Source organism: Amycolatopsis sp. NPDC004625 (genome assembly GCF_040609695.1).
Taxonomy (GTDB): Bacteria; Actinomycetota; Actinomycetes; order Mycobacteriales; family Pseudonocardiaceae; genus Amycolatopsis.
Map to the genome: position 1 here is coordinate 1 of NZ_JBEXKX010000049.1, position 56,871 is coordinate 56,871.

Below are 56,871 nucleotides of genomic sequence, written 5' to 3' on the forward strand. Positions count from 1 at the left end.
CCTGAACGAGGCCTATCACTTTGAGCCGGGCCCGCAACCTCACGCTGCCACCCCTGACCTGGTCTGCATGTTGCGGGCCCGGCTCAAAGTGATTTGACGGCCTCAGGCGACGGGATGACCACCCCGCTCCTTCATGGCGAGGTCGCCTACCGCCTCCACGGCTTCGCGCGTCTCGCGGACGTTGTGTGCTCGGAACACCGCTGCGCCTGCGTGTGCCGCTATTGCCGTTGCCGCCAGGGTTCCCGCCAAACGGTCGTGGGCCTCCACGTCCAGTGTCTCGCCGATCAGGTCCTTGTTCGACAACGCCACCAGTACCGGCCAGCCCGTCGCCACCAAGCGGTCGAAGTGCCTCAGCAGCTCCAGGCCGTGGCGGGTGCTCTTGCCGAAGTCGAACGTCGGGTCGATCAGTACCCCGCCGCGCGGTACCCCCGCCGCGACCGTGCGCGCCGCTGCCTCCGTCAGCTCGGCGACCACCTCCGCCACGACGTCCTCGTACCGCGGCCAGAACGGGCGTTCCTCGGTGGGAGCCGGGTACGGGTCCGTGCGGACCGGCATGCCTCCGACGTGGGAACACACGTAACCCGTGCCGAACTCCGCGGCGATCTCGACCAGCTTGGGGTCCGCGCCCGCCCACGTGTCGTTGAGCAGGTCCGCGCCCGCTTCGCACACCTGGCGGCCGACCTCGTGGCGCCACGTGTCCACGCTGATCACCAGGTTCGGGTGGCGGTGGCGGACCTCGGTGACGAACGGCACCACGCGCCGGATCTCCTCGTCGACGTCGACCTCCGGGCCCTCGCCCGCCTTCACGCCGCCGATGTCCACGATGTCGGCGCCCGCCGCCACCGCTCGGTCCACCGCGTCCAGCGCCGCGGTGTCGGTGAACGTTGCGCCCTTGTCGTAGAACGAGTCCGGGGTTCGGTTGACGATGGCCATGACCAGGGCGCGGTCGGCGGGCATGCGGCGGCCGCGGAAGACCGTCTCCGGCCGGTGTGACGTCATGTTTTCCACCCTGCCAGGTCACGGCTGGGTCCGGAACGCCGCGTCCGGGCCGGTCCGCCGGTTATCCTCCGGGAACACCGACGAGGGGGACGAAATGAGCGAGGAACCGGCCCGCAGCGAAGCCGAGATGATGATCGCCGAGGCCAAGAAGGCCCTGTTCGTGATGGTGGGCCTGCTCGCCCTGCTGTGGCTGGTGCAGATCGTCAACGCCGTCGACGACTACGACATCGGCCGGGACCTCGGCATCCAGCCGCGGGACCCGGCGTCGCTGCCGGACGTGCTGACCTCACCGTTCATGCACTACGGCTGGGGGCACATCGAAGCCAACTCCGGGCCGCTGTTCATCTTCGGGTTCCTCGCCGCCTACCGCGGGGTGAAGAAGTGGTTCGGGGTGAGCCTGCTGATCATCGTCGCCAGCGGCCTCGGCGTGTGGTTCACCGCGCCGTCGAACACCGTCACCGTCGGGGCCAGCGGGCTGCTGTTCGGCTACTTCGGCTACGTCATCGTGCGCGGGCTGTTCGACCGGCACCCGATCGACATCGTGCTCGGGCTCGTGATGGCGCTGTGCTTCGCCTACCAGTTCACCTCGCTGCTGCCCACCGACGAGCGGGTCAGCTGGCAGGGTCACCTGTTCGGGTTCGTCGGCGGCATCATCGGCGGCTGGATCTTCCGCGACCGGCGGCCCAAGACGGTCGCCGCCCCCGACCCGGCGACCGCCCTGCTCCCCAAAGACCTCAGCTAGGCGGCTCCAGCTCCGCCTCGACGTCGATCCGGACGTACCGGCCGATCACCGCGCGCGGCACCCGCATGCCGAGCGGAGCCCGGTCCAGCGTCCCGGTCGCCCGCACCCGGGTGCCTTCGAGCGGCGCGACGGTCAGCGTCAGCGGGCACGACGTCCCGCGCAGCCGCAGCTCGCCGGTCACTTCCCAGCCGTCGTCCTGCCGCCGGACGCCGGTCGCGGTGAACGTCATGGCCGGCCGTTCGGCGCTGTCGAGCAGGTTCGGTTTGCGCAGGTCGGCGTCGCGGCGCTCGTTCCGCGTGTCGAGCGCGCCGAGGTCCAGCTCCGCGTGGACGGCGGTGACCGCGCCGTCGAGGACCTCGACGCGGCCGGTGCGGACCGGGATCGTGCCGCCGACCCGGTTGACCCCGAAGTTGCGGACCTCGAAGGCCGCCGTCGTCCGTCCACTGCGGACGGTCCAGGTGCCGGCGCGCAGCGCGGGCACGGTGTGCGGGCTCATCGCGCACCCGCCGGGGCCGGCAGGGCCGCGTGCCGCACGCGGTGCAGGTCGACCCGGTCCGCGCCGGGCAGCAGGGCCGGGTCCTCGCCGGGCAGCAGTTCGGTGGCCATGATCGCCTCCTGGACGGCTTCGACCGTCGCCAGCGACGCCGTGAAGCCCACGACGACCAGGGACCGGTCTTCGGCGATGAGGGCGTAGGTCGTGCCGATGCCCTCGATGTCCCGGACGGCGGGCCAGATGCGCTCGCGGCCGGCGCGTTGCTCGGCGGCCGACTGCTCGGCGCCGCGCGGCTCGTCGAACCAGGTGAGCTGGGCGTAGGCGGCCGCGTCCGACGCCGAGTGCACGTCGGCGACCCGGTAGGCGCGGGCGTCGAGCCAGGTGGTGCCGGCCGGCCGCCGGGCCGCGGCCTCGTCCGCGGTCGCGGCGTCGGGCCAGAAGGTGACGACGGCGCCGGCCTGGCCGCCGAGTTCGGTGAGCGTGGCGGCGCCGAGGGCGCCCCCGTCGAGGTCGTGAGTCCCCAGCGGACTCCGGAACCGGTGGATCGTGGCGTGCATCGGACGCTCCTTTTCGCTGGTCCTGGCGTTGGGGACGACTTTCGCCGCGAACGACGTCCCGGACATCAGTGCCAGTACGGAGCAGGCCACGGAAACCGGACACGGAGGGGATACTGCTCGGGTGACGCGCAGCGAACCGTTCGTCGGGCGGGCCGGTGCCGCGGCCGACCTGCGCGCACTGCTCGCCGCGGCGGCCGGCGGGACCGGCGCGGTCGTGCTCGTCGGCGGCCCGGCGGGGATCGGCAAGACCCGCCTGGCCGAGGCGGTGACCGGCCCGGCCGCCGTCTGGGGCCGGTGCGTCGACGACCCGGGTGCGCCGCCGCTGTGGCCGTGGCGCCGGGTGCTCCGGGCGCTGCCCGAGGCCGGCGCGGAGGTCTCCCGCGCCCTGGCCGAGCTGGACGGCCGCGACGGCGCCGACCTGGTCGCGGCCCGGTTCCGGTTCGTCGCGCTGGCCGCCGACGCCCTGGTCGCCGCGGCCGAACCGGCCGGTCTGGTCGTCGTCCTCGAAGACGTGCACTGGGCCGACGAGGCGTCGCTGCGGCTGCTGCGGCACCTCGCCGGCGAGATCCGCCGGTCACGGCTCGCCGTGGTCGCGACCTACCGGGACACCGTCACGGCCGGCGCGCTCTTCGAGGCCCTGCCCGAGCTGCTGGGCCGGCCGGGCACGGAGAGCCTGCGCCTGGAGCCGTTGACCGAACCGGACGTCCGGGCCTACCTCGCCGAGGTCGGCCGCACCGCCGTGGACGCCGTCGACGCGCTGCGGCGCTCGGGCGGCAACCCGCTGTACCTCAAGGCCGTCGCCCGGTCCTCGGTGGCCGGAGACGGCGAGGCGGAGCTGCGGCACCTCGTCCGCACCACCGTCGCCGGGCTGGACGCGGGCACGCGGGAGCTGCTGGCGATCGCCTCGGTCCTCGGCGAGGAGGTCGACGCGCACGTCGTCGCCGAGGTGGCCGGCCGGGCGGTACCCGACGTCGTCGCGGCCCTCGACCGCGCGGTCCGCGCCGGGGTGCTGCTGCCCGCCGACGCCGGGTCGCGGCGGTTCGCCCACGCCGTCGTGCGCGACGGCATCTACGCCGACCTCGACCAGGGCATCCGCGAGGAACTGCACGCCCGGACGGCGGCCGCCCTGGAACACCGGGCCGAGCCGGGCGTGGTGGCCGGGCACTGGCTGCGCTCGGCGGCCACTCCGGACGCCCTCTCGCGCGCGGCCGAGTGGGCCGAAACAGCGGCGCGCGACGCCACCCGCGCGCTCGCCTTCACTGAAGCCGCGCGGTTCCTGGCCCTCGCGCTCGACTGCCGCCGTCGCGCGGGCCCCCGCGACGGGCTCGCCGCCCTGCTCGTCGAGCTCGCGACGGCCGAATACCGGGCGGGCCGGTTCGCCCGCAGCTTCGGCCACGCGCGCGAGGCCGCCGGGCTCACGTCCGACCCGGCGCTGGTGGCCGCCGCGGCGCTGGTCGTCCGCGACACCTCGGCGCCCGACCTGCTGCCGGGGATGGCCGAGCTCACCGAATCCGCGCTGACGGCGCTCGGCCCGGACGCGGACCCGATCCTGCGGGCGAAGCTGCTGGCCCAGTCCGCGGCCGTGACCGCCGACTACGGCCGCGCGACCGAAGCCGTCAAGGCCGCGGACGAGGCCATGGAGCTGGCCGAGCTCTCCGGCGACGAGGAGGCGCGGCTCGACGCCGTCCGCGCGCGGCTGAAGATCCGCCCGTTCGAGCTGCCGCTGGCCGAACGGCTGCGGCTCGGCGCGCTCGCCGTGGCCCTAGGCGGCACGGGACGGCCGCTGGTGGCGCTGTGGGGGCACAAGTGGCGGCTGGACGCGGCCTTCGAGGTCGGCACGGTGTCCGTCGTCGACACCGAGCTGTCGGCGATCGCGGCGCTGGCCGCGACCACCCGGCTGCCGCTGGTCCGCTGGCACGAGCTGCGGCTGCGGGCGTCGGTCGCGGCCTACCGCGGCGCGTTCACCGAGGCCCGTACGCAGAACCGGCGCGCGGGCGAACTCGCGGCCGCGGAACTGGCGGAGGACCGGTCCGCCGCCGGGATGTCGTTCGCCTTCGCGCAGCAGCTGGCCGACGTCGTCGGCGACCCGGCCGAGCTGCCCGCCGGCTACGACGAACTGCTGGCGATCGCGCCGCCGCTGCCGATCACGATCATTTCCCGGCCGCTCTGCGACCTGGTCACCGGCCGCCGCGACGAGGCCCGCGCGGCGTACGACGCCCTGCGCCCGCGCCTGCGCGACCCCGACTTCCTCGGGCAGGCCCCCGGCATCGCGCCGAACCTCCTGCCGCTGCTGGAAGCGTTCGAGGACCTCGAAACGGCGGAGTGGCTCGCCGCCCGGCTGGCCGCGGCCTCACCGGTCGGCTCGGGTGGCGCGGGCACGTTCTGCAGCGACTGCTCCAGCAGCTGGACCGCCCGGCTCGCCGCGCTCCTGGGCCGGCACGCCGAAGCGGTTTCGCGGTTCGAGGAGGCGATCGCGTGGGACACGCGCCTCGGCGCGCGGCCGTACGTCGTGCACAACCGCGTCCGCCTGGCCACCGTGCTGGCCACGCTCGGCGAGCTTCAGCGTGCGGAAACCCTGGCGCGGCAGGCCGCCGAGGAGGCGCGCCGGCTCGGCATGCCGGGCTGGCTCCGCGACGCGACGGCGTTGCTCGACCGGGTCCGGCACGAGGGCGACCCGCTGACGGGCCGCGAGCGGGAGGTCGCGGCGCTGGTGGCCGGCGCGCTGAGCAACCGCCAGATCGCCCACCGGCTGGTGCTTTCCGAGCGCACGGTGGAAAGCCACGTCCGCAGCGTCCTGGCCAAACTGGGCCTGGCCAACCGGACCGAGGTGGCGGCGTGGGCGCAGCGCCGCGGCCTCACGCCGGACCGAACGCGAACACCGCCTCGGTGAACTGGTCCGGGTCCGTCGCCTCGTGCGCCTGGCCAGGCAGCGGTTTCGCGGCGCGCTGTGAGGACGCTGTGCATCCGGCCCGCACCTTGTGAAGTCACTGTGCATCCGGGTCCGCACGCTGCGGAACCGGCGTTGCTGTGGTGATCTGAGGGGGTGGCGATCAAGTTCCTCCGGCCCGCGCTGACGGCCGTGGCGACCGTGCTGGTCCTCGGGACCGGCCTGGTCGTCGGTACCGACACGACCGCCGACGACGCCTACGCCGCGGGCACGCCGACCGCTCCTTCCGCCACCCCGGCCGCTCCTCCCGCCGCCGCGGCTGCTCCGGCAGCTCCGGCTGCTTCGGCTCCGAAACCGGCGGCTTCGGCCGTAGGCGCGTTGTTCGCGAACGGCAGCCATTTCTGCTCGGCGAGCGTCGTGCACTCCGCGGCCGGTGACCTCGTGCTGACCGCGGCGCACTGCGTCAAGGACGGCATGAGCTTCGCCCCGGGCTACCACGACGGCGTCGCGCCGTTCGGGATGTGGACCGTGGCCTCGACGGCCGTCGCCGACGGCTGGACCACCTCCGCCGACCCGGATCTGGATTTCGCTTTCCTGACCGTGCACCAGGCGGGGAACACCAATTCGGTGGAAAGCGTCACCGGCGCGAACGTGCTCGGCACGAACCGCGGATTCACCCACCGGATCACCCTCACGGGCTACCCCGACACGAGTGATTCCCCGGTGGTCTGCGAAGGGGACACCACGCAGTCCGACACGTACCAGCAACGGGTGGCGTGCCCCGGTTTTCCGGACGGAACCAGCGGCGGGCCGTGGGTCACCGGCGGCGCGGTCGTCGGGGTGATCGGCGGTTTCGAGCTCGGCGGGGACACGCCGGACGTTTCCTACAGCGCGTATTTCGACGACGACATCGCGAAGCTCTACGCGGCGGTCGCCGGCTGAAAACGCGAACCGGGCCCGCGTCCCTGGCGGAGGACACGAGCCCGGTTCACCTCTCGCGAACCCTCAGCAGGTCACGATGAGCCCGGTGAGCGCCGAGCACGTCTTCGACGCGCTGTCGTTGGCGGAGTTGGGATCCGCCGGCGAGCTCGCCGTCCGCACCGCCGTCGTGGTGTACGAGCCGAGCGCGAGCAGGCCGCCGTTCACGGAGAACTTCGGCGTCGCGGACGTGCCGCTGGCCAGCGAAGCGACGTCGCAGTTCACGGTCCGGGTGGTGCCGACGCGGACGCAGCCGGTGCCGCCGGCGAACGACAGCCCGGCCGGATACGTGGCCACGACCCGGATTCCGGTCGCCGCGGCCGGGCCGGTGTTCGTCACGGTCAGGGTGTAGTCGATGCGCGCGTTCAGCCCGCCGTGCCCGGTGGCGCCCAGCGCGACCTTCACGTCCGCCTGCGTGGACGGCTCGGCGATGGTGATCGCCGGACCGTCGAGGATGTCGAAGGCGTAGTTGTCCCCGACGAACTGGTGCTGCAGCGTGAAGGATCCGGGGGTGGCGGTGTCCTTGACGCGCAGGGTCCACACCGTGGTCTTCGTGCCGCCCGCCTCGAGATCGCCGAACGCGGCCCGGTAGCTGCTGCCGGCCTGGAAGCAGCCGACCGCCGTCGTGTTGGTGCAGGAGACGACGTCGACGACGTCGGTGATCGCGGTCGGGGTGCCGTAAAGGGCGCCCTTCGCGAAAGTCACCGTGAAATCGGTGGGGTTGTGAATGGTTTGCGTGACCGTGAACGTCTGTCCCGGCAGCACGGTGGTGGGACTGACTTCGACGGAACTGGTGGGTGTGTCCGCCTGCGCGGCGGGTGCGATTGCGATGAACGCCGTGGCCAGGGCGGCCACCGAGGACAGGATCGTGGTTCTTCGCCAGCTTCGTTGCATAGTCGTCATCTCGCTGTTCCAGTCCGGGGAATGCCGCTCTGACAGATCTTTCGGGGTCTTCGGGGACTGCCGACGCTGATCAGTCGTCGCACTCCCGGAATTCGTTACCGCCATCCGGACGCGCCCGGACACCGCCGTCAGGAGGGACGCCAGCGGCCGTTCATCTCACCGGGCCGCGGCGGCGGGCCCGGCAACTCGGGGCCGTGGGCCGCCAATCCCTCGACCAGCAGCGCGAGGTACCGGTGGCGCAGCTGCGCCGTCCGCTCCTCGTCGTCGACGCGGATGGCGGCGCAGCACTCGAGGATCATGCCGATGTCTTCGACGACGGCGTCCGGGCGCAGGCGGCCGGTTTCGCGCGCGCGTTCGACGAGGGTCTTCGTCAGCTCGCCCGCGCGGCGCGCGTCCCGGCCCATCTCGGGAGTCGGGGTGAACGTGCCGGCGAGGTGGACGGTCAGCGAGTGCACGTCGAGTTCCACGACCCGGCCGAGGAAGCCGGTCAGCGCCGCCCAGCCGTCCGGCTCCTCCGTGGCGAGTTCGGCCTCGCCGATGTACATGAGGAGCCCGTCGTGGCAGATGCGGCAGAGCAGGGCCTCCTTGCTCGGGTAGCGGCGGTAGAGCGCGCTGATGCCCACCCCGGCGCGCTCGGCGACCTGCGAGATCGGGGCCTTCGGATCGCCGAGGAAGACGTGCCGGGCGGCGTCGAGGATGACGATGTTGTTGCGGGCCGCCTGGCCGCGGCGGCCGGGCAGGGCTGTCTCGGGCGTGGCTGTCTCTCGCATGGCCCGAGATTAGCACTGGAACGGATCATTCCGGTCTGGTACTGTTCGGAACGAAGCATTCCGTTCCAGCACGAAGGAGCCAGTCATGACGGTCCCCGCCCTCCGCCCGTTCCGCGCCGAGGTCCCCCAGCCCGCCCTCGACGACCTGCAGAACCGCCTGCGCGGGGCGCTGTGGCCGGACGACCTGCCCGCGGAGTACGGCGTCACGAACGAGCGGGTGCGCGCGCTGGCGGAGTACTGGCTGGAGAAGTTCGACTGGCGGGCGTTCGAGGCGCGGCTCAACGCGCACCCGCAGTTCCTGACGGAGATCGACGGCGAAACCATCCACTTCCTGCACGTCCGGTCGTCCCGGGCGGACGCGACCCCGCTGGTGCTGACGCACGGCTGGCCGGGCTCGATCGTGGAGTACCTCGACGTGATCGGGCCGCTGACCGAACCGGCGACGGCGAGCGAGCCGGCGTTCCACCTGGTCATCCCGTCCCTGCCGGGCTTCGGCTTCTCGGGTCCGGCGAAGTCGGCTGGGTGGGGCACGCACCGCACGGCGGCGGCGTGGACCGAGCTGATGAGCCGCCTCGGTTACGAGTCGTACGGCGCGGTGGGCAACGACGCGGGGTCGATGATCTCGCCGGAGATCGGCCGGCTCGCGCCGGAGAAGGTCGTCGGCGTGCACGTCACGCAGCTGTTCTCGTTCCCGTCGGGCGACCCGGCCGAGATGGCGGACCTGAGCGAGGCCGACCAGGGTGCGCTCGCGCACCTGCAGTGGTTCTACGAGAACATGTTCTCGTTCAACACGCTGCACAGCCAGCAGCCGCACACGCTGGCGTTCGCCCTGGCGGATTCCCCGCTGGGCCTGCTGGCGTGGAACGCCCAGCTGTTCGGCGAGCACCTGGACCCGGAGTTCGTGCTGGCGAACGTGGCGCTGTACTGGCTGACCCGCACGGCAGGCTCCTCGATCCGCTTCTACTACGAGGACGCGCACAAGCCGGCGAGCCCGCAGCCCCCGACCACGGTCCCGACGGCCCTGGCGATGTTCAAGGGCGACTTCCAGTCCATCAGGCGTTTCGCGGAGCGTGACCACGCGAACATCGTCAGCTGGAACGCGTACGACACCTCATCGGCACCCGGCGGCCCCCGCGACGCGGCGGGCCACTACGCGGCCCACGAGGCCCCGGAGGTCCTGGTGGCCGACATCCGCCGGTTCTTCGCCGGCTTTCGCTCGTGGCCGATCCTGTCGGCGGCCCACGAGGCCCTGCGATCGGCGGTGGCGGGAGTCCGCGACTGGACGGTGCCGACCCCGTGCGCGGAATGGAACGCAACGCAGGTCCTCCAGCACGCAGCAGGCGACCAACTGGGCTACGCGGCGGCCATCACGGGTTCGGGCGGCCCGGACTTCAACCCGTTCGCGCCGTCGGGTTCCCTGGAGGGGTCACCCGAGGCGTTCCTGGAGCCGACGTTGTCGGCCGCGGCGGCGGCGTTCGCAACGGTGTCTTCCGAGGCAACGGAGGTCCCGACGCCGTTGCCGCAGGGCGCCCTCCCGGCAGCGGTAGCGGCAGGAGCGGCAGCCCTGGACGCGGCGGTCCACGCGTGGGACATCGCGGTGGCGACGGGCCAGGCATCGCCCCTGACGGCGGAACTGGCGGCAGAGCTGATGCCGGTGGCGGAGCAGCTGGTGGAGCCCCTGCGCGGCTTCGCGTACGCACCGGCGTTGGAGGCGGCTGAGGACGGGGATGCCGTGTCGACGTTGCTGCGGTACCTGGGCCGCGACCCCGAGTGGACCGCGTGAGGCCAGTCCGCCGGGGCCCGCGGGCGGCGCGGTTCCCCGGCGGCGGGAGGGCCGGTGTTCTCCGCCGGGCGGCAGCCCGGCGGCAGACCGGCGGCCAATCCTCCTCGAGCCGCCCAATGCCGAATCCCGGGAACTGACCACGGGCGAGTCAGCGCCAACCGGCCCCCTTACCCATTCCGCGCCTCGCCTACCACCCAGGCTCCCGAGCCACCCCCGGTTCCCTCCCGCTGCCTCCACGCCGGTGCGCACCAACCCGCCCCTCCCCGCCAACCGCCTCCCCCTCGGCGCGCACCACCCCTCCCGCCGCCCGAGCCACCCCCGCCTCCCCGGAAACCCTCCCCCACCTGCGCTCCTGACTGTCCGCACAGGCCCAGAACCCCACATTCGGCGCCTCCCATCCCCGCCGACCGGTCGGTACGGTGGCCGGATGATGCGCAAGGCTGTTGCCGTGCGGCGGGAGGAAATCGTCGGGGCCGCGCTCGAACAGATCCGCGTTCGGGGGATCTCCGGGGTTCGGGCCGCCGATGTCGCCGAGGCCCTCGATGTCAGCGCCGCGCTCATCTTCTACCACTTCGGAACCCTTGAAACGCTCGTCATCGAAGCCTTCCGGCAGGCCGCCGAGAAAGAACTCGGCAAACTGGACGCCGAGCTCGGCAAAGGCGGGCCCGCCGACCAGCGGCTGCGTTCGGTCCTCGCCCTCTACGGCCCGTCGAAACACGGCAACTGGCCCCTGTGGATCGAAGCCGGCGCCGCCGCGATGCGGGACTCCGTGCTGCGGGCCGTCCTGCAGCGGCTCGATCTCCAGTGGCGGGATGCCGTTGTCGCCCTCATCGGTGAGGGGGTCGGGGCCGGGCTCTTCCGGTGTCCCGATCCTCGCGGGGCCGCCTGGCGGCTGACCGCGCTGCTCGACGGGCTCGCCGTCCAGGTCGTCGCGCGGGAGGGCACCGTCACCGCCGGGGACTGTGATCGGTGGGTTGCCCAGGCGATGGCGCACGAGCTCGGATGTTGACCGGGGGATCAGGAGGGGCGATGACCGAAACAGCCTTGCTCGAAGTGGCGTGGACCGACCCGGTCACCGGGTGCCGCGGGTACCTGGTGATCGACCGGCTCGTGCGGGGCGTCGCCAGCGGGGGCCTGCGGATGCGCCGCGGCTGCTCGCTCTTCGAGGTCCGCGGCCTCGCCAGGGGCATGACCCTCAAGGAGGGCCTCAACTACGACCCCGAAGGCCGCTACGTCCCGCTCGGCGGCGCCAAGGGCGGCATCGACTTCGACCCCTACGACGACCGCGCCCGGGACGTCGTCGCCCGGTACCTGCACGCCATGCGGCCGCTCATCGAGCAGTACTGGACCATGGGCGAGGACCTCGGGCTGCGGCAGGACGTCATCGACGGCGTCATCGCCGAAATCGGGCTGCTCAGCCCGGTCCAGGCCATCTACCCGCTGCTCGACGACCGCGAAGCCGCGACTGCCCGGCTGGCCGACGCCTGCCGGATCGAGGTCGGCGGGCTCGGGCTCGACGAGCTCGTCGGCGGCCTCGGCGTCGCCCAGGCCACGCTCACCGGGCTCGAAATGCTCGGCCTGGAAAACCAGGACAACCGTGTCGTGCTGCAGGGCTTCGGCGCGATGGGGGGCGCCACCGCGCGGTTCCTCGCCGACGCCGGACTGCGGGTCGTCGGCGTCTCGGACGTCCGCGGGGTCGTCGCCAACCCCGGCGGCCTCGACGTCGAGAACCTGCTTCGGCACCGCGACCGCTTCGGCGGCATCGACCGCGACAACCTCAAACCCGGCGACCGGCTCCTGCCGCCCGAAGCGTGGCTGGACGTGCCGGCCGAGGTCCTCGTGCCGGCCGCGATCTCCTACTGCGTCGACGCCGACAACCAGGCCAAGATCGGCGCGAAACTCATCGTCGAGGCCGCGAACCTGCCCGTCACCCCGGACGCCGAGGAACTCCTCGACGCGCGCGGCATCCGCGTGGTGCCGGACTTCGTCGCCAACTCGGCGACCAACTCCTGGTGGTGGTGGACGCTGTTCGGCGACGTCGGCGCGGACGCCGAGGAAGCCTTCGGCAAGGTCCGCGCCCGGATGCGCGCCCTGGTGACCGGCATGTTCGAGGTCGCCACCCTCGACGGGCTCAGTCTCCGCGCCGCCGCGCTGCAGCTGTCGGAGAAGAACCTCGAAGCCATCCAAGCCCGGTTCGGCTGAGGACCGAGGACCCGGGGCCTGGGGAACGAATCCACCCCCGAGATAGTTGAGCGTTGTATGAAACTCGGCATCTACAGCTTCGGCGACCGCGCGCCGGACCCGCGCACCGGTGACCAGCCCACCGTCGCGCAGACGCTGGCCAACACCCTCGAGCGGATCAAGCTCGCCGACGAGCTGGGCCTCGGCTTCTACGGCCTCGGCGAGCACCACCTCGACCAGTACGCCATCTCCAACCCGGGCACCGTGCTGGCCGCCGCCGCGAGCGTCACGAACCAGATCACCCTCAGCTCCGCCGTCACCGTGCTGAGCACCGAGGACCCGGTCCGCCTCTACCAGCAGTTCACCACGCTCGACCAGCTCAGCCACGGCCGCGCCGAGCTGCTCGCCGGGCGCGGGTCGTTCACCGAGTCGTTCCCGCTGTTCGGCAACGACCTCGGCGACTACGACGAGCTCTTCGAGGAGAAGCTCGCCCTGCTCCTGCACATCGACCGCGAAGACCCGCTGACCTGGTCCGGCAAGTTCCGCCCGCCGCTGGAGAACGCGCGGATCCTGCCCCGGCCGTACGGCAGGCGGCTGCGCATCTCGGTCGGCACCGGCGGCAACCCCGAATCGTCGATCCGCGCCGGGCTGCTCGGCCTGCCCGTGGTGTACGCGGTGATCGGCGGCCAGCCCGAGCGCTTCGCCCCGCTGGTCGACCTCTACCGCCGCGCCGGCGAGGCCGGAGAACAACAGGACCTGCACGTCACCATGGGCGCGATCGGCTTCATCGCCGAGAAGTCCCAGGACGCCAAGGAAACCTTCTACCCGTACTGGCTCGAAACGATGAAGTACGGCGCCCGCGCCCGCGGCTGGGCCGTCCCCACGCGCGCGGAGTACGACGAATACACCCGCGACGCGAACGCGCTGTTCGTCGGCAGCCCGCAGGAGATCGCCGAACGGCTGATCGCGGTCGGCCAGCTCACCGGCGCCGACCGGTACGCGATGCAGATGGACTGGTCCGGCGTGCCGCACGCCGAGGTCATGCGGGCCATCGAGCTGCTCGGCACCGAGGTGCTTCCCCTGGTGCAGAAGGAGTTCTAGACGTCGTTCCCGGCGATGTAGCCGAACGTCATCGCCGGGCCGATCGTCGACCCCGCGCCGGCGTAGCTGTGGCCCATCACCGCCGCGCTCGCGTTGCCCGCCGCGTACAGCCCCGGGATCACCGAGCCGTCCGGGCGCAGCACCCGCGCGCGGGCGTCCGTGCGCATGCCGCCCTTCGTGCCGAGGTCGCCGGGGACAAGGCGCAGCGCGTAGTACGGCGCCGCCCACAGCGGCGCCAGGCAGGAGTTGGGCGTCACCGACGGGTCCGTGTAGTAGTGGTCGTACGCGCTCGCGCCGCGGCGGAATTCGGGGTCGGCGCCGGAGCGGGCGAACCCGTTGAAGCGGTCCACAGTGGACTTCAGCGTGGCGGGCGGGACGCCGATCTGCGTGCCCAGGCTTTGGATCGTCGACGCCTTGAAGACCGCGCCCGCGCTGTACCAGGCGTCCGGGAACGGCAGCAGCGGCGCGATGTCGCGGAACAGGTACCGGTTGCGGTAGTTCTGGTCGACGATCAGCCACGCCGGGATGTCCGGCGCCGCCGGGTTCTTGTCGTACATCGTGTGCACGACGTCGCTGTAGGGCGCGGCTTCGTTGACGAACCGCTGCCCGGCCTGGTTCACGATCAGCCCGCCGGGCAGAGTGCGCTCGGCCAGGCAGAAGTACGGGTCGCCGGGTGTCGGGATGGCCGGGCCCCACCAGGCGTCGTCCATCAGGTCGAGGGCGGCGCCCGCGCGCTGGCCGGCACGGTGGCCGTCGCCGGTGTTCTCCTTGGCGCCGACCGTCCAGTCGGTGCCGATCGGCTGCCGCTGGTACTGCGCGCGCATCGCCGCGTTGTGCTCGAACCCGCCGGAGCCGACGATCACGCCGCGCCGCGCCCGCACCAGCCCGGTCGGCGTCACCACGCCGGTCACCGCGCCGTTTTCGACGTTCAGGTCGACGAGCGGGGTGTTGAGCAGCACCGGGACGTTCGCGCGCAGCAGGCCGACGCGCAGCCCGGCGGCAAGCGACTGCCCCATGGTGAGCGGCTTCTGCCCGGCCACCGCGGCGGCCGTGCCGCGGGCGAGGCACTCGGCGGCGACCGCGGCGCCCTTGGCGTTCACCAGGGCGAGGTTCAGCCACTTGTAGTCGGCGCTGAAGACGACGAGCCCGGGCGGCGTGGCGAGGTAGGGCGGGTTGAGGTTGGCCAGCTCGGCGCCCAGCAGGTTTCCGTCGAACTGGTCCGGCTCGATCGACCGGCCGTTCGGCAAGCCGCCCGGGAGCTCCGGGTAGTAGTCGCTGTAGCCGTCCATGAACCTGAACCGCAGCGGGCTGTTGGCCAACACGAACGAGATCATCGCCGGGCCGTTGCGCAGGAACGCGTCCTGCCGCGCGGCCGGCACGTCCGGGCCGACGACGGCGGCGAGGTACTGCGCGGCCTTCGCGGGCGTGTCCGGCACACCGGCGGCGAGCAGCACCTGGTTGTTGGGGATCCAGATGCCGGCGCCGGAGCGGGCCGCGGAGCCGCCGAACGTCGGCGCCTTCTCGAGCACGACGACGCTCAGCCCGCGCTTGGCCGCGGTCAGCGCCGCGGTCATGCCGGCCGCGCCGGAGCCGACCACGACGACGTCGTACTCCGCCGACGGCGCCGCCGCGGCCGGGGTCACGAGCCCGGACGTCACGGCGAGGCCGAGCCCGGCGGCACTGCCGCGGAGGAGCTGGCGGCGGGTCAGGTCGGCATCCATGGCGACTCCTCGCTCGCGGAAACGGCGAGGCCATGGTCTCCGCAGCGCCGCAGAACTGGAACAGGTTCTACCCGAGTGGAGCAGTCGCGGACCGCCCCGATCGGCCGGTGGCGCCAACCGGGCGCGGCATTCGGCCCTCCCCTGTGGACAGCCGAGCAAGTTGACGACGTCCTCAACTTGTGGCTAAGTTGAGAGCATCCTCAATTTGCCTCGAGAAGGAGCTTCCCGTGCCGAAAGTGCTCGCTGTCCTGGGTGTCGGCCCCGGGCTCGGCCTGTCGATCGCCCGTCACTTCGGCCGCGAAGGCTTCACGACGGCGTTGGTGTCCCGCACCGACGCCCGGCACGCGACGTACCGCGAGGCGCTGACCGGGATCGACGCCCGCACGTACACCGCCGACGTGACCGACGAAGCACAGCTCAGGGACGTCCTCGCCCGCATCACGGCCGACGCCGGCGAGATCGACACGGTGTACTTCGGACCGGCCGACGCCACCTCCGGCCCGGGCATCACACCCCTCACCGAAGCGGGCGCCGACGTGCTCCGCGCGTCGATCGAGTCGTTCATGCTCCCGGCGGCGAGGCTGGCCGGAGCGGTGCTACCGGAAATGCTGGCCCGCGGCTCGGGTGCCCTGCTTTTCGCCGGCGGCCTGAGCGGCAAGTACCCGATGCCGATGCTGGGCAACCTGGCCCCGGCATCGGCGGCGCTGCGCATGTACGTGCTGACGCTGCACGCAACCCTGCGCGAAAAGGGCGTCTACGCAGGAATCCTGACAATCGGCGGCCTCATCGAGCGCGGCGACATCCACCGCGTGTTCACGGCCCAAGACCACGGCTTCACCCCGGGAACGCTCGACCCGGACGACATCGCCGAGCAGGCGTGGTCGCTGTACACCGAGCGGGACCGGGCCGAAGCGGAGTTCAACGCGATGGCCACGATCTGAGGGTCATTTCCCGCCGACCGCGGCATCCACCCGGTGCAGGTACGCGACATCGATCGGACTGTGGTCGGGCTTCGCGGACATCGTCCCCAGGTTGATGACGAACCCGGAGACGACACCCGCCAGCCAGCCGAAGTCGGGCAGAACGCGAGAGCCGGCATAACCGGCGCCGAGGGCGATGGCGGCACTCAGCGATCGGCTGATCCAACGCAGGCGAGAGCCGTCCCTGGCCTTTTGGAACGTGCGCCTGGCGCCTTCGACCTTCCGGGCGAGGAGCTCGACATCCGGTTCCCCGCGACCCGAAATCCCCGCCATGAACTCGTCGACGCTGTCACTGAGACGAACGCGCTCTTCTTCGTACTTTTCCCGGAACTGCCACACTTCTTCGAGCGGGGTACCCGGTGCCGGCACGGGCAGCATGTCCCCGAGTTCCATGATCCACGCACTGTTCAGCGGCTTGTCCCGCACGCCGTGGCCGAGCGCGAGATCATGGGCGGACGCCACATCGGTGTGCGGCCGCCAGTGAGTACTCCCGTTCGAAACCCGCCTGGCCGCCAACGCCCCCAGCAGGAGGTGAACCGTGGGTGAGACCTGAAGCACGCCGGGACGGTGCGCCGTGCCATGACGGCCGACGACCCATTCGTCGAGCAAGCGCCACCGGGCCAGCTTGTTCGCGATCAGGTAATCAGGCATGGAGAAGCCGAACTTTTCGTAGAAAACGGACGTGTCGGCCGTGAGACGGGATTTCTTTCTCGGCGGTACGAGATCATCGAACGGAAGGTTTTTCACCGTCTGGATGAACTCGTCGACAAGCCTGCCGGGGGTGCCGTCGACGAACAGCTCACCCACGAAGTCGAGCTCGTTGTAGAACCCTTCCGGAAGAACACTCAAATCGACGCCTTGGTTGACCACGTTCGGCAGCACCAAAGTCTTCATCGGATCTTGCCTGCGCCACCGTCGACGAGGAAGGGAGGCTTTCCAGCCCCGGGATGTGGTGGGCCCCCACGGTGGAGTTATGGTTCCGAGCTCGGAGCAGTACAGGATCGCGCGGTAGGCCACGGTCTCGGGGACGTTGATGTAGGGGTAGTAGAGCATTCCTCGCACGCCAGACCGCCCCATTCCGTATCGAACGGACCAAGGACACAAGTGTGCCAGGCGTCAGGCCAGGTACGCGAGTTCCGGGTGCGCGGCGGCGTACGCATCCAACAGCCGCCGCGCTACGGAAACCGAGTCCACCAGCGGGTGCAGCGCGAACGCCCGCAGCGCCGCCGCCCGGGATTCCGTCGTTGCCGCCTCGATCGTTGCCCGCTCGACTGCCTTCACCGCCGTCGACAGGCCCAGTGCGTGGTCCGGGAGTGGGGCCCTCGCGATCGGGTGGGCGCCGTTCGTGTCGACCGCGCACGGCAGCTCGACGATCGCGTCCGGCGGTAGGCCCGGGAGCGCGGATCCGTTGCGGACGTTGAGGATCAGCGTCGTTCGCTCGCCGTACGCGATCGCGCGCATCAGGGCCAAAGCGATCTTCTCGTAGCCGCCGCCCTCGAGATCGTCTCGCTCGCGCGTCTCGGCCATGTACGTCGCTTCGCGCTCCAAGCGCGTGCGTTCCCAGGACTCCAGCGAAGGTTCCGCGTAGAAACCGCGTTGCTGCTCCAGCAGGAACGCCCCGCGCGACGCGGAACCCGCGGCCTCGCGGGCGAAGTAGTAATAGTGCAGGTACTCGTTCGGCACCGCGCCGAGGGCACGCAGCCAGTCCACGCCGAACAGCGCGCCTTCCTCGAACGACCCGCACGCCACCGGGTCGGCGAGCAGCCGGGGCAGGACGTCGGTGCCGCCGACCTCGACCGCGCGGAGCCAGCCCAGGTGGTTGAGGCCGGCGTAGTCGAACCGCGCCGTCGCCGGGTCGATGCCGAGGGCGCGGGCGACGCGGCGGCACAGCCCCGCCGGGGAGTCGCAGATGCCGATCACCCGGCCGCCGAGGTGCGCGGCCATCGCTTCGGTGACCATCCCGGCCGGATTGGTGAAGTTGATGACCCACGCTCGGGGCGCCAGCTCGCCGATCGTCCGGGCGAGCCGGACCGCGACGGGGACCGTCCGGAGCCCGTAGGCGATCCCGCCCGCGCCGACGGTTTCCTGGCCCAGCACGCCTTCCGCGTGCGCGATCTGCTCGTCCAGGCGGCGGCCGCGCAGGCCGCCGACCCGGATGGCCGAGAACACGAAGTCCACATCGGACAGTGCGGTGGCCAGGTCGGTGGTCGTGCGCACCCGGGGGCCGGCGCCGGCGGCCTGCTCGGCCAGGACGCGCTCGATCGCGGCGAGGCGCCCTGCGTCGACGTCGTGCAGGACGAGCTCGGTGACGCCGCCGCCGTCCAGGAGCGCGCCGTGCACGAGCGGCACGCGGAACCCGCCGCCGCCGAGGATCGCCAGCCGCATCCGGCGACCTTAGCAGCCGTCGGCACGCAATCCGCGGCCGAAACGGCCCAGCTCTTGCGGATCCCGCGCCGCTGACGCAGGCTCGGGCCGACCGCCCGAGTGATCGACGTGGAGGTGCCCGTGCCGGCCGAGCCCGCACCCGACATCGATGTCTTCCTGTCCGGACTGCTGTTCTTCGACCTGGTGTTCACCGGGCTCGAACACCCGCCGGCGCCGGGCACCGAGGTCTGGACGGGCGGCATGGGCTCGGGGCCGGGCGGGATCGCGAACTTCGCCGTCGCGCTGAGCCGCCTGGGCCTGCGGACGTCGCTGGCGGCGGCGTTCGGCACCGACGTCTACGGGCGCTACTGCTGGGACGTGCTGGCCCGCCAGGAGCACATCGACCTCTCGCGGTCGCGGCGGTTCCCGGCGTGGCATTCGCCGGTGACGGTGTCCCTGGCCTACGCCGGCGACCGCGCGATGGTCACCCACGGCCACCCGCCGCCCGTCCCGGTCGCGGAGCTGGCCGGGTCCCCGCCGCCGAGCCGGGCGACCGTCGCGCACATCGGCCTCGACACGGCCGAGTGGGTCCACACCGCGCACCAGGCGGGCAGCCTCGTCTTCGCCGACGTCGGCTGGGACCCGTCCGAAGCCTGGTCACCGGCGTTGCTGGAGCAGCTGGCGTGCTGCCACGCGTTCCTGCCGAACGAGGTCGAAGCGATGCGCTACACCCGCACCGACACGCCCGAGGCGGCGCTGGCCCGGCTCGCGGAGCTGGTCCCGATCGCGGTGATCACCCGCGGCGGCGACGGCGTGCTGGCCGTCGACGAAACCACCGGCGAGACGGCGGCGGTCCCGGCGCTCCCGGTGGACGTGCTGGACGCCACCGGGGCGGGTGACGTGTTCGGCGCCGGGTTCGTGGCCGCGACGCTGACGGGCTGGCCGCTGGTCGAGCGCCTCCGCTTCGCGTGCCTGACGGCGAGCCTGTCCGTCCAGCACTTCGGCGGCGCGCTGGCCGCCCCGGGCTGGCACGAGATCGCCCAGTGGCACGCGCGGACCCGCAGCCCGGAGTACGCGTTCCTGGACGAGGTCCTGCCGTCGGAAACCGTGGCCGGCATCCGCCGCGGCCCGGTGACGCTCGGCTTCGGCGACGACCCCTGGCTCTGACCGGGGACCCGCGCGGGTCCCCGGTCGGAGCGGTCTCACGCCACCGAGACCCGCAGGATCTTGTTGTGGCTGTTGTGCGGGGTGCTGTCCTTGTCGCCGTCCACGCTGGTCGCCAGCCACATCTGGCCGTCCGGCGCCGGCTCGACCGTGCGCAGGCGCCCGTACGTGCCGTTGAAGAACGTCTGGAAGTTCGTCAGCGAGCTGCCGCTGATCACCGCGCGGTACAGCCGGGTCCCGCGCTGGCACGCCACGTACAGCGCGTCGTGGATGATCGTGATGCCGCTGCACGAGCCCTGCGCCACCGGATACGTCTTCTTCGGCGCGATGAACCCCGCCGTGCCGCACGAACCCGACGTCCCTTCGCACGACGGCCAGCCGTAGTTGCCGCCCTTCACGATCAGGTTCGTCTCGTCCATGATGCTGTTGCCGAACTCCTGCTCCCACAGCCGGCCCTGGGAGTCGAACGCCAGGCCCTGGACGTTGCGGTGCCCGTAGCTCCACACCGCGTTGTGGAACGGGTTGTCCGCCGGGATCGAGCCGTCCGGGTTGATCCGCAGCACCTTTCCGTTGGGGCTGCTGGTGTTCGACGCGTTGTCGCCGTTCTGCGCGTCACCGGTGCCGGCGAACAGGTACCGGCCGTCCGGGCTGAACCGCAGCCGCCCGCCGTTGTGGAACTTGTTGCGCGCGATGCCGGTCAGCAGGATCTGCTCGGTGCTCGTGGTCAGCGAGTCACCGGCCGGGTCGTACTTGATCCGGACGATCCGGTTGTCGTTCGGCGAGGTGTGCATGATGTAGAGCCAGTGGTCGGAGCCGAACGACACCGGGTTGATCTCCAGCCCGGTCAGGCCGCCTTCGCCGTCGGTGCTCTGCACGTTCGGCACGGTCCCGATCGTCTTCTTCGCCCCGGTCTTCGGGTTGAGGTGGACGATGTCGTGCGCGTCGCGCTGGTTGTAGAGGATCGTGCCGTCGGGCAGGGTCACCAGGCCCCACACGACGTCGTCGTCCGTGCCGACCTGGGTGGCGCCGCAGACGCCCTGCGACGGCGTGCAGGTCGACCCGCCTGTGGTCGTGACGTCCAGGACCGGCGTGCTCGGGTCGCTCAGGTTGCCGTTCGCGTCGATCGCCCGCACCTGCAGGTGGTACGCGGTGCTCGCGGTCAGCCCGCCGAGCGTGGTGCTCGTCGTGTCGGACGTCCCGATCTGCGTGCCCGAGTTGGAGATCCGGTAGCCGGCGACGCCCACGTCGTCGGTCGACGCCGTCCACGCGAGGCCGATCGAGGTGCTGTTGACCGCGGTCGTGTGCACGTTCGTGGGTGCGGACGGCGGCGTGTGGTCGTCGGACGGCGGTGTCTTCACGTTCAGGGTGCCGCTGGCCTGCGACACGTTCCCGGCGGCGTCACGCGCGTTGACGTAGAAGCCGTAGCTGCCGTTCGGGCCGAGGTTTCCGCAGGTCGCCGTGAGGGCGCCGGTCGTGCTCGCGCAGAGCTGGCCGTCGCGGTAGACGTCGTAGCCCGCGACGCCCACGTCGTCGGAGGCGGCGGTCCAGGCGATCGTCGCGCTGGTGGGGGTCACCCCGACGAGGGTCGGCGTGCCGGGCGGTGACGGCGGCTGGACGTCGCCGCCCGACCCGTAGACGCCGAACTCCTGCAGCGAGTAGCCCTTCGACGCGTCGGTACGGCAGCGTTTCGTGCCGTACACCCGGACGTACCGGCCGGTTCCGTCCAGCGCGGTCAGGTCTTCGACACCGCCCTTACCCGCGGTGGTGGCGTAGATCTTCGTCCAGGTGACGTGGTCGGCCGAGGTGTCGATTTCGTAGGCGGTGGCACAGGACGCGTCCCACTGCAGCCGGACCCGGCTGACGTGCACGGTCGCGCCGAGGTCGACGTAAATCCACTGTGGATCGACACCGGCCGCGCTCGCCCAGCGGGTCGCGGCGTCGCCGTCGACCGCGTTCGCCGCCGGGCAGCACCCGCCCGACGACGAGGCGGTGACCGGTTTTCCCTGCGACAACAAGGGATCCGCGGCCGCCGCCGGGGTGATCGTCCCGGCGACGAGCAGCAGCGCGATCGCCCCCGCCCGAATCAGTCGGCTCATACCGTCCTCCATGGCTGATGACGACGGCGGAGGTCGAACCGACCCTACGAGCGGGCCGGTCCGATGGTCAACTGGCGTCCCGGTCAACGGGCAGGACCCGCCCCAGGAAGCCCCGGATGTAGCCGGCGATGGCGTCCAGATGCGTTTCCAGCGCGAAATGTCCGGAGTCGAGCAGGTGGATTTCGGCGTCGGGCAGGTCGCGGGCGTAGGCGCGGGCGCCGTCGGCGACGAAGATTTCGTCGTTGCCGCCCCAGACGGCCAGCAGCGGGACCCGGCTGGTCCGGAAGTACTCGTGGAACTTCGGGTACAGGCCGATGTTGTGGTGGTAGTCGGCGAGCAGGGCCTGCTGGACGGCCGCGGCGCCGGGCCGGTCGAGCAGGGCCTGGTCGTGGATCCAGACGTCCGGGCTGACCAGCGTCGGGTCGGGCACGCCGTCGAGGTACTGCGCCTTGGTGGCCTCGAGGGTGACCATGCCGCGCAGGTCGTCGTCGGTCAGCGTGCCGGCGGCGAGCTTCTGCGGCAGGCCGGCGCCCAGGCCCTCGACGTAGGCGTTGCCGTTCTGGGTGACGATCGCCGTCACCCGGTCGGGGTTGCCGGCCGCGATGCGCAGGCCGACGGGCGCGCCGAAGTCCTGGATGTAGAGCGCGAAGCGGCCGACGCCGATCTGGTCGAGCAGGCCGAGGGTGAGTTCGGCGAGCGCGTCGAAGGTGTAGGTGAACTCGCCGACGGGCGGCGCGTCGGAGGCGCCCGCGCCCAGGTAGTCGGGGGCGACGACGTGGTAGCGGTCGGCGAGGAGCGGGATGAGGTGCCGGAACATGTGCGAGCTCGTCGGGAAGCCGTGGAGCAGCACGATCGTGGGCGCGTCGGCGGGGCCGGCTTCCCGGTAGAAGAGCCGGTGCCCGGCGACGGTGGCGTAGCGGTGGTGCATGACTTCTCCTCTCATGGTTACTTGGTCATTTATCCATGAGACGCGGTAGGCTGTCAACGGTCGGGGACACTGGAGACCGGAATCCGGGAGGCAGAGGTGGTCACAGCGGCACCGGGCGAGGCCCGATCGCCGGCCTTGGCGCTGGTCAACACGTGGCGGCTGACGGCGGGCGGGCCGGTGGACGACCTGGCCACCCCCGGCGACGCGGCCGCGTGGCTGGGGGTGGCGGCGGTCGAGCTTGAGCGCTTGACGGACCTGCGCACGGCGGTCCGCGAGCTGCTGGGCGCGCTGACGGAGGGCCGGCCCCCGGAGGCGACGGCGCTGGAGACGGTCAACGCGACGGCGCGCGCGGACGCGGCGGCCCCGCAGCTGACGTGGGGCGAGGGGCCGGTGCGCTCGTGGCGCAGCACCCGGCCGGGCAGTTTCGACGCGGCGGTGGCGGCGCTGGCGCGTGACGCGATCGACGTGGTGAGCGGGGAGCTCGGGCCGTTGGTGCGGCCGTGCGAGGCGCACGGGTGCGTGCGGTACTTCGTCCGCGAGCACGCAAGACGCCGCTGGTGTTCGACAACGTGCGGCGACCGCGTCCGGGCGGCGCGGCACCAGCGGCTGGTGGTGGAGCAGCGCGAGGGTTCGCGGTGACGGCGCCGGGCGGCTAGTCCACCAGCGCGCCGCAGCTGACGTTGACCGTCGCCGCCGTCATCGTGCGGGCCCGGTCCGACGCCACGAACGCCGCCACCTCGCCCACGTCCGCGAGCGTCGCCGCGCGGCCCAGCATCGTCTTGCCCGCGATGTTGTCCTCCAGCTCCGCCCGGCCCGCGAAGTCCGCCGGCAGCGTCTCCGGCACGCCGCCCGTCCGCAGGGTCACCGTGCGGATCCCGTGCGGGCCCAGCTCGGCGGCCAGCTGGCGGCGCATCGCCTCGAGCGCGTGGAACGCCACCTGCAGCCCGCCGACCGCGAACTCGCGCACCGGATCGCCCGCGCCGCCGAAGAACAGGAGCACCCCGGACCGCTGCCGGATCATGTGGCGGGCCGCCGCGCGGGCGGTCAGGAACTGGGTGCGCACGGCGGTCAGCACCGGACGCTCGTAGTCCGCCACGGCCATCTCCACCAGGGGCGTGCCCTGGACATCACCGTGGGCGATCAGGTTGAACGAGACGTCGACACCCCCCTCGGCGGCGACCGAGTCGGCGTGCTCGTCCACGGCTCGCTCGTCGAGCGCGTCGACCTCCGCCGTCTCGGCCCGCCCGCCGGCCGCGCGGATGGGTCCGGCAACCGCCTCCAGCCGCGCCCGCGTGCGGCCGGCGAGGAACACGCGCGCGCCTTCCGCAGCGAAAGTGGAGGCCACGGCCGCGCCGATGCGCCCGCCGCCGCCGTAGATGATCGCGTTCTTGCCTTCGAGCAACGTCATGGCGTCCTCCGGTTTCCGGTTCACCCCTGCGTCGAACGGGCGAGCCGGGAATCGACACGGACCACGGCCAGGGTTATCACTGGCCCCGTTACAGTGAGCGGTGCACTTCAAGCCGTTTCACAACCAGCCCGAGTCCCAGCTGCGGCGAGTGCTGAACCGGGCGGTCAGCACCCGCCCGGACTACGTCATCGACGACTACTGGATCAACAGCAAAACCCACCTGTCCGAGGTGTTCGAGACCGACCTGGACGACGAGCAGAACGATGAGGAAGCCGTCGGCTTCATGAGGTCACCGTTCGCGCACTTCGACTTCACCATCCACAGTCAGCGGCACCGGCATCCGCTCTGCGCGGTCGAGTTCGACGGGCCCGGACACGACGATCCGAAGCAGCGCAGCCGGGACATCAAGAAGAACCGCATCTGCGCGAAGGCGAACCTGGCCATCCTGCGCATCGATCAGATCGAGAACCGGTTCTTCGACGATCTCCACAAGATGCCGTTGATCGAGTGGCTCATCCGGCGCTGGATCCGCTACGAAAAGGAGATGCCACAGCTGCTCCGCGACGAAGCGACCTGGATTTCCTCGGTCCCTTCGGCGGAACGGGGACAGATCGCGACGTTCGAAGAGAGCGCGGAGCACCTGTTCTGGCTCAGTCACCCGTACCCGCTGCTGGTCGAGCTGGCCGAGTCGCTGCTCGAGAACCACGGCATAGCCGACTCCCTGGCGCTGGAACGAGGCGGTGTCCGTCGCGGCGAGATCGACAGTGCCCGGTGGAGGGTCGTGCTGCGGCACGGCGGCCCGATGCCCGATCTGCGACCCTCCACCGACGGATTCTCGCAGCGGACGATCTGCGGCGCCTCCGTTGTCGATTCGCAGGGCGGCCCCCGCTCGCCGGTGCTGTTCAGCGCCGAAGGCGAGTACACCAGTCAGTCCTTCTATCCGATCAAGGAAGGCCAGCAAGGGCCCTGGGATCTCAGGGACCCCGTGACCGGCAGGCTGATCGCAGCTCCCGCCGGCCCGCCGTGGGCGGCCGCACCGAGCCGATTGGGGCCTGACCTCGCGTGGTACCACGCCCTCAAGCAAGTCGAAGCCTGGGCGCGGAAGGACCTGCGCCGCTGACTACGGCCGGGAGACTCCCATCGGGTTCGGCACCGGTACCAGACCCGCGTCGATCACCGTCCGGCTGAGTGGTTCCGCCAGCTCCAGCAGCCGGTCGACAGCACCGCCCAATGCCTCCACCGGGGCCGCCGCCAGACGGTCCGTGTCCTCCTCGATGCGACGTCGGACCGCCGTTCCGGACTCCGTCAGGCGGCCGTCGCCGGACAGGAGACCGCGGGCGCGCAGGCGCTCGGCTGCCTTCTGCCACTCCGCGGCCGACCAGCCACGGTGGGGTTCGATGTCCGCCTGGCTGATCACTCCGTCGCCGATGTGGGTGAGGGTGGTCTCCAGGCCGCCGAGGCCCGCGTGGACCGCGGCGAGGACGTGGCCGTCGCCGCGGTGCTCACGCAGGATCGTCGCCGCTCGCCAGAGGCGGGCGAGGGGGTCCGCCGGTACCGGCACCGCCGCCCAGGCCGCGGCCAGCGGGCGGCCGTCGAACCGGCACGCGCCCGCTGCCCGCTCCAGGAGGGCGGCCAGCTCCTCGTGCCCGTCGCCCAGCACCCGCCGCAACGCCGCCGAGGCTGCCGCCAGCCGGGAGTCGACGACGGCGGACGGCGACGCGAACGTCCACGCGTCCGGCAGGGCCCGCGCCACCATCGCCGGCGCGAACCCGAACAGCACCGCCGTCGCCGGTTCCGGGCCGATCGGGCCGAGCGGCGCCAGGCGTCCCGCGAAGTACCCCATCCAGTACCCGCGCAAGCCGGCGACCTTTGCCGCTTCGGCCGTCTCGGGCGCGAAGTAGACGACGGCGTGCAACGGTTCCACGGCCGCCCAGAGCCGGCGTTCGATCCTCACCGGTTCACCCTAATCCCAGGCCACCGGCAGCTCCCGGACGCCGTACACCAACGTGTTGTGCTTGTACACCACCGTCTCCCGCGGCACCGCCAGCCGCAGGCCGGGCACCCGCCGGAACAACCGCGTCAGCGCCTCCTGCAGCTCCACGCGCGCCAGCTGCTGCCCGATGCACTGGTGCGCGCCGAACCCGAACGCGACGTGCGTCCGCGGCGACTCGCGGGCGAAGTCGAGCTCGTCCGCGCCCGGGAACACCGCCGCGTCGCGATTCGCCGAATTCAGCGCCGCCACGAGCCACTCCCCCGCGCGCACGTCCTGCGTGCCGACCCGGACGTCCGCGGTCGCGTACCGCAGCACCCCGAACTGCACCACCGACAGGTACCGCAGCAGCTCCTCGACCGCCCGCTCCGGCGCCGCGAGCACGGCGGCCCGCTCCCCGGGGTGGTCCAGCAGCACCAGGGTGCCCAACGCGATCATGTTCGCCGTCGTCTCGTGGCCGGCCACCAGCAGGCTGAGGCCGAGCACGACCAGCTCCTCCATCGTCAGCGGGTCGCCGGCCCCGGCCGAAATCAGCCTGCTGAACAGATCGGACTGCGGATTCCGCTGTTTCTCCGTGAACAACTCCGCCAGGTACCCGGACAGCTCGTCGTAGGCCCGCTGCTTCTCCTCGCGCGTGGCATCGGTGCTGACCAGCGTCGTGCTCTGCGTCTGGAAGCGGGAACGCTCGGCGTACGGGACGCCGAGCAGCTCGCAGATCACCAGCGACGGGATCGGCAGCGCGAAGTCCGCCACCAGGTCCGCCCGGCCCGGCTTCGCGAGCATCGCGTCGAGGTGGCTCTCGACCAGCTCCTGGACGTACTCGCGCAGCGCCTCGACGCGCCGCACCGTGAACTCGGCCATCACCTTCTTCCGCAGGCGCGAATGGGCGGCGCCGTCGAGCTGGATGATCGAGCCGGGGCTGACCTCCTCTTCGATGTCGGCGTCCGGGTTCACGTGCACCGACGACGCGCCGCGCGAGCTCATCGTGCGGTCGGCGAGCACCGCGCGGACGTCGGCGTAGCGCGTCACCAGGTGCGCGTCCATGCCCGCCGGGCACCGCACCTTCGACGTCGGCGCGGTTTCCCGGCGGGTGGCGTAGTCCTCGGGCGGGTCGAACGGGCAGCCGGCCGGTCGGGTCGTCGGGAGGGCCGGGGTTGCGGGTGCTGCCGTCACGGCGGATCACACTCTCTCTTCCGGTGGTCTGGACACTTCCACCTTGGAGACGACCGCGGTTCTCCGCCGCCCCTTCGACCCGGATGGCCTAGCGGGCGCCGTACGCGCCGCCGTTCACCGGCACGACCTGGCCGGTGATGTGCCCGGCGCCCGGCTCGGCGAGGAACCGGACCGCGTCCGCGACCTCCTCCGGGCGGCCGGCGCGCCGGTTGAACGCCACGGAGATCCGGGAGTTCAGCCATTCCTCGGTCAGCGTGCCGTGGAAGAACTCGGTGTCGAGGACGACGCCGGGCGCCACGACGTTGGCCGTGCCCCCGGCCGGCCCCAGCTGGCGCGCGAGGTCGGTGTTCCACGCCTCGATGGCCGCCTTGGCCGCGCCGTACGAGCCCGAGCCCTGCTTCGCCGCGATGGAGCCGAGCGTCACGACACGCACGTTCTCCGCGAAGCGCGGCTTCAGCGCCGCGGTGACGAGCACGGCGGAGACGACGTTGGCGTCGAAGTTCGCGCGCCACGCGTCGGCGAGGGCGGCCAGGTCGCCGGGCGCGGGTGCCGGCCGGACCCGGTCGGTGTTGCCGCCGGCGTTGTTGACCAGGACGTCCACCCGCTCGGGCAGCTCGGCCAGCGCTTCCTGCACGGCCGCCGGGTCGCTCGCGTCGAAGGCCACCGCCCGCGCGCCGATCCCCTCCGCCGCCGCTTCGAGGACGTCCTTGCGGCGGCCGGTGACGGTGACCCGCTCGCCCGCCGCCGTGAACCGGGCGGCGATCGCCAGGCCGATGCCCGTGCCGCCGCCGGTCACCACGATTTCCCGCTGTTCGCTCATGCCGCCATCCTGGCGGAGGAAAGCGCTTACCGGCGGCGATTTCCCGCGCAGCGGGACACCGGGCCGGTTTGTTAGGAAACTTTACGAATAACTCTTGACGGCGGCCCGCCGCCCGGCGAACCTGGAGCCACGCCGCAGTCATCGTCCGCCCCACCCCTTCCGGAGGCAGCATGACCCGGCGCGCGTTCGTGCTCGTCGTGACCCTGTTCCTCGCGTTCACCGCGGCGCTGACCGGCGCCGGCCCGGCGAGCGCGGCCACCACGCAACCGACCTTCCTCACCTTCTACGGCTGGTGGGACAACACCCCGCCCGGCGGGGACATCTCCTACCCGCAGATCCACAGCACGGCCGGCGGCAAGGGCAGCTACGCCGACCCGGTCACCTTCGCCACCAGCAGCGACGAGCTCAAGCCGGGCACCAAGGTCTGGGTGCCGCGGGTGAAGAAGTACTTCATCATGGAGGACGGCTGCGACGAGTGTTCCGACGACTGGAACAGCAAGGGCCCGAACGGCGGCCCCGGCCTGCGGCACATCGACCTCTGGCTCGGCGGCAAGGGCGGCAGCGCCTTCGACGCGATCGACTGCGAAGACGCGCTCACGCACTACAACCCCGACAACACGCCGGTCATGGAGCCGGTCGTCGTCGACCCGCCCTCCGACGAGCCCTACGACGCCACCCCGATCTTCAATACCAGCACCGGTGAGTGCTGGGGCGGCGCCAAGCCGAACACCACCGTCGGCCAGTACCGCAACACCTCCACCGGCACCTGCCTGGCCGCCCCGGGCAGCGGCACCACGCTGAAGGTGGCCGCCTGCGCCGACGGCGCCGACCAGCGGTTCACCTTCCACGGCGCGTTCCTGGTGATCAACGACAAGTGCGCCGGCATCTCCGGCAGCTCGATCGTGCTGCAGACCTGCACCGGCGGCCCGGCCCAGCAGTGGTCGATCAACCCCGACGGCACCATTTCCGACATCCAGACGAGCAAGAAGTGCTTCCGCGCGTCGGGCACCACGCTCACCGCGGGCAGCTGCTCCGGGACGCAGGCCCGCTGGACGTTCACCGCGGCGGGCACCCCGAGCGGCCTCAGCGTGACGCCGTCGGCGGTTTCGGTCGCGCCGGGTGCGTCGGCGACGGCCACGGTGACCTCGACGGACGCCGTCACGCTCTCCGCGAGCGGCGCCCCGGCCGGGGTCACGGTGTCCTTCTCCCCCGCGTCGGTCCCGGCCGGCGGCACGTCGACCGCGACCGTCGCCGCCGCGGCCACCGCGTCCCCCGGCTCGGCAGCGATCACCATCACCGGCGGCACGGCGACGGCCTCGCTCGGCGTCACCGTGACGGGCGGCGGTGGCTCGGAAACCCTGCTCTCGCAGGGCAAAACCGCGACGGCGTCGTCGACCGAGTCGTCGACGTACCCGGCGGGCGCGGCCTTCGACGGCAACCTGACGAGCACGCGCTGGGCGTCCAAGGAGGGCAGCAACGCGGAGTGGCTGCGCGTCGACCTCGGCGCCACGAAGGCCGTCTCGCACGTCAAGCTGACCTGGGAAGCCGCGTACGGCAAGGCGTACAGCATCCAGACGTCCGCCGACGGCAGCACCTGGACGACGATCTACAGCACCACCACCGGCAACGGCGGCACGGACGACCTCACCGGCCTGACCGGCTCCGGCCGGTACGTCCGGATGAACGGCGTTACGCGCGGCACGTCGTACGGTTACTCACTGTACGAAATGCAGGTGTACGGCACGGCCTAGTTGCCGTTCCGGCAACGTGGTTTGCCTTCCCGGGGACGTCGTCCGCATGCTCGGAGGACGTCCCCGAGGAGGAACCATGCCCCACGACCACCCGATGACCGTCGACGCCATGCTCAAGCAGGACTTCTGGGAAGCGATGTACCAGCGTGACGAGCACCGGATCTGGAGCGGCAACGTCAACGCCAACCTGCGCACCGAGGTCGAAGGGCTGAAACCCGGGCACGCCCTCGACCTCGGCAGCGGCGAAGGCGGCGACGCGATCTGGCTCGCGAAGCAGGGCTGGACGGTCGACGGCGTCGACATCTCGACCACCGCGCTGGCCCGCGCGGCCGAAGCCGGCGCCGAGGCGGGCGTGACGGTGAACTGGCTGCACCGCAACATCCTCGAGTGGCGGCCGGAAGCGCAGTACGACCTGGTCTCGGCGCAGTACATGCACCTGCCGCCGGACCTGCGCCGCGAGGTGTTCACCGCGGCCGCGGCGGCGATCCGGCCCGGCGGTTCGCTGCTGGTCGTCGGGCACTCGCCGAAGGCCATGCGCGAGTTCGACGGGCAGAAGCCGCCGGAGGAGCTGTACTTCGAGCCGGAGGAGATCACCGGCTACCTCGGTGACGCGTGGCAGTGGCTGGTCGAGACGTGCGAGACGCGCGGCGAGGGCCACCACACCGACGCCGTCTACCGCGCGCGGCGGCTCGAGGCGTGACGCGCGAAGGCCCGCTCACCTCCCCCGACGGCGGTGAACGGGCCTTCGCGTGCGGATCAGGCGAGCTCGAGGCCGTACGCCTGCAGTTCGAGGGTGAGCGGGTAGAAGTAGCTGGTCACGGTGTCGCCGCCGGACAGCGTGCCGAGGCCGGTGGAGCCGTCGTAGGCCGGGCCGCCGGAGTCGCCGTGGTCGGTGTGCGCGGTGGTGCCGAACTCGTGGTTGAGCACGCCGACGTCGAAGTTGACCGACTCGTCGACCGAGGTGACCTCACCGCTTCCGCCGCCGGTGGTCGAACCCTGCTTCTGCATCTGCTCGCCGACGGTCGGCGCGGCCGCGCTGGTGATCGGCTGGCCGGTGTTGATCTCGCCGGGACCACTGCCGTTCGGGCGGGTCAGCAGGCCGGAGTCGGCGCCGGGGCAGTCGCTCTCGACGACCTGGGCGCCGGAGACGTCACCGCCGGACCAGGTGCCGCCGAGGTTGGTGCAGTGGCCCGCGGTGAGCAGGAACGGCGAACCGCCGCGCGTCACGTTGAAGCCGAGCGAGCAGCGGCCCTGGCTGTTCTGGATCGCGTCGCCGTCGGCGATGTACAGCGACAGCTTGCCGGTGCGGTGCTCGACGCGGACGCTGTCGCCGTACTTCGCGGCGGCCGCGGTCACCTTGTCCGTGGTCTCCTTGCTGGCCGCGTCGTAGACCTTCACCACGACCTGGTTGGTCCTGGTGTCGATGCCCCACGCGGTCTGCGGCACGTTCTTCACCGCGTCCAGCTGGTTCTTGACGCCGGTGAGCGCGGCGAAGGTGTGCTTGACCTTCTTCGCGGTGAGGCCGGCGGCCTGCACCTGCTGCAGCGCGGCGTCGTCGACGACGTTCACCACGGCCTTGCCGTTTTCGAGGTAAACGCCGCCGGAACCGGCGCCGAGCGCGTTCGCCACCTGGGTGGCACTGGTGATCGCGTGGGCCTGCAGTTCGGCGAGGGCCAGTGGGGACGCGGTGGCCGCCGAGGCACAAACACCGCTGGTCAGCGCGGCGGCCGACAAGACGGCGAGGGTCTTGAGGGCGGTCTTCCGGGGAGTCATCAACTTCCTCCAGGGTTGCCGTTGAAGCCTGTGCCGACACTTTCGTTGCCAGGCAACCAACGCACCACCGACGAAGGTTGGTTAATAACCAAGGGAACCGGACATACCTCTCAGATCACCCCGAACGGCGTAACCCGGCGCCGCTTTCGGCCTACTCCCGGGGCCGGCGGACGTGGTCCTCGAAGCCCGGGTGCTTCCGGAGGTACCCGGCGATGAACGGGCAGACCGGCACGATCGTGCCGCCCCGGGCGACGACGTCGTCGAGCGCGCCGGCCGCCAGGACCTTGCCCAGGCCCTGCCCGGCGAACGCGTCGTCGATCTCGGTGTGGGTGAACACCGTGAGGTCGCCGCGCCGGCTGTACTGCGCGATCCCGGCCAGCTTCTCGCCGGCCCACAGCTCGTAGCGGTCTTCGTCCGGGTTGTCGACCACCCGGTTTTCGTCGGCCATCGGTTCTCCTCGTTCGGGGACACCCCCATCGTGCGACGGCCCGCCACCGCGTGCCGATCGGGCCCGGCCCGCCGCTGGGCCGGCCGGGGGAAGCGCCCGTCCCGTTCGTGTGCTTCGCGGCTGTTTCCCTTGGCGGACACCGCGGGCGGCTGGTTGCCTCGCGGTGTGCCCGAGCAGCCGTTCGTCCTCCCCGAGTTCTACCTCCCCTACCCGGCGCGCCTGAACCCGCACCTGGATCGGGCCCGCGCGCACAGCAAGGCGTGGGCGCGCGAGCTGGACATGATCGACGTGCCGCAGCACGGCACGGTGATCTGGACCGAGCACGACCTCGACTCCCACGACTACGCGCTGCTCTGCGCGTACACCCACCCGGACGCCGGCGCCGGCGAGCTCGACCTGATCACCGACTGGTACGTCTGGGTGTTCTACTTCGACGACCACTTCCTCGAGCTCTACAAGCGCACCGGCGACATCGAAAGCGCGCGCGGCTACCTCGACCGGCTCGAGCTGTTCATGCCCACCGAAGGCGAAATCACCGCGACGCCGGAGAACCCGGTCGAGCACGGCCTCGCCGACCTGTGGCGCCGGACGGTCCCGCACCGGACGGCCGGCTGGCGCCGCCGGTTCGCCGAAAGCACGAAGGCGCTGCTGGACGAATCGCTGTGGGAACTGGCCAACATCAACGAAGGCCGGCTCGCCAACCCGATCGAGTACGTCGAGATGCGGCGGAAGGTCGGCGGCGCGCCGTGGTCGGCGAACCTCGTGGAGCACTCGGTGCACGCCGAGGTGCCGGACGCGATCGCCGCGTCCCGGCCGATGGAGGTCCTGCGCGACTGCTTCGCCGACAGCGTCCACCTCCGCAACGACCTGTTCTCCTACCAGCGCGAGGTGCAGGACGAGGGCGAGCTGTCCAACGGCGTGCTGGTGTTCGAGAAGTTCCTCGGGCTGAGCACCCAGCAGGCGGCCGACGCGGTCAACGACCTGATCACCTCGCGGCTGCACCAGTTCGAGCACACCGCGCTCACCGAGGTGCCCGCGCTGTTCGACGAGCACTGCGTCGACGCGGCCGAGCGCGCGGCGACCTTCGCCTACGTCAAGGGCCTGCAGGACTGGCAGGCCGGCGGCCACGAATGGCACCTGCGGTCCAGCCGGTACATGAACGACGGCGCCGTGACCGGCCGGCCGGGCTTCGGCACCTCGGCGGCGCGGATCTTCGCGTCGGTGCTCGCGACCGCACCGCAACGGCTGCGGGCCTACCAAGCCACGCCGTTTTCCGCGGCCGGCGTGCCGCGGCCGTCGGTCGAACTGCCGGTGCCGCTGCGGCTCAGCCCGCACCTTCCCGAGGCCCGCGTCCGGAACGTCGACTGGGCGCGGCGCACGGGCCTGCTCGACGGCGTGGTGTGGGACGAGCGGAAGCTGCGCGCCGCCGACCTGCCGCTGTGCGCGGCGGGCACCCACCCGGACGCGACGGCCGACACCCTCGACGTCACGAGCGACTGGCTGACCTGGCGCAGCTACGCCGACGACTACTACCCGCTGGTGTTCGGCGCGACCCGCGACCTCGCGGGCGCGAAGGCGGCCACCTTCCGCCTGCCCGCGTTCATGCCGGCGGCGGGCGCGCCGATGCCGGCGCCGGCGACCCCGCTGGAAGCCGGCCTGGCCGACCTCTGGCCGCGGACCGCGGCCGAGCGCAGGCCCGCCGTGCGCCGGGCGGTCGAGACGATGACGTCGAGCTGGCTCTGGGAACTGGCGAACCAGGCCCAGAACCGCATCCCGGACCCGATCGACTACGTCGGGATGCGGCGCCGCACGTCCGGCGCGGACCTCACGCTGAGCCTCACCCGCGGCCACGCACTGCCGCCGGCGCTGCACCGGACCCGGCCGGTGCAGACGGTCGAGAACGCGGCCACGGACGTGACCAGCCTGATCAACGACCTGTACTCCTACCGCAAGGAGATCCAGTACGAGGGCGAACTGCACAACGCGGTGCTGGTGGTGCGGAACTTCCTGAACTGCACGGAGGAGCGCGCCTTCGAGGTGGTGACGGACCTGGTCCACGCCCGCGCGGCGGAGTTCGAGCACGCGGTGGCCACCGAGCTGCCGGCCCTCTACCGCGACGAGGCCACCGAGGAGGCACTGCTCGGGTTCGTCCAGGAGCTGCGCGACTGGATGGCGGGAACGCTGCACTGGCACGAGAACTCGGGCCGCTACACGGAACCGGAGCTGGCCTACCACCCGGCAGCGATCCCGGCCCCGGCCTTCGGCGGCCCCACCGGCATCGGCACCTCCTCGCTGCGCATCTCGGCCCTGCTTCCGACCCCCTGAGTACGCCAACCGACCCTCCAGGTACGTGAACCGACCCTCCGGACACGCGAGCCGACCCTCCGGGGTCGCTGAACGGCGTTGCCCTGGCCACTCCGCCGGGCGTTCGGCTCCGGCGGAGGTGATACTCGGGGCGTGAGCGGCTTCACCCTGCGTTTCCTCGGCCATTCGACCGTCCGCCTGGAGCTCGGTGGCCGGGTCGTGCTGACCGATCCGGTGCTCACCGCGCGCGTCGGCGGGCTCGTCCGGGTCGTTCCCCCACCGCCGCCCGCGAGTTACGCCGGCGTCGACCTCGTCCTGCTCTCGCACCTGCACGGCGACCACCTGCACCTGCCGTCGCTCGCCCTGCTCGGCAAGGGCACGCGGATCGTCGTCCCGCGCGGGGCGGGTTCCTGGCTCGCCAAGAAGGGCTTCACGCACGTCGAGGAGATCGCGCCCGGTGAAACCCTCACCGACGGCGGCCTCACCGTCACCGCCACCGAAGCCGTCCACTCCGGACACCGGTGGGGGCCGCGCCTGACCCACGGCCCGCAGAGCCCCGCCCTCGGGCACCTCCTCGAAGGCGACGGCAAGAAGGTCTACAGCGCCGGCGACACCGACCTCTTCGACGGCATGGCCGCCTTCGGCCCGGTCGACGTCGCCCTGCTGCCGGTCTGGGGCTGGGGGCCGAACCTCGGCCCCGGGCACCTCGATCCGGCCCGCGCCGCCCAGGCCGCCAAGCTGGTCCGGGCCCGCGCGGCCGTCCCGGTCCACTGGGGCACCCTCGCCCTCCCCGGGCTCAGCCGCACCGCCCGGATGCGACGCCTGCTCGCCGACCCGCCGCGCGTGTTCGCCGCCGAAGCCCGAGGCGAGACCGAGGTGCTCTTCACCGAGGCCGGCGCCGACGTCGTGCTCCCCGCGCAAACGGACCGCGCGTGAACTGGACGGACCCGGCCGCCGTCGGGTACCCAGCGGTTTTCGGCGGCGTGCTGCTCGGCTCGATCATCCCGATCGTGCCCACCGGCGCGGTCGTCGGCGCCGCGGCCGCCGTCGCGACGACGACCGACCACCTGTCCCTGCCGCTCGTGATCGTCCTCGCCACGCTCGGTGCCTACCTGGGTGACGTCGTGACGTTCGGGATCCCGCGCCTGGGCAGCGAAGCCGCGTTCCGCTGGATCAGCCGCCGCCAGCCCGCCGAACGGCTCGAGAAGGCCCGCGACCAGTTCGCCCGGCGCGGCTGGCAGCTCGTCGTGATCGGCAGGCTCGTCCCGGCCGGCCGGATCCCGGTGCTGCTCGCGGCGGCCGCGCTGGGCTACCCGTGGCGGCGCCTGCTGCCGGCCGCGCTCGGTGCGTGTGTGCTCTGGGCCTGCGCGTACGCCGTGCTCGGCATCGTCAGCGGCGGCATCTTCGACTCGCCGGTCGTCGCGACGCTGCTGGCGACGGTGCTGGTGCTGCTGGTCACCGTCCTGGCGAACGTGATCGCCCGGTGGCGGCGCAGTACCAGGGAGCGGGTGTGACGACGACCGCGCCGAAGGGCCGGCTGCTGCGCGGCGGCCGGGCCGTCGCCCGGGCGCTGCTGGTGTGGATCGCGGTGACCGGCGCCCTGCGCCTGCTCGACGTGCTCCTGCCCGGCTTCCGGATGACGCACTGGTGGCAGCCGACGGTGTGCGCGCTGCTGCTCGGCCTGCTCGCCGCCGTCGGCTGGCCGCTGGTCATGCGGATCGCCTACCCGCTGGCGTTCTTCACCTTCGGCCTCTTCGGGTTCCTGCTGATCGGTGCCGGCACCCTGGCCGTGTTCCGCACGGTGCCCGGCGTGGAAATCGCCGGCTTCCGGACGGCGGTGATCGTCACGCTCGGCATGGCCGCGGTCGGCGCGCTCATCTCCAGCCTGCTCGCCGTCGACGAGGACGAGATCTTCTTCCGCCGGGCCGCGCGCCGCCGCCGTCGCCACACCCCGGCCGCCGATGCCGCGGATCACCCACCCGGCGTGCTGTTCCTGCAGATCGACGGCCTCGGCTTCGACACCGTCCGCCGCGCGATCCGCGACGGCGACATGCCGACGTTCGCCGCGTGGCTCGCCGAGGGCAGCCACACGCTGACCCGCTGGCACACCGACTGGAGCTCGCAGACCGGCGCGAGCGTCTGCGGCATCCTGCACGGCTCCAACCACGACATCCTCGGGTTCCGCTGGTACGAGAAGGACCGCGACCACGTGATGGCCTGCGCGCATCCGACCGATGCGGCGGAGATCGAGCGGCGGCACTCCGACGGGCACGGCCTGCTCTCCGGCGGCGGTGCGAGCCGCGGCAACCTCTTCTCCGGCGACGCCGACCACGTCAGCCTCACGATGAGCTCGATCCCGGTGCTGGTGCCGAAGAAGCTGCTGCGCCGGCGCCGCGACCGGCTCGGCGCGGGCTACTACGCCTACTTCGCGAACCCGGTCAACGCGCTGCGCACGTTCGTCGTCGCCCTCGTCGACGTGTTCCGCGAGATCACCGCGTCCGTGCGCCAGCGCCGCGCCGGCGTCGTGCCGCGGGTCCCGCGCGGCGGCTGGTACCCGCTGGCCCGGCCGGGCACCACGGTGATCGCGCGGGACGTCGTCGTGTCCGCGATCCTCGGCGACATGCTGGCCGGGCGCCCGGTCGTGTACGCGGACTTCCTCGGCTACGACGAGGTCGCGCACCACTCCGGCATCGAGCGGTTCGACACGTTGTCGGTGCTGCGCTCGATCGACCAGCAGATCGCGCGGCTGCACCGGGCGAGCCGGCTGGCGCCGCGCCGCTACCACGTCGTCGCGCTGTCGGACCACGGCCAGACCCAGGGCCAGGCGTTCTCGCAGCGGTTCGGCGAGACGATCGAGGCGTACGTCGGACGCCTGTGCGGCGGCAGGCCGTCGCCGTCGGCCGGCAAGCGCCGCCAGGCCGAGAGCTGGCAGATCAACGCGGCCCTGGCGGAGGCGACGACGAGCGGCGGCCTGATCGCGCGCCGGCTGCGGGCCCGGGTGGACGACGCCGAGTGCGCCGAAGACCGGCCGCGCACGGCGTCCGGTTCGCCCGGCGCGGTCACCCGCGTGGCACCCGGCGTGGTGGTGGTCGTGTCGGGGCACGTCGCGATGGTGTCGTTCACCGAGCACGAAGACCGGGTCGAGCTGGAGACGATCGAGCGCGAGCACCCCGACCTGCTGCCGTCGCTGGTGGACCACCCGGGCGTCGGGTTCCTGCTGGTGCGCAGCCGCGAGTTCGGTCCGGTGGTACTGGGCCGCGACGGCCTGCACCGGCTCGCGACCGGCGTCGTCATCGGCGAGGACCCGCTGGTCCCGTACGGCCCGCACGCCGCGGACCTGATCCGGCGGGTCGACACCTTCCCGCACTGCGCGGACGTGATGATCAACAGCCGCTACGACCCGGAAACCGACCAGGCGTCGCCGTTCGAGACGCACGTGGGCTCGCACGGCGGGCTGGGCGGGCCGCAGCAGCGCGGGTTCGTCGTGCACCCGCGCGAGTTCGCGGTCCCGGGCGAGGTCGTCGGGGCGGAGGCCCTGCACCGGGTGTTCCGCGGCTGGCTGGCAGAGTTGGGGCACGCCCCGGTGGGAACCCCGGTTACGGAGGTAGTTTCGTGAAGCTGACGGTGTACGGCGCGAGCTGGTGCCCGGACGTGAAGCGCAGCCGCGCGCTGCTCGACCGCGAAGGCGTCGAATACTCCTATGTGGACGTCGAAGCGGACGCGGCCGCCGAGCAGCGGGTCCGCGAGCTGCAGGACGGCGCCCGCCGGATCCCGACGATCGTGTTCGAGGACGGTTCGTTCCTGGTCGAGCCGTCGGACGACGAGCTGAGCGCACGTCTGTGAAGCTGCTGCGGGAGCTGCCGCTCGGCACGCGGGTCGTGGTGCGCCACCGCGTCGAGGGCGGCCTCACCGACGCGCTCGGCGACCTGGTGGCCCGCGACGACGTCTCCTGCACGATCGAGACCCGGCGCGGGCCGGTGGTCGTCGCCTTCTCCGCGGTGACGCTGGCCAAGCCGGTGCCCCCGCCGCCGGTGCGGAAATCGAAGTTCGACGCGCTGGTGGCGGAGGCCGACGCGGTGTCCGTGGACGGCTGGGACTTCTCGTGGCTGGACGGCCGCGCCACCGAAGCGCGGCCGTCGTGGGGCTACCAGCGGCTGCTGGGCTCACGCCTGAGCGGCGTGCAGGCGGCGCTCGACCTGGAAACCGGCGGCGGCGAGGTCCTCGACGGCTGCCCGTCGCTGCCGCCGCTGACGGTCGCGACCGAGTCGTGGCCGCCGAACCTCGCGAAGGCGGCGGCCCGGCTCCGGCCGCGCGGGGTCGGCATCGTGGCCACCGCGGGCTTTCCCTTCCGCGACAGCGTGTTCGACCTCGTCAGCAGCCGTCACCCGGTGACGACGGACTGGCGTGAGATCGCCCGCGTCCTGCGTCCCGGCGGAACGTACCTTTCCCAGCAGGTCGGCCCGGCGAGCGTGTTCGAGCTGGTCGAGTTCTTCCTCGGGCCGCAGCCGCCCGAGGCACGGGCGAGCCGCCACCCGGACCACGCCGTCGAAGCAGCCACCGGGGCGGGGCTCGAAGTGACGGACCTGCGCTCGGAGTCGCTGCGCACCGAGTTCTCCGACATCGGCGCGGTGGTCTACTTCCTGCGCAAGGTGATCTGGATGGTTCCCGGGTTCACGGTGGCGCAGTACCGGGACGAGCTGCGGGAGCTGCACGAGCTGATCGAGCGCGACGGCCCGTTCGCCGCCCACACGACCCGGTTCCTCATCGAGGCCCGGAAGCCTTGACGATCGCCGCCTCGACGCCGTCCAGCAGCAGCTCCAGCCCCGCTTCGAACGACAGCCGCGCTTCCCGCTCCAGGTAGGGCTCGTCGGACGGCTCGAACGCACCTTCCTCGCCGAGGCGGGCCACCGTCGGGAAGCGGGCGGTCAGGTCCGGCGCCAGCTCGCCGAGCAACGCCGAGCGGGCGTGCCACCAGTCCTCTTCGGACAGTCCCGTCTCGGTCGCGGCCTGCCGGGATTCCGCCGCCGCCTGGACCGAGCCGCGCACGATGTTGAACAGCGCCGCCACCACCCAGCGGACCCGGGACAGCGGCAGGCCGGTCGCGGCCAGCACGGCCAGCAGCGTCTCCTGCACGTGGAACTCGCCCGGCCCGAGCACCGGCCGGGCCGGCGACACCTGCAGCAGCCACGGGTGCCGCAGGTGCAGGTCCCACAGCGCGCCGGCCAACGACAACGCGGCCGCCCGCCAGTCCGGTTCCGGGTACGAGGAAGGCAACTCACCGAGGGTCCGGTCGTACATGAGGTCGACGAGTTCGGTCTTGCCCGGCACGTACGTGTAGAGCGCCATCGCCGTCCGGCCGAGGCGCTCGCCGACCGACCGCATGGACAGCGCCGCCATGCCTTCGGTGTCCGCGATCTCGATCGCCGCCGCGACGATCGCCTCGACGGACAGGCCCGGTTTGGGTCCCGGGCCCGTCCGTGGTGCCGCCACCCGCGGCCCCCAGAGCAGTTCCATGGACCGCCGGGCGTCGCCCTGACCCGCGAAGACGACCACCTTGCCGACTCCTTACACCCTAAAGTAATGTACGATCGATATCACTATACGGCCTAAAGTATCAAAGAAGGACGGTATGACCTCACCCAGGCGGGCCGCCGACACCCACGACGTGATCCAGGTCCGGGGCGCCCGGGAGAACAACCTGACCGGCATCGACCTGGACATCCCGAAGCGCCGGCTGACGGTGTTCACGGGTGTCTCCGGCTCCGGCAAGTCGTCGCTGGTCTTCGGCACCATCGCGGCCGAGTCGCAGCGGATGATCAACGAGACCTACAGCGCCTTCCTCCAGTCGTTCATGCCGAGCCTGGCGCGCCCGGACGTCGACCTGCTGGAGAACCTGAGCGCGGCCATCGTCGTCGACCAGGAGCGGATGGGCGCCAACTCGCGCTCCACGGTCGGCACCGCGACCGACGCCTACGCCATGCTGCGGATCGCCTTCTCGCGGCTCGGCGACCCGTACGTCGGCACGTCCGGCGCGTTCAGCTTCAACCTGCCCGAGGGCATGTGCCCGGCCTGCGAGGGCCTCGGCCGGGTTTCGGACCTCGACGTGAACGCGCTGCTCGACTTCGACCGCTCCCTCAACGAAGGCGCGATCCAGGTGCCGGGGTTCACGCCGGACACCTGGTACGTGCAGACGTACCTCTCCTCCGGCTTCTACGACCCCGACGCGAAGCTCCGCGACTTCACGCCGGAGCAGCTCGACGCCCTGCTGCACAAGGATTCCTGCAAGGTGAAGGTCGGCAAGACCAACGTCACCTACGAGGGTCTCGCGGTGAAGGTCCGGCGGCTCTACCTGCACAAGGACGTCGAGTCGCTGCAGCCGAAGCTGCGCGCGTTCATCGAGAAGGCCGCCACCTTCGCCACCTGCGGCGAGTGCGGCGGCGCCCGGCTGAACCAGGCCGCGCTGTCGGCGAAGATCGACGGCCGGAACATCGCCGACTGCGCCGCCCTGCAGATCAGCGACCTCGCCGAGTTCGTCCGGAACCTCGACGCGCCGTCGATCCGGCCGCTGCTGGGCAACCTGCGCGACACCCTCGACTCGCTCGTCGAGATCGGCCTCGGCTACCTCTCCCTCGACCGCGAATCCGCGACGCTCTCGGGGGGCGAAGCCCAGCGCGTGAAGATGGTGCGGCACCTCGGGTCCAGCCTCACCGACGTCACCTACGTCTTCGACGAGCCGACCGTCGGGCTGCACCCGCACGACATCGAGCGGATGAACAACCTGCTGTTGTGCCTGCGGGACAAAGGGAACACGATCCTGGTCGTCGAGCACAAGCCGGAGACCATCCGGATCGCCGACCACGTCGTCGACCTCGGCCCCGGCGCGGGCGCCGCCGGCGGGCGGCTCTGCTACACCGGTGACCTCGACGGCCTGCGCGCGTCCGGCACGCTCACCGGCCGCCACCTCGACCACCGGGTGACTCTCCGCCCGAAGGTGCGCACGGCGACCGGGCACGTCTCGATCACCGGCGCCCGCCTGCACAACCTGCGGGACGTCAGTGTGGACGTGCCGCTCGGCGTGCTGACCGTGGTCACCGGGGTGGCCGGGTCCGGGAAGTCGTCGCTGATCCACGGCTCGCTGGCCCACCGCGACGACGTCGTGGTGGTCGACCAGTCGGCCATCCGCGGGTCCCGGCGGTCCAACCCGGCGACCTACACCGGCCTGCTCGACCCGATCCGGGCGGCGTTCGCCAAGGCCAACGGCGTCAAGCCGGGCCTGTTCAGCGCCAACTCCGAAGGCGCGTGCCCGAAGTGCAAGGGCCTCGGCGTGATCTACACCGACCTGGCGATGATGGCCGGGGTCGCGTCGGTCTGCGAGGAGTGCGAAGGCCGGCGGTTCACACCGAAGGTGCTGACCTACGAGCTGCGCGGCAAGAACATCAGCGAGGTGCTGGCGATGTCCGTCGCCGAGGCCCGGGAGTTCTTCACCGGCGGCACCGCGCGGACGGTCCTCGACCGCCTCGCCGACGTCGGCCTCGGCTACCTGACCCTTGGCCAGCCGCTGACGACGCTGTCCGGCGGTGAGCGGCAGCGGCTCAAGCTGGCGATCCGGATGGCCGAACGCGGGTCGACGTACATCCTCGACGAGCCGACGACCGGGCTGCACCTGGCCGACGTCGACCAGCTGCTGGCGTTGCTCGACCGGATCGTCGACGCGGGCAACACGGTGATCGTGATCGAGCACCACCAGGCCGTGATGGCCCACGCCGACTGGCTGATCGACCTGGGCCCGGGCGCCGGCCACGACGGTGGCCGGGTCGTCTTCGAGGGCACCCCGGCCGCGCTGGTCGCGGACGCCTCGACGTTGACGGCCCGGCACCTGCGCGAATACCTGGAGAAACCGTGAACCCGACCGGACTGCTCGAAGTGACGGCGGTGCGGCGGGTGACCCCGCGGGTCGTACGCGTCACCTTCACCGGCGACGGCTTGGCCGGACTGGAGCCGTGGCCGGACCAGCAGCTCAAGCTGTTGTTCCCGCCGCCGGGCCACCCGGTCCGGCTGCCCTCGGACGACGACGCCATGCGCTGGTACCAGGCGTACCTCGCGATCCCCTCGGCGGAACGCCCGGTGATGCGCAGCTACACCGTGCGCTCCCGGGACGGCGACAGGATCGACGTGGACTTCGTGCTGCACGCGGGTCCCGCGGGCCCGGCCACGGCGTGGGCCGCCCGGGCGGCGGTGGGTGACGTCCTCGGCCGGTACGGCCCGGACCCGGCCTACCGCCGCCCACTGTCCACAGCGGACACTCTGCTCTGCGCGGGCGACGAGACGGCGATCCCCGCCATCGCTTCCATCCTGTCCGAAGTGGACAAGGCGGTGGTGTTCATCGAGGTCGCGGACGCGGCGGAGGAGCAGCCGCTGCCCGGGGTGCAGTGGCTGCACCGGGACGGCGCCGAGCACGGCAGCCGTCTCCTGGCGGCCGTGCGCGGGACGGCGGTGCCGGAAGCGGCGTGGCTGGCCGGGGAGGCGTCGACGGTCCGCGCGTTGCGGCGGCACCTCGTCGAGCGCGGCCTGCCCAAGAGCGCCATCGAGTTCACCGGCTACTGGCGCCGCAAGCTGACCCAGGACGACGCCCCGACCCCGGAGGACCTGGCCGACGCGGCGGAAAAGCTGGGAGACTCGGCCGGGTGGACGGGGAACTGACGGCCTCGGGCATCGACCCGGCGGCGGTGGTGTCGGCCGAGGACATCGGCGGCGGGACGTACAACCGGGCGGTCCGGCTGCGGCTGGCGGACGGACGGCGGCTGGTGCTCAAGATCGCCCCGGCCGGCCCCGGCTTGACGTACGAACACGACCTGCTGGCGACAGAAGCGGCGTTCTACCGCCTGGCGTCCGGGCCGCTGCCGTCGGTGGTGGGCGAAGGACCGGCGTTCCTGCTGATGACGGAGGTGCCGGGCGAGCCGTGGAACCGCACGCCCGGCGCCGGCCCGCACCTGCGCACGGAGCTGGGCAAGATCGTGGCCGGCCTGCACGAGACGACCGGCGACGGGTTCGGCTACCTCCAGGACCCGTTGCACCCGACGTGGTTTTCGGCGTTCACGGCCATGGTGGACGCCGTCCTGGCCGACGCCGTCCGCTACGGCGTGCGCCTGCCCCGCCCGGCGGCGGAGATCGCGCACCTGGTGCGCCGCCACGAGCCGCTGCTGGCGCCGGTCACCACGCCGGTCCTGGTCCACTTCGACCTGTGGCAGGGCAACATCCTGGTGCAGGACGGCCGGGTGTCGGGCATCATCGACGCGGAGCGCGCGTTCTGGGGCGACCCGGTGGCGGAGTTCGTCTCGCTGACGCTGGTCCACGACCTGGACGAACCCCTGCTGGCGGGCTACGGCCCGGCGCTCTTCGACGCCGCGGCCCGCCGCCGGCTGACGTTGTACCGGGTGTACCTGGGCTTGATCATGCTGGTGGAGATGGTGCCGCGGCAGGACACGAACGCGGACCGGCAGCGGTTCGTCCGGGCGTGGCTGACGGAGAACCTGGACGCGGCCCGGCAGCCGGTGTGATCTTCACCGAGGACGCCGAATGGCCGGCACCGCCGGGGAACGCCACCGCCGTCGCCCTCGGCGGTCCGTCGCGCCTCTCCGGGCGGGAGCCACCGGATGGTCTTCGGCGAGGCGGCCGTCACCACGTGACCGGCAGGCTGTGCACCCCGTACACCAGCATGTCGTCCTTGAACGCCAGTTCCCCGGCCGGCACGGCGAGCCGCAGGCCGGGAAGGCGGCGGTACAGCGTCCCGTACACCACCTGCAGTTCCACGCGGGCCAGCGTCTGGCCGAGACACTGGTGCACGCCGTACCCGAACGCCACGTGGTGGCGGGCCTCCCGCGTAACGTCGAGGCGGTCGGGGTCGTCGAAGGCCGCCGCGTCGCGGTTGGCCGCGTCGCCCGCCGCGATGATGCCCTCACCCGCGCGGATCGTCTCGCCGCCGATCTCGATGTCCGCCGTGGCCACGCGGCGGCGGCCGGTGTGCGTGATGTTCAGGTAGCGCAACAACTCCTCGACCGCGCGGCGCAGCACGTCCGCGCCGCCCGTGCGCATCAGTTCCAGCTGCGCGGGGTGCGCCAGCAACGCCACCGTGCCGAGGGCGATCATGTTCGCCGTCGTCTCGTGGCCGGCCACCAGCAGCAGCTGCCCCATCGAGGCGACCTCTTCGGCCGTCAGCTTCCCGGTCGCGTACTGCGTGACCGCCAGCTTGCTCAGCACGTCGTCGCCCGGGTCGGCGACCTTCCGCTCGACCAGCCCGCCGAGGTAGGCCAGCAGCTCTTCGGTCGCCCGGACCGCCTCGTCCGGTGTCGCCGTCCGGGACACCATCACCTTCGTGATGTCCTGGAACAGCTCGCGGTCCTCGTACGGGACGCCGAGCAGCTCGCAGATCACCAGCGACGGGACCGGCAGGGCGAACGCCGGCACCAGGTCGACCGGCTTCGGGCCGACCAGCAGCCCGTCGACCAGGTCGTCGACGATGCGCTGGATCGCCGGGCGCAGCGCCTCCATCTTCTTGACCAGGAAGTCGCCGGTCAGCAGCTTGCGCTGGGCCGCGTGCTCGGCGCCGTCCATGGTGATGAACGACTTCGCGCGGTGCCGCCGGGCCGCCGACGCCGCGCTCTGGTGCGGGTAGCCGGGGTGGTCGGAGTCGGCGCTGACCCGCGGATCCCGCAGCAGGGCGCGGACGTCGCCGTAGCGCGTCACCAGCCACGGTGTGCTGCCGTTCCACAGGCGCACCCGGGACACCGGGGGCAGCTCGCCGAGTTCGGCGGGCGGGTCGAAGGGACACCGCCGGGTCATCGGAAACGCGGGCACGCCGTCCACCGGATACCTCCCGGAGCTGCCGGAAATTTACATAGCTATGCTAAGCATCTTCCCGCGACCCCGCCACCGTCCGATCAGGCGAACACCAGCGACACGAGTTCGTCGACGAACGGCTCGACCAGCTCCGCGCCGGTCCGGTTCAGCGCGCTGTGGAACAAGGCCACCCGCCCGTGCGCGCCGACGAACACCACCGCCGCCGCGCGCCCCGGCGTCACGCGCAGCTGGTGGCCCGCCTCGACGCAGCGCTCGAACCCCGCGGTGAGCCGGTCGATCACGTCCAGGAGCAGACCTTCCGGGCGAGCGCCGGGCGTCACATCGGACGCGCCGTTCGCGAGCATCAGCCGGTAATGCCCCGGATTCTGCATCGCGAAGGTGCAGTAGGCGTGAATCTGCGCCCTGATCCGCCCCACGACGTCGGTTTCCCCGAGTGACTCCTCCGCCGCGCGCATCGATTCGGCCAGCCGCGCGTATTCGTGGTCGAGCAGTCCGCGGACCAATTCCGCACGATCGGAGAAATGCTGGTAGATGCTCGCCGGGGCGATGCCGACGGCCCGGGCGACGCCGCGGATCGTCAGCCCGTCCTCGCCGCCGAGCTCGGCGAGCAGCCGGCCGGCCGCGGCCAGGATCTCGCCGCGCAACCGTTCACCTTCGCCCCAGCGGTTTCTCGTCCGACCCATTCCCGCTTCGACGCGTTCCGCCACCCGGCTATTCATACGCCCGCGGCGGGCACCCCCGTATTCCGGGGGTCGGAAAACGCCTTCAGGAAACGAGCGCCGGGTAGAGCCCGGCGAGATCACCGGCGAGCCCGGCCCGCACGTTCCGGCTGAGGTCGTCGGCGAGCACCTCGAAGCGGCCCTGTTCGACGCCGTCCAGCGCCAGCCCCGCGACCAGCGCCGGGTCGATCTTCGGCCCCTGGACGTCCTTGGCCATGTCGGTGTCCATGTACCCCACGTGCAGCGCGGTCACCTGCGTCTTCTGCGGCGCGAGTTCCAGGCGCAGCGCGTTGGTCAGCGACCAGGCCGCCGCCTTCGCCGCGGAGTACGCCGCGACCCGCGGGGCGGTGAACCAGGAAAGCACCGACAGGACGTTGAGCACCGCGCCGCCGCCGTTGCGCTCGAGAACCGGCGCGAACGCGCGGGTCACGGCCAGCGTGCCGAAGTAGTGCGTGTCCATCTCCAGCCGGATGTCCTCGATGGACCCGCCGAGCAGTGACGCCCCGGTCGACGAGCCGGCGTTGTTCACCAGCAGCGTGACGTCGCCCGCGACGGCGGTCGCCTCGCGGATCGACTCCGGGTCGGTCACGTCCAGCCGCAGCGGGACGACCCCCGGCAGGTCGATCGACTCCGGATTCCGCGCGGCGGCGTAGACCTTGGCCGCGCCGCGCTCGACCAGTTCCGCGGCGAACTTCCGGCCCAGACCCCGGTTGGCTCCGGTGACCAGCGCGACCGCACCCGTGATGTCCATGGCGAACTCCTCTCGCACCTGGCTTGCTCGTTGCAAGCTAGCTACGGACGACAGTACGGCGTAAACTTGCTCCAAGCAAGTCAGGTCGAAGGGATCACACGATGAGCCGTCGCATCACCTGGGCGGACGCCGCCTGCCCGATCGCCCGCGCCGCCGACGTCCTCGGCGAGCCGTGGACGCTGCTGATCCTGCGCAACGCCACCGCGGGCACCACCCGGTTCGAGGACTTCCGCGCCCAGCTCGGCATCGCCGACAACGTGCTGACGACCCGGCTGGCCAAGCTCGTCGACCGCGGCCTGCTGACGAAGCTCCCCTACCGCGACGGCGGCCGCACCCGCCACGAGTACCGCCTGACGCAGGCCGGCTCGGACGCGCTGCCGGTGCTGCACGCCCTCGGCACGTGGGGGCACACCCACACCACCTCGGAAGCCGGGCCGACGACGCTGGTCCACACCCGCTGCGGGCAGCCCACCCGGCCGGGCGCGAAGTGCGACAGCTGCGGAAAACCGCTGGTCACGGCCGATCTGGCGTGGCGCGGCTCCTGGCTCGGCGAGGACGACATCCCACTGGCCGATCCGGTCGGCTGAGCCGAACGGCCCCAAGCCGGTACGAAAGTCGGGTCACAAACGCCGGGCGATTCCGTAAGTTCGAAACCCAGCGCGCGCAGACCCGGTAAATTCCCCACGGCAAGGAGTCGTCCCGATGTCCAGGAAGTACCTGCTGTCCACCGGCGCTGTCGCCCTGGCGATGATCGCGACCCCGCTGACGGCCGGCCCGGCCTTCGCGGCCCCGGAAGCGGCCACGATCGTCTACTACGACACCTCGGACGCCCCCAGCTTCCGCGACGTGATCAACGCGGGCGCGGCCAACTGGAACGCGGCGGTGTCGAACGTCAAGCTCCAGGAAAGCTCCTCGGGCGCGTCGCTGCACTACACCGAGGGCAACGACCCGCAGGGGTCCTACGCCCAGACCGACGGCCACGGCAGCGGCACGATCTTCATCGACTACACCCAGGCCCAGCAGTACAACCAGACCCGCATCGCGGCCCACGAAACGGGCCACGCGCTGGGCCTGCCGGACCACTACGAAGGCCCCTGCTCGGAACTGATGTCCGGCGGTGGCCCCGGCCCGTCCTGCACCAACGCCAACCCGAACGCCACCGAGGCGTCGCAGGTGGAATCCCTGTGGGCCAACGGCTTCACCGGCGCCCGCAAGGCCGCCACCCGCGTCTACGAAGTGACCATGCCGGTCAGGTAGGTCAGAGCCGGTCGAGCAGACGGTCGCGGGCCACTTCGAGGTGGCCGGTCATCGCCTGGCGGGCGCCCGCCGGGCTGCCCGCGATCAGGGCGTCCACGATCACCCGGTGTTCCGTGATCGTCTGCTCGCCGAACGGCTGGTTGTAGTTCAGGCGGAAGAAGTGCAGGTGGCAGTGGGTGCGGGCGAACGCCTGCTCGACCGCCGCATTGCCGGCCAGGCGCAGGATCAGCTCGTGCAGCCGCTGGTCGTGCGCGGTCAACGCCTTGTAGTCGCGGTACGCGTCCTCCGCCGGCGCTGCCGGGCAGGTCGCCAGCTCCGCCTGCAGCAGCGCCACGTTCGCGTCCGACATCGCCGCCGCCGCCAGCGCCGCGGACGGCGGCTCCAGCAGCAGGCGCAGCGCGTACATGTCGTCGACTTCCTTGCGGCTCAGCAGTTCCGTGACGCGGTAGCCGCGCAGCGGGAGCCGGCTGACGAGCTCCTCGGACTCCAGCCGCGCCAGCGCCTCGCGCACCGGCGTGCCGGAGACGCCGAGCTCGCGGGCGATCTCGTCGATGTTCATCCGCGCGCCCGGGGCGATGCCGTCGTTCATGATCAGCGCCCGGATCTGCTCGTGGACGCCGTCGGCGAGCACCTGCCGGCTCGGCAGGGCCTCGAGGCGCCGTCCGCCTGTCATCGGTCCCCTCTCGACTCTCCTCCCCAGGCTACTGCGCCGAACGCTTCGAGCACCGCACGCAGGTCGTCCTCCCCGCCGGCTTCGTGGCCGCCGTAGTCCCAAACCGCGATCTCCTTCGGCCCGCGGTAGGCGTGGTAGGCGCCGAAGACCGTCGACGGCGGCACGATGCCGTCCATCAGCCCCACGGAAAACCACGCGGGCACGTCCGCGCGGCCCGCGAAGCCGACCCCGTCGAAATAGGACAGCACGTCGAAGACGCGTTCGGCCCGGGTCCGGTGCATGGCCAGGTAGCCGGTCAGTTCCGTGTACGGCCGCTCCCCGGCGACCAGGCTCGCGCGCCGGAAGTCGCAGAGGAACGGGGCCTGGGCGTGCAGGGCCACGACGTCCGGGACCAGCGCCGCGGCCGCCAGCGCGATGCCGCCGCCCTGGCTGTTGCCGGTGACGGCCACCCGGGCCGGATCCACCGGGCCGAGCGCTCGCACGGCGTCGACCGCGCGGGCCGCGTCGGTGAAGATCCGCCGGTAGACGTAGGTTTCGCGGCTCTCGATCCCGCGCGTGAGGTGGCCGGGGTGGGCCGGTCCGCTGCCGGCCGGGTCCGGCGTCACGCCACCCTGGCCGCGCACGTCGACCTGCAGGTGCGCATAGCCCGCCGCCGCCCAGTGCAGCTGCTCGAGCTCGCTGCCGCGGCTGCCGCCGTAGCCGTGGAACTGCACGACCGCCGGCAGCGGCCCCTCGGCACGCCGGGGCAGCTTCAGCCAGGCGCGGACCGGGTGGCCGCCGAAGCCCGCGAAGGTGACGTCGAAGACGTCGATCACCTGCAACGGCGTCTCGACCGGGGTCAGGCGCACACCGATGTCGTGCGCCCGTGCTTCCGCCAGTGTCGACGTCCAGAAGGCGTCGAAATCGGCGGGTGCCGTGTAGTCGCTGCGGTACTCCCACAACGCGTCACGGCCGAGGTCGGTCAGCATCACAGTCCTTTCAGGACGGTCGATTCGCCGGTGTCCAGCCGGAGTTCCGTGGCAGCGCAGCGGAACCGGACGTGAACGGGCTCGCGGGGATCGCCGCTGGTCCGCTTCACCCGGACGGTGTCCGGCTCGCCGTCGCGCCACACCAGGTCGACGGTGACGCCGCCGCGGCAGCGCAGGCCACGGAGTTCGCCGTCCGGCCAGGCCGCGGGCAGCGCCGGGAGCAGCACGATGGTGCCGGACTGGCTCTGCACCAGCAGTTCCGCGATCCCGGCCGGGAAGCCGAGGTTGCCGTCGATCTGGAACGGCGGGTGCGTGCTGAACAGGTTGGGCAGCAGCCCGCCCCACTCGGAGCCGTCGACCGGGGCGTCGCGGTGGCGGTCGCCGGTGACGGGCCGGGTGGCCTCTCGCAGGAGCGAGCGCGCGGTCTCGCCGTCGCCGAGGCGGGCCCGCAGGGCGATCTTCCACGCCCACGACCAGCCCATCGCCCCCGGGCCACGCCGGTCGAGGGTCCGCTCGGCCGCGGCGGCGAGCCCGCCCGGCGTCGACAATCCGATCTCGCCGAGCGGGTGGACCGCGACCAGGGGCGAGAGGTGCCGGTGGAGCGGGTCCTCCTCGGGGAGGTCCTCGGCCCACTCCCCCAGCCGGCCGTCCGGCAGGACGGGCAGCGGCCGCAGCCGGGGCAGCGCGGCCGCGATTTCGGCGCACAGCGGGTCGTCGACGCCGAGCGCGGCCGCCGCGGCCAGGCTGCGCCCGAACACCGCCCGGATCAGCGAGGCGTCCATTGTGGACGAATATGTCAGCGACTCCTTCGTCCCCGTTCCGGAGCGGAAGAGGTTCTCCGGTGACGTCGACGGGCACGTGTCGAGGTGGCCGTCCCGCTCGACCAGCCAGTCCAGGCAGAACTCGGCGCAGCCGCGCAGCAGCGGCCAGGCCGTCGACGCGAGAAAGGCGTGGTCGCGCGTGAAGTCGTAGTGCTCCCACGCGTGCTGGACCAGCCACGCGCCGCCCATCGGCCAGATCGCCCACGACGGGTTGCCGTGCCCCATCCCGACCGGCAGCGCCCAGCCCCACGGGTCGGTGTTGTGGTGGGTGACCCAGCCGCGGGCGCCGTACAGCTCGCGCGCCACGTCGGCGCCGGTCACCGCGAGCTTGCCGAGCAGGTCGAACAGCGGCCGGTGGCATTCGCCGAGCCCGGTCGGCTCGGCGGCCCAGTAGTTCATCTGCGTGTTGATGTTGAGCGTGTAGTTCGACGACCAGGCCGGGCGCGGGTCGTCGTTCCAGATGCCCTGCAGGTTCGCCGGGGGCGCGCCGGGCCGGGACGCGCTCGCCAGCAGGTACCGGCCGTACTGGAAGAGCACGGTCGCCGTCAGCTGTTCGTCGTCACCGGACAGCAGCTCGGCGACGTCGTGGGTGCCGCCGCGGCGGCCGCCGATCCGGAGCCGGCACGCGCCGAGCAGCGGCCGCAGGTCGGCCTCGTGCCCTCGCCGGAGGGCGTCGGCGCCGGCCGCGACGGCCTGTTCGGCCAGGTCCGCCGCACGTCGGTGGTGTTCGGCGCGGGTGCGCGGCCGGGCGCCGGTCCAGGCGTCGTGCGCGCTGGTCGAACTGGCCAGCACGACCAGGGTCCGCGTGCGGTCGCGGGCCACCCGGACGGCGACCGCGCCGAACGGGTCGTAACCGGCCGTGGTCCCGTACCGCAGCGGCTGCTCGACCTGCGGCTCGTGCCGCGGCGCGCCGTCGACCGGGATCTCGATGCCCAGGTCCAGGCCGTCCCAGCACACCTCCCGCAGCGGTGTCGTTATGTCGACACCGACGTCGGTCGACGTCACCGAGACGCAGAGGACCTGCGCGGGCCGGCTCACCCACGTGGTCCGTTCGACGTCGTGGCCGTCGATGGTGAGCCGCTCGGTGACGACGCCGTTGTCGAGGTCGAGCGTGTGGCCGTGCGAGACGCCTTCGGGCAGCGTCAGCCAGAGGTCCACGTACGGCAGGAATTCCTGGCTGTACGGGCCCTCGAACGCCATCAGGAGGTCTTCGGCCCGCCGGAAGTCCTTGGCGAACACCGCCTCCCGCACCTCGGCGAGCCGGTCCGGCCCGGCGTCGATGCCGGCGAGCGCGGCGGCCGGGCCGCCCGGGGTGCCGGACCAGACCGTGGCGTCGTTGACCTGGACCCGGGTCCGGCCGGCGCCGCCGAAGACCATCGCGCCGAGGCGGCCGTTGCCGACCGGCAGCGCCTCGGTCCAGTCGCGCGCCGGACGCGGCCAGGAGAGCAGCAGGTCCATCAGACGGTGATCTTGTCGACGTCGTAGACGTAGCCCGCCTGGTTGCCGATCTGGATCGTGTTGGCCCCGGCCTGCAGGTACACCGGGATCGTGACCGCCTGCGGGGTGTTCCAGTCGTCGTCGTTGCTGCCGGCGACCGGCAGCGGGAACGACGTCCCGTTGACCGTGACGATCCCGGTCCGGCTCGAATCGCCGTCCACATAGGACAGCTGCAGCAGGTACGTGCCCGCCTTGGCCGTCGTCACCGTGGGCAGCACGACGTAGCCGCTGCCGCCGAGGTAGCCGACCTTCTTGCCGCCCGAGCAGGCGCAGTCGTAGACCGTCGCACCGCCCTGCGGGCTGCCGTTTTCGGCTTCGTACGTCCTGGGGCCACCGGCCGCGGAGGTCGTCAGGCCGATCTTCCGGCTGGGCGCGGACGGCCTGCCGGACCGCTGGTTCGCCACCACGGTGAAGTCGTACGACGTCGACGGCTCGAGGCCGGTGACCGTGGCGGCACTGCCGTTCACGCTGGTGACTTTGCGCCCGTTCGCGTAGACGTCGTAGCTCTGCGCGCCCTTCGAGGCGTCCCAGGCCAGGGCGATGCTGGTGCCGGTGGCCGCGGTGCCGTGCACGACGGCGGGCGCGGCGAGCGCGGTGCGGTCGCGCGGGGTGACCTTGAACAGCCGCGAGCCGTGCACCGGCAGGTCCGCGGTCGTGTCGCGGACGTCGTCGTGCGCCCAGAGGTCGCGGATCCGCACCGGGCCGGTGATGCCGAGCTGCGCGAGGTCCGCGGTCACCCGGGCGGGCACCGCGGCGAGGTTGAACAGGGCCACCGTGTAGCTGCCGTCGGCGTTGCGGTTGTACCAGACCTGCTGGTCGGTCGTCCGGCTCACCGGCTTGGCCGGGATGCCGGCCTGGTCGACCGCGATGACCTCGTCGTTGGTCAGCAGCTTGACGCCGTAGTCGTCGAGCCGGGTGAGGTCGTCGCCGAGGTAGAGCGGCGCGGCTTCGATCGCCCACAGCGTCATGTAACTCTGACGCTCGGCTTCGGTGAGCCCGTCCATCTTGCCGCTGCCGACGTCGAGGGAGTCGAGGTTGTTCCAGTGACCGGGGCCCGCGTCGGGGATCCACTGCACGACGTCGTTCCAGCGCTGCTTGACCGAGGCGTTCCAGGTCACGAGGGTGTCGCAGTAGCACTCGACGTCGGTGTCGACGCGCCAGCCGTTCGTGTTGGCCTTCCAGACGTCGGCCTGGCGGTGGCTCAGCGCCCAGGAGACGACGAACTCCATCGGGCGGCCGGTTTTGGCGATCGCCTTGTGCCACGCTTCGACGTCGGCGGTGTTGGTGTGGTTCTCGCCGCCCTTGAAGGAGCCGGGGCCGACGCCGTCGAGCTTGAGGAAGTCGACGCCCCAGCCGGCCAGCAGCCGCGCCACGGAGTCCACATAGGACTGGGCGCACGGGTTCGCGAAGTCGATCTTGTAGGCGGAGTCCCAGCCGTTGGTCCTGCGCAGGTCGGGGTAGACGAGGTCCCGGGTGTGGCAGTCCGCGGTGCCCGCGATGGGCGAGTCGCCGTCGTGGTACGCCTTGAGGTCGAGGCCGACGGCCAGGTAGGAGCCGAGCTTGAGGCCCTTGCGGTGGACGTAGTCGGCCACGTACTTCATGCCGTCGGGGAACGTCACCGGGTTGACCACCGGGCGGGCGTATTCATCGAATGAATTCGCCCAGCCGGCGTCGATGTTGACGTAGGTGTAGCCGTGCGCCTTGAACTTCGCGGCGAGCACGTCGGCCTGCTGGAGGACGTGCTGCTCGGTGAGCCAGCTGGCCGTGCCGGTCGGGTTGACGCCGGGGTAGTTGGTCGACTCGAGGCTCCAGCTGCTCCAGCCCAGGTACGGTTTCTGCGCTATGAGCTGGGGTTCTTCCGCCACCGCCGCCGGCGCGGTGAGCAGACCCGCGACCACCGCGAGCCCGGCGAGGACACCGAGAGCCCGTGCTGCCATGACCACTCCTTCGAGGTCCAGACAAACCGTGGATCCTATAGGATCTGTGATCCTGACTGGTTCGACTCGGGAGTGTCAACGACTTGGACCGGACAAAGATCGGACGAATTTGCGGCGACTAGGTTCTGGCCATGCTCACCACGCTGGCTGTCGAGAACTATCGCTCGCTGCGCGACCTGGTGTTGCCGCTGTCCGGGCTGACCGTCGTCACCGGGCCGAACGGAAGCGGCAAGTCGAGCCTGTACCGGGCGCTGCGGCTGCTGGCGGACGCGTCGCGCAACGGCGCCGTGGCCGCCCTGGCACGCGAGGGCGGACTGCCGTCGACCCTGTGGGCCGGCCCGGAGAACGGCGTGCGGCGCGGGACGACGCGGGTTCAGGGCAAGGTGCACACGAAGGCCGTCGGGCTGCGGCTCGGTTTCGCGGGTGACGAGTTCGGCTACGCGCTCGACCTGGGGTTGCCGGTGCCGACGGCGACGCTGTTCAACCTCGACCCGGAGTTCAAGCGGGAAGCGGTGTGGTCGGGGCCGTACCTGCGGCCCTCGGCGTTGCTCGCGGACCGGGCGGGGCCGTCGGTGCGCACGCGCGTTTCGTCCGGGGCGTGGGGCGAAGACCGGTTCAAGATCCGCCCGATGGACAGCATGCTGAGCGAGTTCGCGGACCCGCGGGCGTGCCCGGAACTGCTGGTGCTGCGCGAACGCATCCGGTCGTGGCGGTTCTACGACCACTTCCGCACGGACGCCGACGCCCCGGCCCGCCGGTCCCGCATCGGCACCCGCACCCCGGTGCTGTCCCACGACGGCGCCGACCTGGCGGCGGCCCTGCAGACGATCATCGAGGTGGGCCGGGCCGCGGAGCTCGCGGAAGTGCTCGACGCGGCGTTCCCGGGTTCGACGTTGGACGTGCGCTCCCAGGACAGCCTGCTGTCGGTGGAGTTGCGCCAGCACGGCCTGCTGCGGCCGTTGTCGGCGGCGGAGCTGTCGGACGGCACGCTGCGCTTCCTGCTGTGGGTGGCGGCCCTGCTGACCCCGCGCCCGCCGGAGCTGCTGGTCCTGAACGAGCCGGAGACGAGCCTCCACCCGGACCTCCTCCCGGCCCTGGCGACCCTGATCGCGACGGCGGCGAAGGAGACCCAGCTGGTGGTGGTCTCCCACGCCCAGCCCCTGATCCACGCCCTCGCGGCCGTGGCGGACGTGGGCACGATCGAGCTGGAAAAGGAGTACGGCGAGACGAAAGTCGCCGGCCAGGGCCGCCTCGACCGTCCCTCCTGGCACTGGCCCACCCGCTGATCCGTACCCAGAGGGTCGGTTCACGTACCCCCACGGTCGGCTCGCGTACCCAGAGGGTCGGCTCACCAACCGACCGTCCAGGTACGCGAACCGACTGGCTGGGTACGCGAGCCGACCGGCTGGGTACGGGAGTCAGCGGCCGCGGGTGCTTTCGCGGATCTCCAGGGCGAACGGGGTCTGGATGTCCTGGGGCGGGGACGTCGTGTCGCCGGTGATGCGGCGGTGGACGAGGTCCACCGCCGCCTCGGCCAGCGCCGTCTTGTCCGGGGCGATCGTGGTCAGGGACGGGAGGGAGAATGCGCTCTCTTCGTTGTTGTCGAACCCCACGATCGCCACGTCCTGCGGGACCCGCAGGCCCAGCTCGGCCACCGCGCGCAGCGCGCCGATGGCCAGCAGGTCGTTGAAGCAGAACACCGCGTCCGGCGGCGACGGCAGGGCCAGCAACGACTTCATCGCCGCCGCACCCACCGATCGGTGCCACTTCTCCGCCGGGGCCACCAAAGCGTCCGAATAGGACAAACCGGCCGAAGCCAGGGCTGCGCGGTAGCCGGCCAGCCGCTGGGACGACGTCCCGCGGGAGAGGTTCCGCCCGATCGCCGCGATCCGCGTGCGCCCCAGCGAGGCCAGGTGGGACACCGCCGTGCGCGCCGCCAGGACGTTGTCGATCGCCACGTGGTCGATCGGCACGTCGACCGCGTGCTCACCCAGCATGACCAGCGGGATCCCGCCCGGCTCGGCCGGGAAGTCCGCCGCCTCCAGGGCTTCCGGGTGCACCAGGGCCCCGTCGACCAGGTGCGGCCCCAGCGACGACAACGTCTCCCGCTCCCGCGACCGCGTCCCCTGCGTCTGTTCGATCAGGACGCTCCAGCCGCGCTTCTGCGCCGCCGTGATGACCAGCCCGGCCAGCTCGCCGAAGTACGGGATCGACAGCTCCGGCACCATCAGCGCCAGGAAGCCGGTGCGGCCGCGGCGGAGGTTGCGGGCCCCGACGTTCGGCCGGTACCCGGTCGCCGCCAGGGCCTCCTCGACGCGCCGGCGGTTTTCCGGCTTGACGAAGGCGTAGCCGTTCACGACGTTCGACACCGTCTTCACCGACACTCCGGCGAGCGTGGCGACGTCCTTGAGCGTGACGGTCACGGGCGGTCCCTTCAGAGAGTGAGCACGAAGTGTAGCGAGCCGCTGCCGGTTTACAACGTTGTTCCAACGATGTAAAAAGTACCTCAAGGCTCCCGCGGTGAGGCAAGCATCACCCCGGTGAGCGGGCCACCAACGACGCTGCCCGAGGAGTCGCCGTGCTCTTGTCCTCCCGTCCCCGACTGGTCCTGGTCACCGCGGCCGCCGCCGCGCTGACCCTCACGTCCTGCACGAGCAGGGAAGAAACCCCCGCCGCCCCGTCGAGCGGCGGCGGGCCGGCCGCCAGCGCCCAGTCGGCCGCGCCGTCCGCCGACGGCTGCACCCTCACCAAGACCGGTTACCCCAAGGTCGACCTCAAGACGGCGGTGGTGGGTTTCTCCCAGTCCGAAAAGGAGGCCAACCCCTTCCGGATCGCCGAGACGCAGTCCATTCGCGACGAAGCCGCCAAGCTCGGCATCGCGCAGGACAAGCTGCTCGTCACCAACGCCCAGAGCGACCTGAACCGCCAGATCAGCGACATCAAGTCGATGCTCGACCGCGGCGCCCAGCTGCTGGTCGTCGCGCCGCTGAACTCCGACGGCCTCCAGCCCGCGCTCGACGCGGCGAAGGCCAAGAAGGTCCCGGTCGTCACCATCGACCGCAAGGTGACGTCCCAGG

51 protein-coding genes (1 of these 51 only partly in view) are annotated in these 56,871 nt (G+C 71.9%); 26 read left to right on the forward strand and 25 right to left on the reverse strand.

Going from position 1 to position 56,871, the window contains the following annotated elements; all coding sequences use genetic code 11:
- Window positions 1-102: 102 nt before the first annotated feature.
- Entirely contained in the window at window positions 103-999 is an 897-nt protein-coding gene (gene folP / locus ABZW17_RS37985; RefSeq protein WP_354825050.1) for a dihydropteroate synthase, read from the reverse strand.
- Between the two features lie 94 nt (window positions 1,000-1,093).
- On the opposite strand from folP, the gene ABZW17_RS37990 reads away from it, so the two are divergent.
- A complete protein-coding gene (locus ABZW17_RS37990; protein ID WP_354825053.1) occupies window positions 1,094-1,741 on the forward strand; it encodes a rhomboid family intramembrane serine protease in 648 nt (215 codons plus the stop codon).
- On the opposite strand, the gene ABZW17_RS37995 is transcribed toward ABZW17_RS37990, so the two are convergent.
- On the reverse strand, window positions 1,734-2,237 hold the full coding sequence (locus tag ABZW17_RS37995; RefSeq protein WP_354825056.1) for a YceI family protein: 504 nt from the start codon (window positions 2,235-2,237) through the stop codon (window positions 1,734-1,736). The genes ABZW17_RS37990 and ABZW17_RS37995 overlap by 8 nt on opposite strands.
- Complete coding sequence (locus ABZW17_RS38000) at window positions 2,234-2,791, reverse strand: hypothetical protein (protein WP_354825059.1); 558 nt, start codon at window positions 2,789-2,791, stop codon at window positions 2,234-2,236. The genes ABZW17_RS37995 and ABZW17_RS38000 overlap by 4 nt, the downstream gene beginning before the upstream one ends.
- Window positions 2,792-2,912: 121 nt before the next feature.
- Here ABZW17_RS38000 and ABZW17_RS38005 point away from each other — a divergent pair, with 121 nt between their 5' ends.
- Together ABZW17_RS38005 and ABZW17_RS38010 are read left to right on the forward strand one after the other, a co-directional pair.
- Entirely contained in the window at window positions 2,913-5,681 is a 2,769-nt protein-coding gene (locus ABZW17_RS38005) for an AAA family ATPase (RefSeq protein ID WP_354825062.1), read from the forward strand.
- A gap of 153 nt (window positions 5,682-5,834) precedes the next feature.
- Window positions 5,835-6,620 carry a trypsin-like peptidase domain-containing protein gene (locus ABZW17_RS38010; RefSeq protein WP_354825065.1) on the forward strand — a complete coding sequence of 262 codons (786 nt, stop codon included), beginning with the start codon at window positions 5,835-5,837 and terminating at the stop codon, window positions 6,618-6,620.
- 63 nt (window positions 6,621-6,683) lie between these two features.
- On the opposite strand, the gene ABZW17_RS38015 is transcribed toward ABZW17_RS38010, so the two are convergent.
- Both ABZW17_RS38015 and ABZW17_RS38020 read right to left on the reverse strand, forming a co-directional pair.
- Window positions 6,684-7,511, reverse strand: coding sequence for a DUF11 domain-containing protein (locus ABZW17_RS38015; RefSeq protein WP_354825219.1), 828 nt, complete (start codon window positions 7,509-7,511; stop codon window positions 6,684-6,686).
- A 176-nt stretch (window positions 7,512-7,687) separates the two neighbouring features.
- Window positions 7,688-8,329, reverse strand: a complete 642-nt coding sequence (locus tag ABZW17_RS38020; RefSeq protein ID WP_354825068.1) for a helix-turn-helix domain-containing protein — start codon at window positions 8,327-8,329, stop codon at window positions 7,688-7,690.
- 85 nt (window positions 8,330-8,414) lie between these two features.
- Between ABZW17_RS38020 and ABZW17_RS38025 the strand changes: the two genes are divergently transcribed.
- From ABZW17_RS38025 to ABZW17_RS38040, 4 genes are all read left to right on the forward strand, one after another.
- The gene (locus ABZW17_RS38025; protein ID WP_354825070.1) at window positions 8,415-10,112 is read left to right on the forward strand and encodes a TIGR03086 family metal-binding protein; all 1,698 of its coding nucleotides are present in this window, start codon (window positions 8,415-8,417) and stop codon (window positions 10,110-10,112) included.
- Window positions 10,113-10,539: 427 nt separating this feature from the next.
- Complete coding sequence (locus tag ABZW17_RS38030) at window positions 10,540-11,121, forward strand: TetR/AcrR family transcriptional regulator (protein WP_354825073.1); 582 nt, start codon at window positions 10,540-10,542, stop codon at window positions 11,119-11,121.
- 20 nt (window positions 11,122-11,141) lie between these two features.
- Window positions 11,142-12,314, forward strand: coding sequence for a Glu/Leu/Phe/Val dehydrogenase dimerization domain-containing protein (locus ABZW17_RS38035; protein ID WP_354825076.1), 1,173 nt, complete (start codon window positions 11,142-11,144; stop codon window positions 12,312-12,314).
- A 57-nt stretch (window positions 12,315-12,371) separates the two neighbouring features.
- Window positions 12,372-13,394: an LLM class flavin-dependent oxidoreductase gene (locus ABZW17_RS38040; RefSeq protein ID WP_354825079.1), complete on the forward strand. Its 1,023-nt coding sequence runs from the start codon at window positions 12,372-12,374 to the stop codon at window positions 13,392-13,394.
- Here the strand turns inward: ABZW17_RS38040 and kstD are convergent.
- Window positions 13,391-15,115 carry a 3-oxosteroid 1-dehydrogenase gene (gene kstD / locus ABZW17_RS38045; RefSeq protein WP_354825082.1) on the reverse strand — a complete coding sequence of 575 codons (1,725 nt, stop codon included), beginning with the start codon at window positions 15,113-15,115 and terminating at the stop codon, window positions 13,391-13,393. The genes ABZW17_RS38040 and kstD overlap by 4 nt on opposite strands.
- A gap of 227 nt (window positions 15,116-15,342) precedes the next feature.
- On the opposite strand from kstD, the gene ABZW17_RS38050 reads away from it, so the two are divergent.
- Window positions 15,343-16,056: an SDR family NAD(P)-dependent oxidoreductase gene (locus tag ABZW17_RS38050; RefSeq protein WP_354825085.1), complete on the forward strand. Its 714-nt coding sequence runs from the start codon at window positions 15,343-15,345 to the stop codon at window positions 16,054-16,056.
- Between the two features lie 3 nt (window positions 16,057-16,059).
- On the opposite strand, the gene ABZW17_RS38055 is transcribed toward ABZW17_RS38050, so the two are convergent.
- On the reverse strand, window positions 16,060-16,989 hold the full coding sequence (locus ABZW17_RS38055) for a DUF6236 family protein (protein ID WP_354825088.1): 930 nt from the start codon (window positions 16,987-16,989) through the stop codon (window positions 16,060-16,062).
- Window positions 16,990-17,211: 222 nt separating this feature from the next.
- A complete protein-coding gene (locus ABZW17_RS38060; RefSeq protein ID WP_354825091.1) occupies window positions 17,212-18,480 on the reverse strand; it encodes a 6-phospho-beta-glucosidase in 1,269 nt (422 codons plus the stop codon).
- A gap of 120 nt (window positions 18,481-18,600) precedes the next feature.
- On the opposite strand from ABZW17_RS38060, the gene ABZW17_RS38065 reads away from it, so the two are divergent.
- Window positions 18,601-19,626 (forward strand): carbohydrate kinase family protein, encoded by a 1,026-nt coding sequence (locus ABZW17_RS38065; RefSeq protein ID WP_354825094.1) that lies wholly within the window; start codon window positions 18,601-18,603, stop codon window positions 19,624-19,626.
- Between the two features lie 35 nt (window positions 19,627-19,661).
- On the opposite strand, the gene ABZW17_RS38070 is transcribed toward ABZW17_RS38065, so the two are convergent.
- On the reverse strand, window positions 19,662-21,719 hold the full coding sequence (locus ABZW17_RS38070) for a PQQ-dependent sugar dehydrogenase (RefSeq protein ID WP_354825097.1): 2,058 nt from the start codon (window positions 21,717-21,719) through the stop codon (window positions 19,662-19,664).
- A 67-nt stretch (window positions 21,720-21,786) separates the two neighbouring features.
- A complete protein-coding gene (locus ABZW17_RS38075) occupies window positions 21,787-22,647 on the reverse strand; it encodes an alpha/beta hydrolase (RefSeq protein ID WP_354825099.1) in 861 nt (286 codons plus the stop codon).
- A gap of 96 nt (window positions 22,648-22,743) precedes the next feature.
- Here ABZW17_RS38075 and ABZW17_RS38080 point away from each other — a divergent pair, with 96 nt between their 5' ends.
- Window positions 22,744-23,286 (forward strand): CGNR zinc finger domain-containing protein, encoded by a 543-nt coding sequence (locus ABZW17_RS38080; protein WP_354825102.1) that lies wholly within the window; start codon window positions 22,744-22,746, stop codon window positions 23,284-23,286.
- A gap of 13 nt (window positions 23,287-23,299) precedes the next feature.
- Here the strand turns inward: ABZW17_RS38080 and ABZW17_RS38085 are convergent, their stop codons facing one another.
- Window positions 23,300-24,055 (reverse strand): SDR family oxidoreductase, encoded by a 756-nt coding sequence (locus tag ABZW17_RS38085; RefSeq protein WP_354825105.1) that lies wholly within the window; start codon window positions 24,053-24,055, stop codon window positions 23,300-23,302.
- Window positions 24,056-24,155: 100 nt separating this feature from the next.
- Between ABZW17_RS38085 and ABZW17_RS38090 the strand changes: the two genes are divergently transcribed.
- On the forward strand, window positions 24,156-25,175 hold the full coding sequence (locus ABZW17_RS38090) for a DUF2726 domain-containing protein (protein WP_354825108.1): 1,020 nt from the start codon (window positions 24,156-24,158) through the stop codon (window positions 25,173-25,175).
- On the opposite strand, the gene ABZW17_RS38095 is transcribed toward ABZW17_RS38090, so the two are convergent.
- From ABZW17_RS38095 to ABZW17_RS38105, 3 genes are all read right to left on the reverse strand, one after another.
- The gene (locus ABZW17_RS38095) at window positions 25,176-26,009 is read right to left on the reverse strand and encodes a hypothetical protein (protein ID WP_354825111.1); all 834 of its coding nucleotides are present in this window, start codon (window positions 26,007-26,009) and stop codon (window positions 25,176-25,178) included.
- Window positions 26,010-26,018: 9 nt separating this feature from the next.
- Window positions 26,019-27,218 (reverse strand): cytochrome P450, encoded by a 1,200-nt coding sequence (locus tag ABZW17_RS38100; protein WP_354825114.1) that lies wholly within the window; start codon window positions 27,216-27,218, stop codon window positions 26,019-26,021.
- Window positions 27,219-27,306: 88 nt separating this feature from the next.
- Complete coding sequence (locus tag ABZW17_RS38105) at window positions 27,307-28,038, reverse strand: SDR family oxidoreductase (RefSeq protein ID WP_354825116.1); 732 nt, start codon at window positions 28,036-28,038, stop codon at window positions 27,307-27,309.
- Between the two features lie 170 nt (window positions 28,039-28,208).
- On the opposite strand from ABZW17_RS38105, the gene ABZW17_RS38110 reads away from it, so the two are divergent.
- Window positions 28,209-29,789 carry a discoidin domain-containing protein gene (locus tag ABZW17_RS38110; RefSeq protein ID WP_354825119.1) on the forward strand — a complete coding sequence of 527 codons (1,581 nt, stop codon included), beginning with the start codon at window positions 28,209-28,211 and terminating at the stop codon, window positions 29,787-29,789.
- 76 nt (window positions 29,790-29,865) lie between these two features.
- Entirely contained in the window at window positions 29,866-30,489 is a 624-nt protein-coding gene (locus ABZW17_RS38115) for a class I SAM-dependent methyltransferase (RefSeq protein ID WP_354825121.1), read from the forward strand.
- A gap of 56 nt (window positions 30,490-30,545) precedes the next feature.
- On the opposite strand, the gene ABZW17_RS38120 is transcribed toward ABZW17_RS38115, so the two are convergent.
- A complete protein-coding gene (locus tag ABZW17_RS38120) occupies window positions 30,546-31,562 on the reverse strand; it encodes a S1 family peptidase (protein WP_354825124.1) in 1,017 nt (338 codons plus the stop codon).
- 151 nt (window positions 31,563-31,713) lie between these two features.
- A complete protein-coding gene (locus ABZW17_RS38125) occupies window positions 31,714-32,010 on the reverse strand; it encodes a GNAT family N-acetyltransferase (protein ID WP_354825127.1) in 297 nt (98 codons plus the stop codon).
- Window positions 32,011-32,175: 165 nt separating this feature from the next.
- Here ABZW17_RS38125 and ABZW17_RS38130 point away from each other — a divergent pair, with 165 nt between their 5' ends.
- From ABZW17_RS38130 to ABZW17_RS38155, 6 genes are all read left to right on the forward strand, one after another.
- Window positions 32,176-34,335: a germacradienol/geosmin synthase gene (locus ABZW17_RS38130; RefSeq protein WP_354825130.1), complete on the forward strand. Its 2,160-nt coding sequence runs from the start codon at window positions 32,176-32,178 to the stop codon at window positions 34,333-34,335.
- A 132-nt stretch (window positions 34,336-34,467) separates the two neighbouring features.
- Window positions 34,468-35,250 carry an MBL fold metallo-hydrolase gene (locus ABZW17_RS38135; protein WP_354825132.1) on the forward strand — a complete coding sequence of 261 codons (783 nt, stop codon included), beginning with the start codon at window positions 34,468-34,470 and terminating at the stop codon, window positions 35,248-35,250.
- A complete protein-coding gene (locus ABZW17_RS38140; protein WP_354825135.1) occupies window positions 35,247-35,828 on the forward strand; it encodes a VTT domain-containing protein in 582 nt (193 codons plus the stop codon). The genes ABZW17_RS38135 and ABZW17_RS38140 overlap by 4 nt, the downstream gene beginning before the upstream one ends.
- Complete coding sequence (locus ABZW17_RS38145; protein ID WP_354825138.1) at window positions 35,825-37,930, forward strand: phage holin family protein; 2,106 nt, start codon at window positions 35,825-35,827, stop codon at window positions 37,928-37,930. Before ABZW17_RS38140 ends, ABZW17_RS38145 begins: the two co-directional genes overlap by 4 nt.
- Window positions 37,927-38,157, forward strand: coding sequence for a glutaredoxin domain-containing protein (locus ABZW17_RS38150; protein WP_354825140.1), 231 nt, complete (start codon window positions 37,927-37,929; stop codon window positions 38,155-38,157). Before ABZW17_RS38145 ends, ABZW17_RS38150 begins: the two co-directional genes overlap by 4 nt.
- Window positions 38,158-38,345: 188 nt before the next feature.
- Window positions 38,346-39,098 (forward strand): methyltransferase domain-containing protein, encoded by a 753-nt coding sequence (locus ABZW17_RS38155; RefSeq protein WP_354825222.1) that lies wholly within the window; start codon window positions 38,346-38,348, stop codon window positions 39,096-39,098.
- Here ABZW17_RS38155 and ABZW17_RS38160 read toward each other — a convergent pair.
- Complete coding sequence (locus tag ABZW17_RS38160; protein WP_354825144.1) at window positions 39,076-39,867, reverse strand: TetR/AcrR family transcriptional regulator C-terminal domain-containing protein; 792 nt, start codon at window positions 39,865-39,867, stop codon at window positions 39,076-39,078. The two genes, ABZW17_RS38155 and ABZW17_RS38160, sit on opposite strands and share 23 nt — an antisense overlap.
- Before the next feature lie 76 nt (window positions 39,868-39,943).
- On the opposite strand from ABZW17_RS38160, the gene ABZW17_RS38165 reads away from it, so the two are divergent.
- From ABZW17_RS38165 to ABZW17_RS38175, 3 genes are read left to right on the forward strand one after another with little or no spacing between them, the layout of a single operon-like run.
- Window positions 39,944-42,217, forward strand: coding sequence for an excinuclease ABC subunit UvrA (locus tag ABZW17_RS38165; RefSeq protein ID WP_354825147.1), 2,274 nt, complete (start codon window positions 39,944-39,946; stop codon window positions 42,215-42,217).
- On the forward strand, window positions 42,214-43,014 hold the full coding sequence (locus ABZW17_RS38170; protein WP_354825150.1) for a siderophore-interacting protein: 801 nt from the start codon (window positions 42,214-42,216) through the stop codon (window positions 43,012-43,014). The genes ABZW17_RS38165 and ABZW17_RS38170 overlap by 4 nt, the downstream gene beginning before the upstream one ends.
- Window positions 42,999-43,871 carry an aminoglycoside phosphotransferase family protein gene (locus ABZW17_RS38175; protein ID WP_354825153.1) on the forward strand — a complete coding sequence of 291 codons (873 nt, stop codon included), beginning with the start codon at window positions 42,999-43,001 and terminating at the stop codon, window positions 43,869-43,871. The genes ABZW17_RS38170 and ABZW17_RS38175 overlap by 16 nt, the downstream gene beginning before the upstream one ends.
- 118 nt (window positions 43,872-43,989) lie before the next feature.
- Here the strand turns inward: ABZW17_RS38175 and ABZW17_RS38180 are convergent, their stop codons facing one another.
- The 3 genes from ABZW17_RS38180 to ABZW17_RS38190 form a co-directional block, all read right to left on the reverse strand.
- Window positions 43,990-45,153 (reverse strand): cytochrome P450, encoded by a 1,164-nt coding sequence (locus ABZW17_RS38180; protein ID WP_354825225.1) that lies wholly within the window; start codon window positions 45,151-45,153, stop codon window positions 43,990-43,992.
- 98 nt (window positions 45,154-45,251) lie between these two features.
- A complete protein-coding gene (locus ABZW17_RS38185; protein ID WP_354825156.1) occupies window positions 45,252-45,815 on the reverse strand; it encodes a TetR/AcrR family transcriptional regulator in 564 nt (187 codons plus the stop codon).
- Window positions 45,816-45,936: 121 nt separating this feature from the next.
- Window positions 45,937-46,641, reverse strand: coding sequence for an SDR family oxidoreductase (locus ABZW17_RS38190; protein WP_354825158.1), 705 nt, complete (start codon window positions 46,639-46,641; stop codon window positions 45,937-45,939).
- Between the two features lie 101 nt (window positions 46,642-46,742).
- On the opposite strand from ABZW17_RS38190, the gene ABZW17_RS38195 reads away from it, so the two are divergent.
- Together ABZW17_RS38195 and ABZW17_RS38200 are read left to right on the forward strand one after the other, a co-directional pair.
- Window positions 46,743-47,228 (forward strand): helix-turn-helix domain-containing protein, encoded by a 486-nt coding sequence (locus ABZW17_RS38195; RefSeq protein WP_354825161.1) that lies wholly within the window; start codon window positions 46,743-46,745, stop codon window positions 47,226-47,228.
- 115 nt (window positions 47,229-47,343) lie between these two features.
- Window positions 47,344-47,898: a snapalysin family zinc-dependent metalloprotease gene (locus ABZW17_RS38200; RefSeq protein WP_354825164.1), complete on the forward strand. Its 555-nt coding sequence runs from the start codon at window positions 47,344-47,346 to the stop codon at window positions 47,896-47,898.
- A 1-nt stretch (window position 47,899) separates the two neighbouring features.
- Here the strand turns inward: ABZW17_RS38200 and ABZW17_RS38205 are convergent, their stop codons facing one another.
- Genes ABZW17_RS38205 through ABZW17_RS38220 form a run of 4 tightly spaced genes read right to left on the reverse strand, consistent with a single transcriptional unit; the run spans window position 47,900 to window position 53,794 of the window.
- Window positions 47,900-48,571 carry a GntR family transcriptional regulator gene (locus ABZW17_RS38205; protein ID WP_354825167.1) on the reverse strand — a complete coding sequence of 224 codons (672 nt, stop codon included), beginning with the start codon at window positions 48,569-48,571 and terminating at the stop codon, window positions 47,900-47,902.
- Complete coding sequence (locus ABZW17_RS38210) at window positions 48,568-49,539, reverse strand: alpha/beta fold hydrolase (protein WP_354825170.1); 972 nt, start codon at window positions 49,537-49,539, stop codon at window positions 48,568-48,570. Before ABZW17_RS38210 ends, ABZW17_RS38205 begins: the two co-directional genes overlap by 4 nt.
- Window positions 49,539-51,818, reverse strand: coding sequence for a glycoside hydrolase N-terminal domain-containing protein (locus ABZW17_RS38215; protein WP_354825172.1), 2,280 nt, complete (start codon window positions 51,816-51,818; stop codon window positions 49,539-49,541). The genes ABZW17_RS38210 and ABZW17_RS38215 overlap by 1 nt, the downstream gene beginning before the upstream one ends.
- On the reverse strand, window positions 51,818-53,794 hold the full coding sequence (locus ABZW17_RS38220) for a CBM35 domain-containing protein (protein WP_354825175.1): 1,977 nt from the start codon (window positions 53,792-53,794) through the stop codon (window positions 51,818-51,820). The genes ABZW17_RS38215 and ABZW17_RS38220 overlap by 1 nt, the downstream gene beginning before the upstream one ends.
- A 131-nt stretch (window positions 53,795-53,925) precedes the next feature.
- Between ABZW17_RS38220 and ABZW17_RS38225 the strand changes: the two genes are divergently transcribed.
- A complete protein-coding gene (locus ABZW17_RS38225) occupies window positions 53,926-55,080 on the forward strand; it encodes an AAA family ATPase (RefSeq protein ID WP_354825178.1) in 1,155 nt (384 codons plus the stop codon).
- 132 nt (window positions 55,081-55,212) lie between these two features.
- On the opposite strand, the gene ABZW17_RS38230 is transcribed toward ABZW17_RS38225, so the two are convergent.
- Window positions 55,213-56,217: a LacI family DNA-binding transcriptional regulator gene (locus tag ABZW17_RS38230; protein ID WP_354825181.1), complete on the reverse strand. Its 1,005-nt coding sequence runs from the start codon at window positions 56,215-56,217 to the stop codon at window positions 55,213-55,215.
- 155 nt (window positions 56,218-56,372) lie between these two features.
- On the opposite strand from ABZW17_RS38230, the gene ABZW17_RS38235 reads away from it, so the two are divergent.
- A protein-coding gene (locus ABZW17_RS38235; RefSeq protein WP_354825184.1) for an ABC transporter substrate-binding protein crosses the window boundary here: on the forward strand, window positions 56,373-56,871 show its 5' portion. 578 nt of this gene lie beyond the right edge of the window; the window shows 499 of its 1,077 coding nt (coding positions 1-499); it begins with the start codon at window positions 56,373-56,375; its stop codon lies off the right edge, out of view.

Coding starts and splice junctions, on each gene's coding strand:
- folP (WP_354825050.1), bottom strand. CDS start 999: ATGACGTCACACCGGCCGGAGACGGTCTTCCGCGGCCGCCGCATGCCC.
- ABZW17_RS37990 (WP_354825053.1), top strand. CDS start 1,094: ATGAGCGAGGAACCGGCCCGCAGCGAAGCCGAGATGATGATCGCCGAG.
- ABZW17_RS37995 (WP_354825056.1), bottom strand. CDS start 2,237: ATGAGCCCGCACACCGTGCCCGCGCTGCGCGCCGGCACCTGGACCGTC.
- ABZW17_RS38000 (WP_354825059.1), bottom strand. CDS start 2,791: ATGCACGCCACGATCCACCGGTTCCGGAGTCCGCTGGGGACTCACGAC.
- ABZW17_RS38020 (WP_354825068.1), bottom strand. CDS start 8,329: ATGCGAGAGACAGCCACGCCCGAGACAGCCCTGCCCGGCCGCCGCGGC.
- ABZW17_RS38025 (WP_354825070.1), top strand. CDS start 8,415: ATGACGGTCCCCGCCCTCCGCCCGTTCCGCGCCGAGGTCCCCCAGCCC.
- ABZW17_RS38030 (WP_354825073.1), top strand. CDS start 10,540: ATGATGCGCAAGGCTGTTGCCGTGCGGCGGGAGGAAATCGTCGGGGCC.
- ABZW17_RS38035 (WP_354825076.1), top strand. CDS start 11,142: ATGACCGAAACAGCCTTGCTCGAAGTGGCGTGGACCGACCCGGTCACC.
- ABZW17_RS38040 (WP_354825079.1), top strand. CDS start 12,372: ATGAAACTCGGCATCTACAGCTTCGGCGACCGCGCGCCGGACCCGCGC.
- kstD (WP_354825082.1), bottom strand. CDS start 15,115: ATGGATGCCGACCTGACCCGCCGCCAGCTCCTCCGCGGCAGTGCCGCC.
- ABZW17_RS38055 (WP_354825088.1), bottom strand. CDS start 16,989: ATGAAGACTTTGGTGCTGCCGAACGTGGTCAACCAAGGCGTCGATTTG.
- ABZW17_RS38060 (WP_354825091.1), bottom strand. CDS start 18,480: ATGCGGCTGGCGATCCTCGGCGGCGGCGGGTTCCGCGTGCCGCTCGTG.
- ABZW17_RS38070 (WP_354825097.1), bottom strand. CDS start 21,719: ATGAGCCGACTGATTCGGGCGGGGGCGATCGCGCTGCTGCTCGTCGCC.
- ABZW17_RS38075 (WP_354825099.1), bottom strand. CDS start 22,647: ATGCACCACCGCTACGCCACCGTCGCCGGGCACCGGCTCTTCTACCGG.
- ABZW17_RS38085 (WP_354825105.1), bottom strand. CDS start 24,055: ATGACGTTGCTCGAAGGCAAGAACGCGATCATCTACGGCGGCGGCGGG.
- ABZW17_RS38105 (WP_354825116.1), bottom strand. CDS start 28,038: ATGAGCGAACAGCGGGAAATCGTGGTGACCGGCGGCGGCACGGGCATC.
- ABZW17_RS38110 (WP_354825119.1), top strand. CDS start 28,209: ATGACCCGGCGCGCGTTCGTGCTCGTCGTGACCCTGTTCCTCGCGTTC.
- ABZW17_RS38115 (WP_354825121.1), top strand. CDS start 29,866: ATGCCCCACGACCACCCGATGACCGTCGACGCCATGCTCAAGCAGGAC.
- ABZW17_RS38120 (WP_354825124.1), bottom strand. CDS start 31,562: ATGACTCCCCGGAAGACCGCCCTCAAGACCCTCGCCGTCTTGTCGGCC.
- ABZW17_RS38125 (WP_354825127.1), bottom strand. CDS start 32,010: ATGGCCGACGAAAACCGGGTGGTCGACAACCCGGACGAAGACCGCTAC.
- ABZW17_RS38165 (WP_354825147.1), top strand. CDS start 39,944: ATGACCTCACCCAGGCGGGCCGCCGACACCCACGACGTGATCCAGGTC.
- ABZW17_RS38180 (WP_354825225.1), bottom strand. CDS start 45,153: ATGACCCGGCGGTGTCCCTTCGACCCGCCCGCCGAACTCGGCGAGCTG.
- ABZW17_RS38190 (WP_354825158.1), bottom strand. CDS start 46,641: ATGGACATCACGGGTGCGGTCGCGCTGGTCACCGGAGCCAACCGGGGT.
- ABZW17_RS38195 (WP_354825161.1), top strand. CDS start 46,743: ATGAGCCGTCGCATCACCTGGGCGGACGCCGCCTGCCCGATCGCCCGC.
- ABZW17_RS38200 (WP_354825164.1), top strand. CDS start 47,344: ATGTCCAGGAAGTACCTGCTGTCCACCGGCGCTGTCGCCCTGGCGATG.
- ABZW17_RS38205 (WP_354825167.1), bottom strand. CDS start 48,571: ATGACAGGCGGACGGCGCCTCGAGGCCCTGCCGAGCCGGCAGGTGCTC.
- ABZW17_RS38210 (WP_354825170.1), bottom strand. CDS start 49,539: ATGCTGACCGACCTCGGCCGTGACGCGTTGTGGGAGTACCGCAGCGAC.
- ABZW17_RS38215 (WP_354825172.1), bottom strand. CDS start 51,818: ATGGACCTGCTGCTCTCCTGGCCGCGTCCGGCGCGCGACTGGACCGAG.
- ABZW17_RS38220 (WP_354825175.1), bottom strand. CDS start 53,794: ATGGCAGCACGGGCTCTCGGTGTCCTCGCCGGGCTCGCGGTGGTCGCG.
- ABZW17_RS38225 (WP_354825178.1), top strand. CDS start 53,926: ATGCTCACCACGCTGGCTGTCGAGAACTATCGCTCGCTGCGCGACCTG.